50 protein-coding genes and 4 tRNA genes (2 of these 54 running past the window's edge) are annotated in these 55999 nt (G+C 61.0%); 27 read left to right on the forward strand and 27 right to left on the reverse strand.

The genetic code is table 11. The features are described from left to right. On the forward strand, nt 1-142 hold the 3' portion of the coding sequence (locus tag LPJGGPFB_RS10790; protein WP_173419911.1) for a barstar family protein. It extends 173 nt beyond the left edge of the window; the window shows 142 of its 315 coding nt (coding positions 174-315); its start codon lies beyond the left edge, outside the window; the stop codon is at nt 140-142. A gap of 107 nt (nt 143-249) precedes the next feature. Here the strand turns inward: LPJGGPFB_RS10790 and LPJGGPFB_RS10795 are convergent. The 3 genes from LPJGGPFB_RS10795 to LPJGGPFB_RS10805 all read right to left on the reverse strand — a co-directional run bounded on the left by LPJGGPFB_RS10795 (nt 250) and on the right by LPJGGPFB_RS10805 (nt 1028). Further along, a tRNA-Arg gene (locus tag LPJGGPFB_RS10795) sits at nt 250-326 on the reverse strand. Between the two features lie 37 nt (nt 327-363). Continuing rightward, nucleotides 364-669 (reverse strand): ETC complex I subunit, encoded by a 306-nt coding sequence (locus LPJGGPFB_RS10800; RefSeq protein WP_065781518.1) that lies wholly within the window; start codon nt 667-669, stop codon nt 364-366. A gap of 282 nt (nt 670-951) precedes the next feature. Then, nucleotides 952-1028: transfer RNA gene (locus LPJGGPFB_RS10805), tRNA-Pro, on the reverse strand. A gap of 220 nt (nt 1029-1248) precedes the next feature. Here LPJGGPFB_RS10805 and LPJGGPFB_RS10810 point away from each other — a divergent pair. Continuing rightward, the gene (locus tag LPJGGPFB_RS10810; protein ID WP_173419912.1) at nt 1249-2430 is read left to right on the forward strand and encodes a GGDEF domain-containing protein; all 1182 of its coding nucleotides are present in this window, start codon (nt 1249-1251) and stop codon (nt 2428-2430) included. A gap of 280 nt (nt 2431-2710) precedes the next feature. After that, nucleotides 2711-3715 (forward strand): GlxA family transcriptional regulator, encoded by a 1005-nt coding sequence (locus LPJGGPFB_RS10815; protein ID WP_173419913.1) that lies wholly within the window; start codon nt 2711-2713, stop codon nt 3713-3715. Between the two features lie 76 nt (nt 3716-3791). Here the strand turns inward: LPJGGPFB_RS10815 and LPJGGPFB_RS10820 are convergent, their stop codons facing one another. Beyond that, a complete protein-coding gene (locus LPJGGPFB_RS10820; RefSeq protein WP_173419914.1) occupies nt 3792-4046 on the reverse strand; it encodes a glycine zipper domain-containing protein in 255 nt (84 codons plus the stop codon). Between the two features lie 673 nt (nt 4047-4719). Here LPJGGPFB_RS10820 and LPJGGPFB_RS33025 point away from each other — a divergent pair. After that, nucleotides 4720-5052 carry a hypothetical protein gene (locus tag LPJGGPFB_RS33025; RefSeq protein ID WP_234902793.1) on the forward strand — a complete coding sequence of 111 codons (333 nt, stop codon included), beginning with the start codon at nt 4720-4722 and terminating at the stop codon, nt 5050-5052. 112 nt (nt 5053-5164) lie between these two features. Here the strand turns inward: LPJGGPFB_RS33025 and LPJGGPFB_RS10825 are convergent. Beyond that, nucleotides 5165-5240, reverse strand: a tRNA-Lys gene (locus tag LPJGGPFB_RS10825). Between the two features lie 191 nt (nt 5241-5431). Between LPJGGPFB_RS10825 and LPJGGPFB_RS10830 the strand changes: the two genes are divergently transcribed. Both LPJGGPFB_RS10830 and LPJGGPFB_RS10835 read left to right on the forward strand, forming a co-directional pair. Next, nucleotides 5432-6178 (forward strand): cytochrome c biogenesis CcdA family protein, encoded by a 747-nt coding sequence (locus LPJGGPFB_RS10830; protein ID WP_053247663.1) that lies wholly within the window; start codon nt 5432-5434, stop codon nt 6176-6178. A gap of 187 nt (nt 6179-6365) precedes the next feature. Next, nucleotides 6366-7328, forward strand: coding sequence for an AEC family transporter (locus tag LPJGGPFB_RS10835; protein ID WP_173419915.1), 963 nt, complete (start codon nt 6366-6368; stop codon nt 7326-7328). Here the strand turns inward: LPJGGPFB_RS10835 and LPJGGPFB_RS10840 are convergent. Beyond that, nucleotides 7296-8507, reverse strand: coding sequence for a UbiH/UbiF family hydroxylase (locus LPJGGPFB_RS10840; RefSeq protein WP_173419916.1), 1212 nt, complete (start codon nt 8505-8507; stop codon nt 7296-7298). The two genes, LPJGGPFB_RS10835 and LPJGGPFB_RS10840, sit on opposite strands and share 33 nt — an antisense overlap. A gap of 279 nt (nt 8508-8786) precedes the next feature. Here LPJGGPFB_RS10840 and pcsA point away from each other — a divergent pair, with 279 nt between their 5' ends. From pcsA to LPJGGPFB_RS10880, 8 genes are all read left to right on the forward strand, one after another. Further along, nucleotides 8787-9512, forward strand: coding sequence for a phosphatidylcholine synthase (gene pcsA, locus LPJGGPFB_RS10845; protein ID WP_173419917.1), 726 nt, complete (start codon nt 8787-8789; stop codon nt 9510-9512). A 10-nt stretch (nt 9513-9522) separates the two neighbouring features. Then, entirely contained in the window at nt 9523-10500 is a 978-nt protein-coding gene (locus LPJGGPFB_RS10850; protein WP_173419918.1) for a quinone oxidoreductase family protein, read from the forward strand. A 49-nt stretch (nt 10501-10549) separates the two neighbouring features. Beyond that, nucleotides 10550-12124, forward strand: a complete 1575-nt coding sequence (locus tag LPJGGPFB_RS10855) for an ATP-binding cassette domain-containing protein (protein WP_173419919.1) — start codon at nt 10550-10552, stop codon at nt 12122-12124. Continuing rightward, nucleotides 12114-13208, forward strand: a complete 1095-nt coding sequence (locus LPJGGPFB_RS10860) for an ABC transporter permease (RefSeq protein WP_173419920.1) — start codon at nt 12114-12116, stop codon at nt 13206-13208. Before LPJGGPFB_RS10855 ends, LPJGGPFB_RS10860 begins: the two co-directional genes overlap by 11 nt. Beyond that, complete coding sequence (locus tag LPJGGPFB_RS10865; protein WP_173419921.1) at nt 13208-14128, forward strand: ABC transporter permease; 921 nt, start codon at nt 13208-13210, stop codon at nt 14126-14128. Before LPJGGPFB_RS10860 ends, LPJGGPFB_RS10865 begins: the two co-directional genes overlap by 1 nt. 47 nt (nt 14129-14175) lie before the next feature. Continuing rightward, the gene (locus LPJGGPFB_RS10870) at nt 14176-15246 is read left to right on the forward strand and encodes a BMP family ABC transporter substrate-binding protein (protein ID WP_173419922.1); all 1071 of its coding nucleotides are present in this window, start codon (nt 14176-14178) and stop codon (nt 15244-15246) included. A 328-nt stretch (nt 15247-15574) separates the two neighbouring features. Further along, nucleotides 15575-16321 carry a FadR/GntR family transcriptional regulator gene (locus LPJGGPFB_RS10875; protein ID WP_173419923.1) on the forward strand — a complete coding sequence of 249 codons (747 nt, stop codon included), beginning with the start codon at nt 15575-15577 and terminating at the stop codon, nt 16319-16321. Nucleotides 16322-16496: 175 nt separating this feature from the next. Beyond that, nucleotides 16497-17789: a hemolysin family protein gene (locus LPJGGPFB_RS10880; protein WP_173419924.1), complete on the forward strand. Its 1293-nt coding sequence runs from the start codon at nt 16497-16499 to the stop codon at nt 17787-17789. A gap of 341 nt (nt 17790-18130) precedes the next feature. Here the strand turns inward: LPJGGPFB_RS10880 and LPJGGPFB_RS10885 are convergent, their stop codons facing one another. Genes LPJGGPFB_RS10885 through LPJGGPFB_RS10905 form a run of 5 tightly spaced genes read right to left on the reverse strand, consistent with a single transcriptional unit; the run spans nt 18131 to nt 23591 of the window. Continuing rightward, nucleotides 18131-19342 (reverse strand): molybdopterin molybdotransferase MoeA, encoded by a 1212-nt coding sequence (locus LPJGGPFB_RS10885; protein ID WP_173419925.1) that lies wholly within the window; start codon nt 19340-19342, stop codon nt 18131-18133. A gap of 6 nt (nt 19343-19348) precedes the next feature. Beyond that, complete coding sequence (gene moaC / locus LPJGGPFB_RS10890) at nt 19349-19837, reverse strand: cyclic pyranopterin monophosphate synthase MoaC (RefSeq protein WP_173419926.1); 489 nt, start codon at nt 19835-19837, stop codon at nt 19349-19351. Further along, nucleotides 19837-20652 (reverse strand): indole-3-glycerol phosphate synthase TrpC, encoded by an 816-nt coding sequence (trpC, locus tag LPJGGPFB_RS10895; protein ID WP_173419927.1) that lies wholly within the window; start codon nt 20650-20652, stop codon nt 19837-19839. Before trpC ends, moaC begins: the two co-directional genes overlap by 1 nt. A gap of 16 nt (nt 20653-20668) precedes the next feature. Then, on the reverse strand, nt 20669-21682 hold the full coding sequence (gene trpD / locus LPJGGPFB_RS10900; protein WP_173419928.1) for an anthranilate phosphoribosyltransferase: 1014 nt from the start codon (nt 21680-21682) through the stop codon (nt 20669-20671). 19 nt (nt 21683-21701) lie between these two features. After that, on the reverse strand, nt 21702-23591 hold the full coding sequence (locus tag LPJGGPFB_RS10905; RefSeq protein ID WP_173419929.1) for a peptidylprolyl isomerase: 1890 nt from the start codon (nt 23589-23591) through the stop codon (nt 21702-21704). Between the two features lie 374 nt (nt 23592-23965). Between LPJGGPFB_RS10905 and LPJGGPFB_RS10910 the strand changes: the two genes are divergently transcribed. Next, nucleotides 23966-25612 carry a Na/Pi cotransporter family protein gene (locus LPJGGPFB_RS10910; protein ID WP_173419930.1) on the forward strand — a complete coding sequence of 549 codons (1647 nt, stop codon included), beginning with the start codon at nt 23966-23968 and terminating at the stop codon, nt 25610-25612. A 3-nt stretch (nt 25613-25615) separates the two neighbouring features. Here LPJGGPFB_RS10910 and LPJGGPFB_RS10915 read toward each other — a convergent pair whose 3' ends face one another. After that, a complete protein-coding gene (locus LPJGGPFB_RS10915) occupies nt 25616-27388 on the reverse strand; it encodes a hypothetical protein (protein ID WP_173419931.1) in 1773 nt (590 codons plus the stop codon). A gap of 205 nt (nt 27389-27593) precedes the next feature. On the opposite strand from LPJGGPFB_RS10915, the gene glmU reads away from it, so the two are divergent. The 4 genes from glmU to LPJGGPFB_RS10935 all read left to right on the forward strand — a co-directional run bounded on the left by glmU (nt 27594) and on the right by LPJGGPFB_RS10935 (nt 32145). Further along, nucleotides 27594-28964 carry a bifunctional UDP-N-acetylglucosamine diphosphorylase/glucosamine-1-phosphate N-acetyltransferase GlmU gene (gene glmU / locus LPJGGPFB_RS10920; RefSeq protein ID WP_173419932.1) on the forward strand — a complete coding sequence of 457 codons (1371 nt, stop codon included), beginning with the start codon at nt 27594-27596 and terminating at the stop codon, nt 28962-28964. 146 nt (nt 28965-29110) lie between these two features. After that, nucleotides 29111-30937, forward strand: a complete 1827-nt coding sequence (gene glmS / locus LPJGGPFB_RS10925; RefSeq protein WP_173419933.1) for a glutamine--fructose-6-phosphate transaminase (isomerizing) — start codon at nt 29111-29113, stop codon at nt 30935-30937. Then, nucleotides 30937-31434 (forward strand): GNAT family N-acetyltransferase, encoded by a 498-nt coding sequence (locus LPJGGPFB_RS10930; RefSeq protein WP_173421012.1) that lies wholly within the window; start codon nt 30937-30939, stop codon nt 31432-31434. Before glmS ends, LPJGGPFB_RS10930 begins: the two co-directional genes overlap by 1 nt. 18 nt (nt 31435-31452) lie before the next feature. Further along, nucleotides 31453-32145 (forward strand): DUF502 domain-containing protein, encoded by a 693-nt coding sequence (locus LPJGGPFB_RS10935; protein ID WP_173419934.1) that lies wholly within the window; start codon nt 31453-31455, stop codon nt 32143-32145. Between the two features lie 60 nt (nt 32146-32205). Here the strand turns inward: LPJGGPFB_RS10935 and recG are convergent, their stop codons facing one another. Continuing rightward, a complete protein-coding gene (recG, locus tag LPJGGPFB_RS10940; RefSeq protein WP_173419935.1) occupies nt 32206-34311 on the reverse strand; it encodes an ATP-dependent DNA helicase RecG in 2106 nt (701 codons plus the stop codon). Nucleotides 34312-34428: 117 nt separating this feature from the next. On the opposite strand from recG, the gene LPJGGPFB_RS10945 reads away from it, so the two are divergent. Next, the gene (locus LPJGGPFB_RS10945) at nt 34429-34734 is read left to right on the forward strand and encodes an FAD assembly factor SdhE (RefSeq protein ID WP_173419936.1); all 306 of its coding nucleotides are present in this window, start codon (nt 34429-34431) and stop codon (nt 34732-34734) included. Nucleotides 34735-34738: 4 nt separating this feature from the next. Then, nucleotides 34739-38248 (forward strand): transcription-repair coupling factor, encoded by a 3510-nt coding sequence (mfd, locus tag LPJGGPFB_RS10950; protein ID WP_173419937.1) that lies wholly within the window; start codon nt 34739-34741, stop codon nt 38246-38248. A gap of 122 nt (nt 38249-38370) precedes the next feature. Here mfd and LPJGGPFB_RS10955 read toward each other — a convergent pair whose 3' ends face one another. Both LPJGGPFB_RS10955 and LPJGGPFB_RS10960 read right to left on the reverse strand, forming a co-directional pair. After that, nucleotides 38371-39027 carry a DsbA family oxidoreductase gene (locus LPJGGPFB_RS10955; protein WP_173419938.1) on the reverse strand — a complete coding sequence of 219 codons (657 nt, stop codon included), beginning with the start codon at nt 39025-39027 and terminating at the stop codon, nt 38371-38373. Nucleotides 39028-39116: 89 nt separating this feature from the next. Beyond that, nucleotides 39117-40931, reverse strand: coding sequence for an extracellular solute-binding protein (locus LPJGGPFB_RS10960; RefSeq protein ID WP_173419939.1), 1815 nt, complete (start codon nt 40929-40931; stop codon nt 39117-39119). Between the two features lie 271 nt (nt 40932-41202). Between LPJGGPFB_RS10960 and LPJGGPFB_RS10965 the strand changes: the two genes are divergently transcribed. Beyond that, nucleotides 41203-41832 (forward strand): invasion associated locus B family protein, encoded by a 630-nt coding sequence (locus LPJGGPFB_RS10965; RefSeq protein ID WP_173419940.1) that lies wholly within the window; start codon nt 41203-41205, stop codon nt 41830-41832. Nucleotides 41833-41956: 124 nt separating this feature from the next. On the opposite strand, the gene hspQ is transcribed toward LPJGGPFB_RS10965, so the two are convergent. The 3 genes from hspQ to LPJGGPFB_RS10980 form a co-directional block, all read right to left on the reverse strand. Beyond that, the gene (gene hspQ / locus LPJGGPFB_RS10970; RefSeq protein WP_025427014.1) at nt 41957-42286 is read right to left on the reverse strand and encodes a heat shock protein HspQ; all 330 of its coding nucleotides are present in this window, start codon (nt 42284-42286) and stop codon (nt 41957-41959) included. Nucleotides 42287-42498: 212 nt separating this feature from the next. Next, a complete protein-coding gene (gene glnA, locus LPJGGPFB_RS10975; protein ID WP_025427015.1) occupies nt 42499-43908 on the reverse strand; it encodes a type I glutamate--ammonia ligase in 1410 nt (469 codons plus the stop codon). A gap of 65 nt (nt 43909-43973) precedes the next feature. Continuing rightward, nucleotides 43974-44312, reverse strand: a complete 339-nt coding sequence (locus tag LPJGGPFB_RS10980; RefSeq protein WP_003528058.1) for a P-II family nitrogen regulator — start codon at nt 44310-44312, stop codon at nt 43974-43976. A gap of 343 nt (nt 44313-44655) precedes the next feature. Here LPJGGPFB_RS10980 and LPJGGPFB_RS10985 point away from each other — a divergent pair, with 343 nt between their 5' ends. Next, a complete protein-coding gene (locus LPJGGPFB_RS10985) occupies nt 44656-46131 on the forward strand; it encodes an NAD(P)H-hydrate dehydratase (RefSeq protein ID WP_173419941.1) in 1476 nt (491 codons plus the stop codon). A gap of 82 nt (nt 46132-46213) precedes the next feature. Here the strand turns inward: LPJGGPFB_RS10985 and gpt are convergent, their stop codons facing one another. Next, nucleotides 46214-46711, reverse strand: a complete 498-nt coding sequence (gene gpt / locus LPJGGPFB_RS10990; RefSeq protein WP_025427018.1) for a xanthine phosphoribosyltransferase — start codon at nt 46709-46711, stop codon at nt 46214-46216. A 160-nt stretch (nt 46712-46871) separates the two neighbouring features. Further along, nucleotides 46872-47627: a competence/damage-inducible protein A gene (locus LPJGGPFB_RS10995; protein ID WP_173419942.1), complete on the reverse strand. Its 756-nt coding sequence runs from the start codon at nt 47625-47627 to the stop codon at nt 46872-46874. A gap of 164 nt (nt 47628-47791) precedes the next feature. Between LPJGGPFB_RS10995 and wrbA the strand changes: the two genes are divergently transcribed. From wrbA to LPJGGPFB_RS11010, 3 genes are all read left to right on the forward strand, one after another. Next, nucleotides 47792-48391, forward strand: a complete 600-nt coding sequence (gene wrbA / locus LPJGGPFB_RS11000) for an NAD(P)H:quinone oxidoreductase type IV (protein ID WP_173419943.1) — start codon at nt 47792-47794, stop codon at nt 48389-48391. A gap of 232 nt (nt 48392-48623) precedes the next feature. Then, on the forward strand, nt 48624-48866 hold the full coding sequence (locus tag LPJGGPFB_RS11005) for a DUF2188 domain-containing protein (RefSeq protein WP_053247390.1): 243 nt from the start codon (nt 48624-48626) through the stop codon (nt 48864-48866). Nucleotides 48867-48957: 91 nt separating this feature from the next. Further along, the gene (locus LPJGGPFB_RS11010; protein ID WP_077503508.1) at nt 48958-49176 is read left to right on the forward strand and encodes a hypothetical protein; all 219 of its coding nucleotides are present in this window, start codon (nt 48958-48960) and stop codon (nt 49174-49176) included. Nucleotides 49177-49260: 84 nt separating this feature from the next. Here the strand turns inward: LPJGGPFB_RS11010 and LPJGGPFB_RS11015 are convergent. The 7 genes from LPJGGPFB_RS11015 to LPJGGPFB_RS11040 all read right to left on the reverse strand — a co-directional run bounded on the left by LPJGGPFB_RS11015 (nt 49261) and on the right by LPJGGPFB_RS11040 (nt 54692). Beyond that, nucleotides 49261-49345: transfer RNA gene (locus LPJGGPFB_RS11015), tRNA-Leu, on the reverse strand. Between the two features lie 653 nt (nt 49346-49998). Then, entirely contained in the window at nt 49999-50121 is a 123-nt protein-coding gene (locus LPJGGPFB_RS33435; protein ID WP_256372324.1) for a hypothetical protein, read from the reverse strand. 896 nt (nt 50122-51017) lie between these two features. Then, on the reverse strand, nt 51018-51263 hold the full coding sequence (locus LPJGGPFB_RS11020; protein WP_173419944.1) for a DUF982 domain-containing protein: 246 nt from the start codon (nt 51261-51263) through the stop codon (nt 51018-51020). A 175-nt stretch (nt 51264-51438) separates the two neighbouring features. After that, nucleotides 51439-51696 (reverse strand): hypothetical protein, encoded by a 258-nt coding sequence (locus tag LPJGGPFB_RS11025; RefSeq protein ID WP_173419945.1) that lies wholly within the window; start codon nt 51694-51696, stop codon nt 51439-51441. A gap of 161 nt (nt 51697-51857) precedes the next feature. Then, on the reverse strand, nt 51858-52562 hold the full coding sequence (locus tag LPJGGPFB_RS11030; protein ID WP_173419946.1) for an HAD family hydrolase: 705 nt from the start codon (nt 52560-52562) through the stop codon (nt 51858-51860). 4 nt (nt 52563-52566) lie between these two features. After that, nucleotides 52567-53157, reverse strand: coding sequence for a hypothetical protein (locus LPJGGPFB_RS11035; RefSeq protein WP_173419947.1), 591 nt, complete (start codon nt 53155-53157; stop codon nt 52567-52569). Nucleotides 53158-53237: 80 nt separating this feature from the next. After that, the gene (locus LPJGGPFB_RS11040; RefSeq protein WP_173419948.1) at nt 53238-54692 is read right to left on the reverse strand and encodes a TrkH family potassium uptake protein; all 1455 of its coding nucleotides are present in this window, start codon (nt 54690-54692) and stop codon (nt 53238-53240) included. 152 nt (nt 54693-54844) lie between these two features. Between LPJGGPFB_RS11040 and ilvA the strand changes: the two genes are divergently transcribed. Then, on the forward strand, nt 54845-55999 hold the 5' portion of the coding sequence (ilvA, locus tag LPJGGPFB_RS11045; RefSeq protein WP_173419949.1) for a threonine ammonia-lyase. 96 nt of this gene lie beyond the right edge of the window; the window shows 1155 of its 1251 coding nt (coding positions 1-1155); it begins with the start codon at nt 54845-54847; its stop codon lies beyond the right edge, outside the window.

Genomic DNA, 55999 nt, shown 5'->3' on the forward strand with positions numbered 1-55999 from the left:
ATGGCCGGGTGAAGTCACACTCATTTTTTCGCACTCCGATCAATTGTCAAAGCTGCGGACGCCGGACGGGTCGTTTCTGGATGCGCTGAAAAAGATCGCGAATGACGCGACCGAGATAAGCGTGAAGTTCATCGACGGCTAACAGCTTTCGTCCGACCGGACAAATCACGTCACTTCATCGGCTTTAAAGGTCGGCTGATTCCGGATCGTCTGACCACATTCCGGATCGATGTGAAGCTCGAAAGTAGGTGGCGACCCCTGCAGGATTCGAACCTGCGACAACCTGCTTAGAAGGCAGGTGCTCTATCCAACTGAGCTAAGGGGCCGTTGCGGGCAGGGCCCGTCGAAAACGGCTCAAGGACCTCAATGGGTCCAGGGCTGCATCCGGCTGAAACGGAAATTGTCCGGGTAGGACACAGTCTTGCGGGTCGCCTCCTTCGGGGCAATCACGCGGTACTCGATGCCGTTGCGCTCGGCATAGGCGATGGCCTGCTCCGCACTTTCGAAGGTCAGTCGCAGCTGCTGCAGCGTATCACCCGAGCTGGTGTAGCCCATGACCGGGTCGATGGTGCGCGGCTTTTCCTGATCAAACTCCAGCAGCCACAGATTCGTCTTGGCTTTGCCAGACTGCATGGCGGTCTTTGCTGGACGATAGATCTTTGCGGACATGGTTTCGAACGGCTCCGTTATTTCGCTGCTGAAGCGTTTTCTCGCCGCAACACGCGTCATCCCATAGCGCAGAATGATTTAAAACGGAATGACTTTCAGACGGATAAATCTGGCTTTTCGCCCGGATTCTGTCAGCGGCATGAGATGGGACGCTGGCCAAGGGGGCGGCCACGCAATCGCCGCCAGACACTATCGTCGGACAACAAACGCCGAAAGCACTCACAGATCGACGCATGCCAATGTTGCAGTCGACCAATAAATCAATATTTTCAGGGATTTCGTTGGTCGGAGTGGAGAGATTCGAACTCCCGACCCTCTGGTCCCAAACCAGATGCGCTACCAGACTGCGCTACACTCCGTGCCAACGGCGCCGGAGATACACGCTTCACCCACGCCCTGCAACATGAAATTTCATGCCGGGCGAGCTTACGGGGAAAATGTCATGCGCTTATGGGATGCCCGCGTGGCCAATATGCTGGAAATTCAGGCTTTCGCGCCCGATTTCTCATTTTCATTTAGTAATCCCTAAACTCCATGCGGTAGAGGCGCGGCGACAAACAACCAGTCCGAGCCGGATCCATGACCGCCCAACTTGACCTCGCAACTGTGCTGCTGCTCCACAAATCGTCGTTTCTGGTCGGCGCGCTGTGCTTCCTTTATCTCCGGTGGCAATCGCCCCGGAGCGAGGGGCTTGGGATTCTTGCGATCGGATTTCTTTTTCTCGCCTTGGCATCCACACTTGCAGGATACGGCGAGCAGAAGCTGCTGCCGGCTTTCTTGTGGACGCTCTCGAGTTTTACGCTCGGCCTTACCGGCTACGCTCTCTTCTGGATCGGGCTGTCCCGCCTCAGTGGTCAAAGGCGGCAACGGGCCGATTGGCTGGCGCTTGCTATTCCCTTGACCGGGGCGGTCGTCGGCTTGGTCACGCATTTCCATGTCGTCAACTACATGCGTGCAACCGCCTTCAACACCGGTGCTTTTGTCGTTCTCGCCGCCTCCGCCTTCAAAGTCGTCTCGGACCGGCGAGATGAGCCGCTGCCGGTACGGGCAATCTTTGCGGCGTCTTTGGCGGTCGCGGCCGCTCTTTGCCTTGCTGTCGTGGTTGGCCTGCTCAAGCCGGAATTTCTGCCGGTTACCACGACCTACGCCTTCTTCCTGCTGATCATCAGCCACTTCGCCATCGCACTCTTTGCGCTGGTGCTCGTCAAGGAGCGTGCGGAGGCGGCATTGCGGCGGACGGCCGATACGGACATGCTGACGGGGGTTGGGAATCGCCGATGGTTCCTGTCGCAACTGCCACGCTTCGGCTTCGAGGGCGATGCCCTTGCGATCATGGACCTCGACTTCTTCAAGCGCATCAATGACCGGTTTGGCCACCAGGCAGGTGACAAAGCGCTGATCGCCTTTGCCGAAACGGTGCGCGCTAACCTGCGTTCGAGCGATTGTTTCGCCCGGCTCGGAGGCGAAGAGTTCGGGCTCTACCTCCCGAAAACGAGCGAAGTGCAAGCCCAGGCCGTCGTCGAACGGCTTCGCTTTGCCATCGAGCAATTGGATATCCGATTCGACGACCGTCGCGTTGCTCTCAGCGTCAGCATCGGCGTTGTCGCCGGCCGCGGCGTGCAACGTAGCTGGGAGGAGCTGTTCAGCATGGCCGATGCCGCGCTCTACCAGGCGAAGGATGCCGGCCGTAACTGCGTCGTCGCCTATGCCCTGCCACCGGCGTCGTTTGCGAGGAACATATCGGGAGCACGTGTAGGTTGAATTTGTTGCGGTGCGGCGACGATCTGCCAGCCTGTGAGCGCCAGCGCTGCTGCGCCGCGTGGCTGTACCGCTCTCGATCCCGGCCTCGTTCAAGGTCGTGGATAAAAAAACGGGCCGGCGGAAATGCATCCAGCCGGCCCGTTCCGGCAATCTCGCGGAAAGGGGAACGTCTCTGCGCGGGGCTGCAGCGCCGCGCGAAGGGAGATCGATTGCCACCTGATAATGCCTGAATGCGCCTTGCCCAATTGACATTTCGCGCTGAAAATTTGACATTTATCGCATGGACGCCACAGAGAAAATGCAATCTGTGATCGATGTCGTGGTTGTCGTTCTGCCAGAGTCGTCAATCATGTCTCTGGCTTCTGTGCTCGATCCGATGCGTGCTGCCAATCGGGTCTCGGGTCGCCAGGTCTTTCGCTGGCGGTTGTTGTCGGGGGACGGCCAACCAATCATCCTGACGTGTGGCATTCCGATCGCCGTCGACGGCAAGTTCGCCTTGCCGCTCGAAGGCGATGTCTTGCTGGCGATCGGTGGCTTCAATCTCGACAGGCATGTCGGAAGCAGGTTCATCGCGACGCTTCAGGAGTGCGCCCGCCATTTTGACGTTGTGGCCGGTATCGAATCGGGCTGCTGGCTGCTCGGCCGCTCGGGTCTGCTCAACGGCCGCAAGGCGACAGCCCACTGGGAAGAGCTGGAGGATTTCAGCCAGGCATTCCCCGCATTGACGGTGCTGGGTGATCGCTTCGTCACCGATGGAAAATTCTGGACCTCCGGCGGCGCATCGCCGACTTTCGACATGATGCTGCATCTCATCAGCCAGCGCCTCGGCTCTGCCTTGGCGCTCGATGTCGCCAGCATCTTTGTCTACGACCAGACCCACAGCGCGACGGACGTCCAGCCGGTGGTCTCCCTCGGGCGGATAGAGACCCTTGATCCCGGTTTGGCGGGGGCGATCCGTCTCATGGAGCGCACGCTCGAACGGCCTCTCACAGTTTCTGCGCTCGCACGTCGCCTGTCCGTGTCGCAGCGAAAGCTGGAGTCTCTGTTTTCAAAGGGCCTTTCGACCAGCCCCGGCGCCTATTACCTGCGCCTGCGCCTTCAGGTCGCCCATCGGCTTGTGCGCGATTCGGGAAGCCCGATCCGCGAGATCGCGCTGCGCTGCGGCTTCGACAGCCTCTCGGCGTTTTCTCGCGCCTACAGCCGCGAATACGGAACGAGCCCGTTGAAAATGCGCGGCAGGCACCGCGGCGCGGCTGCGATACCGCAACGCGGCGAGGGGATCTGAAGATGGTGAGTGCGCCTGATCCTTCGCTAGCGATTGCTATGCTTGGAGGTCGCGCAATCGGACGCCTGGTCTGCTGTCATTGGCAGCGGGCTTCGTACCGGCGGCCATAGCGATCACGATAGATACAATAGCCTTGGCGGTCCTGGGAACGCCCAATCAGGTTACCCATGAGCCCCCCGGCCACAGCGCCGATAGCCGCACCGCCCCAGCTGTCGCTGACGACACCCCCGATAAGGGCGCCGGTACCCGCGCCGATTACGGTCCCTTTCTCTGTCTGAGTGCAGGACGCGAGGGTCGCAATCATTCCAACTGCAATGATAAGGTTTTTCATGCTTTCATCCCTTTGCTCGATGTTAATCTGGACTATCTCGATGGGAGTCTTTGCATTCACGCTACGTAACGCAGCATCTACGTAATGCGCGTAATTGTCGATAGTGGCGATTCGTGAAGGGATTCGGTGCGCTGATTGGCCTCTCACCCGGGCAACCCGGCGGCGTTAGGCTTCGTTTCGCGATCGGCGTTCCGAGCGTTTCTATGCTTCGTTCAGAGCCGTGCGCGTTTCTTGGATCGCATCCAGAGTAGCGGTGTTCATGGTAGCCCGCAAAGAACGACGACAGTAACCGCTGGCACGCATGCCGATGACAAGAGTGCCCCGCTGGTGGCGGATTGCGGGCGACTTGGTATGTCGCAGCCGTAAGCCATTGGCTCGAAGTGGAGACATCAATGCGCCGCCGAGCCGGGCGGGTAGTGATGTTCACAGACGTTGGTGCCCGCTACTGAATTATCCCCGTAGAGAGTTGCTTGCCACCACCGCAGCCGCCCGGCTGCCGGACACCACCGGATCAACGCGCTCACCCCGACGGCTCCGCTGGCGTCAGACCCATCGTTCCGTCCGCTCGAGGGGCTTTTTTGACACGTGCAGCCGTTTGAATGCAATGCACTGTCGTTCATCGGCAGTTCAGGGTGATTAGCTCAATGTGATAACCAGTTAGGAGGAGTTTGCTATGAAAAAGCTCTTATCCGCCCTCGCAGCGATCAGCTTGGCTGCGTCTTTCGCGTTACCGCTAAGCGCCGCTCCGATTTTCGTGCCGAAACCTGTAGAAGTGCAGGCCATCACTACCGCCGAACAGGTCAACCACTGGCGAAACCGACATTGGCGGGCTGACCGTCGGTGGGATCGCCGCTGGGATAGGCGGCACGCCTGGCGTTCCTGCGGCTACTACGGCAGGTGTTACCCACGCTATTACGGGTACAACGGCTACCGTGACGGTTATGGTTACCGTGACCGATACCATTACCACCGGCGTTCGGGTGTGACCATCTACTTCAATTTCTAGCGGGAAGCGCTGCAGCGCCAGGCGGACGCTGGATTTGCTACGGATCGATACGAAACGTGCAGCAATTACTCAAAGCGCACAGGTCTGAAGTGGCGTCAAAGAAAGAGAAAGATGGTGAGCGCGCAGGGATTCGAACCCTGGACCTACTGATTAAAAGTCAGTTGCTCTACCGGCTGAGCTACGCGCTCCCTAGCCGCGGCCGTGAAGCCCGGCGGAAGTGGGCGGACATATGCACTTGAGCTTCCCGCCGGTCAACCCAAAAATTACGGCTTTCGTGAAGAAATGGTGCATGGCGCAATGATCGCCAAAAGGTGATTGGTATCATCGGGATCATGCGGCTATGGAATGGCCCAAATACCGCATGCCGGAGTTCTTGCCGTTGTCGATTGCCGATATTTCGATCTGGACCGCCATTCTCGCTGGCGCTCTGTCCTTCCTTTCGCCCTGTGTTCTGCCGCTTGTGCCGCCCTATCTCTGCTATATGGCGGGTGTTTCGGTCGATCAGTTTCGAAGCGGCGAGGCAGTTTCGGCGCGCAGCACAAGGCGCGCCGTTCTGCCGGCGGCCCTTCTGTTCACGCTCGGTTTTGCGACCGTGTTCGTGTCGCTCGGTGCCGGCGCATCCTCGATCGGCCTGCTCCTGCGCCAGCACATGGATCTCCTGTCGCGCATCGGCGGCGTGGTGATCATCATCATGGGTCTGCATTTCCTCGGCGTGTTCAAGATCGGCCTGCTTGCGCGTGAGGCGCGGTTCCAAGGTGGAGGCAAGCCGGCGACGCTGTCGGGCGCCTATATCATGGGCCTTGCCTTCGCCTTTGGCTGGACGCCTTGCATCGGCCCGGTGCTTGGAACGATCCTCGGGGTTGCGGCAGCACGCGACACGGTCACGGACGGCGCCATGCTCCTGGCCGTCTATTCGCTCGGACTTGCAATCCCGTTCTGGATTGCAGCCGGTTTCTCCGGTGCGTTCATGCGCTTTCTCCTGCGGTTCCGACGCCATCTCGGCCTCGTCGAAAAGCTGATGGGCGCGCTTCTGGTGCTGGCGGGCCTGGCCTTCCTCTTCGGCTTCATCAGTTCCGTCGCCATCTGGTTCCAACAGACCTTCCCGATTCTGATGAAGATCGGCTAAGTCGACCGAGGACAGGGGCGCGTTCGCCGATTGCGGCTCAACCTATTGGAATCGATCAGGTTGATGCTATTGGGTTGAACAGGCCCAATTGAACGACAGCGCGAACTTTGCGACCAACCGACGACTGGGCATCGGGTGGGGTCCTGTTCCCGCTCAGCGGATCGCATGCGCATGGCCGGGGAGTGGCATGACGGAAATTGCTGGCCTGGTACTGCCATTCTTCGGGCTGATTTTTCTCGGTTATCTGACCGCCCGCTTTGTCGAGCATCCGGGCGAGGCGATGGGATGGTTGAACACCTTCATCATCTACCTCGCTTTGCCGGCGCTGTTCTTCAAGCTGGTGTCGCGAACGCCGATCGAACAGCTGACGCGCGCCGATTTCATCCTGACGAGTGTCGGGGCGACCTACGTCGTCTTTTCGCTGATCTTCATCGTCGGCCTGTACGCGCGGCGCAACACCGTGGGCGAGGCAACCATCCAGGGCTTTGCCGCCGCCTACGGTAACATCGGTTACATGGGGCCCGGGCTTGCCTTGCTGGCACTGGGCGACGCCGCGGCGGTGCCGGTCGCGCTGATCTTCTGCTTCGAGAATGCTGCGCATTTTACCGTGGCGCCAGCGATGATGGCGCTGTCGGGCGGGCGAAAGGAAAAGCCTGTTGTGCTGGCCTTCGGCATCGCCCGCAAGATCATCCTGCACCCATTCATCCTGTCGACCTTGGCGGGTGTCGTGGCGGCATTCTTTGCAGTCCAGCCGCCGTTGCCGGTGCAACGCCTGATCGACTATCTGGCGCAGGCGGCAGCCCCTTGTGCCCTGTTTGCCATGGGTGTGACGCTGGCGCTGCGGCCGATCAAACGCATCCCGGTCGAGATCGGGTACATCGTGCCTGCCAAGTTGATCCTGCACCCGGTGTTGGTGTTCACGGCGCTCAGCCTGACAGGCAACTATGATCCTGTCTGGGTGCAGACGGCTGTGTTGCTGGCCGCGCTGCCGACGGCGACGAACGTCTTTGTCATCGGACACCAATATGGCGTCTGGCAGGAGCGTGCCTCGGCGACGATCCTGATCACCACGCTGCTTTCGGTCGCAACCGTGACCGGGCTGCTCTACCTGATCCGCTCAGGCGCTCTTCCGGCCGATCTTTTCCCGTAATCCGTCCTTCAGCGCGTGGAACGCGCTGCCGGGGTGCACGCCTTCACGCATCAAAAGGCTGCGTAGCGGTCCCGCGGCAGACAGGATATGCAGGCCGACGGCGCGCAGCGCCTGAACCGGCAGAAAACCGGACAGAAGCGATCGGTTCAACAGATCGACGCTTGCCGTGCGGCTGACGATGTCCGGACGGCGACGGCTGTCGAATCGGTCACCGATATCACCTTGCAGATTGTCGTCCGCTTTTGCGCCGATCAGATCGACGAGCGTCATTGCATCGCGAAGACTCAAGTTGAGGCCCTGGGCGCCGATTGGCGGGAACGCGTGCGCAGCTTCGCCGACGAGCGCGACCCGGCCCTTGCCGAAGCGATGAGCGCTCATGCCGGAGAGCGGGAAGGACTGCGGGGCAGCCTCGACGGTGACCTTGCCGAGGATCGACTGCATCCGATCTTCGACGGCACGCGACAATGTCGCGAGGTCGAGCGCCAGCGTGGCAGCCGCATCTTCGGGTTTGCGCACCCACACGAGGCTCGAGTGATTGCCGGGCAGGGGCACCTGGGTGAAGGGGCCGCTCTCGGTGTGAAATTCGGTCGACGTGTCCTGGTGGGGAAGCTCGTGCGCAAAGTTGAGGACGACGGCGGTTTGCGGATAGGACCAGGTGCTGACAGCGATCTTGGCCGCTTCGCGCACAGGCGAACGGCGACCATCGGCGCCGACGAGCAGATCGGCCGTGATATCGCGTCCGTCATCCAGCGAAATCCGCGCCTTGTCGTCGGAGAGGTCGAAATCGACCGCCGACATCGTCAGGCGGTCGAGCGTTGCTGTTTCGGAGGCGCGCTGGCGCAGGATATCGAGGAAGGGGGCATTCGGAATGTTGTAGCCGAAAGCCGCTAGTCCAACTTCCGAGGCGCGGAAGTTCACGGTCGGCGCCCGCAGCAGGCGGTTGGTGCCGTCAAGAATGCGCATCGTCGACAGCGGCGCCGTCACCGGCTGAACCTTGTCCCAGAGGTTCAGTTTTTTCAGATATTCGATCGACTGGTCCATCAGTGCGGTCGTCCGTCCGTCGGACGATGCCGGTTCCGGCCCGATCAGCGCAACGCGGTAGCCCGCCTCGGCAAGCGCGATCGCTGCCAGGGAGCCCGCCAGACCGGCGCCGACGACGGCAATGTCGTAATGATCCATGATGGAAAGAACCCCTTCGCTCGCGCCATCAAGCGCCTGCTGCTTTCATTTCGATCTTACTTCTAGTCTTCGGCAAGTGCGAAATAAATGGGTTGAATCAGCGCAGAAGCAATTTGAAAATGTCCACAGATCAATCTCAGTCGGACAAAGTCTTGCTTGAATTTTGCTGGCGATGCGTTGCAAAGGGTGCATATTACGCGCAATGCGCCGCCAAAGCGGTTGGGGTGGGGTTACAGCCCCGTCTGGCGAAGTGCACAAGGGGATAGGCGGCGTCCGCAGATGAAGTTTTTCAACTACAAAAGAGTCCCCTACGCCGAGATCCGCGCCTTCTCCGTGCACATATTGACCGCTTCCGGGTCTTTCCTTGCTTTTCTCGGTGTCGTTGCGGCGGCTGAACACCGCTTCGTCGACATGTTCTGGTGGCTGGGTCTGGCCCTACTGGTCGATGGCATCGACGGCCCGATCGCCCGCAAGGTCAGGGTCAAGGAAGTGCTGCCCAACTGGTCGGGCGACACGCTCGACAACGTCATCGACTATGTGACTTACGTGCTCTTGCCGGCTTTTGCGCTCTATCAGAGCGGCATGATCGGCGAGCCGTGGTCCTTCGTGGCAGCCGGCGCGATCGTCGTCTCGAGCGCGATCTACTATGCCGACATGGGCATGAAGACCGACGAGTATTTCTTCTCGGGCTTTCCCGTCGTCTGGAACATGGTGGTCTTTACGCTCTTCGTCATCCAGGCCAGCGAACTGACCGCCTCGATCGTCGTCTTCGTGTCGGTGGTGCTGACCTTCCTGCCGATCAACTTCCTGCACCCGGTGCGCGTTCAACGGCTGCGGGTGCTCAACCTCGGCGTCTTTTTCGTCTGGTCGGCGCTCAGCATGTACGCGCTGCTTCTGCATTTCGTGACGCCGGCCTGGGTGGTGACCGGTGTTCTAGCAACAGGCATCTATCTCTACGTGATTGGTTTCGTCCTGCAGATTTTCCCCAAGCTCGGCCGGACCTAGGAGCTCTTCGATGGCACAGGCAATTGTCGTACGCGAACTCGGCGGACCCGAGGTCCTGAAGCTGGAGGGTGTTACGCTCTCGCCGCCGGGGCCGGGCGAAGTGCAGATCCGCCAGGTTGCTGTCGGCTTGAATTTCATCGACGTCTATTTCCGAACCGGTCTCTACAAATCCGCCTCGGGCCTGCCTTTCGTTCCGGGCAAGGAAGGGGCCGGGATCGTGACAGCCGTCGGCGATGGCGTCAGCCTCTTTGGCATTGGCGACCGGGTGGCCTATGCTTCGTCGGACGGTGCCTATGCCAGCGAACGCAACGTCGAAGCCTCGCAACTGGTCAAGGTTCCCGACGACATATCGCTCGAGACGGCAGCGGCGATGATGCTGAAGGGCATGACCGCGCAGTACCTGCTCAACCAGACATTCAAGGTCGGCCCGGAAACGACGCTGCTTTTCCATGCGGCCGCTGGCGGCGTCGGCTTGATTGCCGGCCAGTGGGCAAAAGCCCTCGGCGCAACCGTCATTGGTACTGCAGGATCGCAGGACAAGATCGATCTGGCGCTTGCCCATGGCTACGACCACGTCATCAATTACCGCACGGACGATTTCGTTGCCCGGGTGAAGGAATTGACCGACGGCAGGGGTGTCGATGTCGTCTATGATTCGGTCGGCAAGGATACCTATCCTGCCTCGCTCGATTGCCTGAAATCGCGCGGCCTCTGGGTGAGCTTCGGCAACTCGTCCGGTCCGGTCGATGCCTTCAGCATCGGCATCTTGGCGCAGAAGGGGTCGCTGTTTGCGACGCGTCCGACACTCTTCGGTTATGTGTCGACGCGGCCTGCGCTTGAAGCGTGTGCAAATTCCCTCTTTGATATTGTGCAAAGCAACAAAGTGCGTATCAATATAAATCAGACTTATCCGCTTGCCGACGCCGGTCGCGCGCATACGGATCTTGAGACAAGAAAAACGAGCGGAACAACACTGCTGATTCCTTGATCGAAGCCTTAAGGCGGACGGGAATCGACAGAGGGGAAAAGAGGGCAGCGTGCCTGTTGAGGGAGCAACTGCGAACAGTCCATTGTTGACTGTGAGCAACCTGACGAAATTGTTTGGCTCATTTGCGGCCTGCAATGACATCAACCTGCAGATAGACCAGGGCGAAATCCACGCCCTTCTCGGCGAAAACGGTGCCGGGAAATCGACGTTGGTGAAGATGCTGTTCGGCGTCCTCGCACCGACGGCGGGCGAGATCGTGTGGCAGGGGCGCAACGTGCGCATCGCCAGCCCGGCTGCGGCGCGCAAGCTCGGCATCGGCATGGTTTTCCAGCATTTTTCGCTGTTCGAGGCGCTGACCGTCGCCGAAAACATCGCGTTGTCGATGGACAGCAACATTTCGCTCGCCAAGGTGGCTGAGGAGGCCTCGCGCCTGTCGCACGCCTATGGCCTGCCGCTCGATCCGAAGGCGCATGTGGCCGATCTCTCCGTCGGCGAGCGCCAGCGCATCGAGATCGTTCGCGCGCTTCTGCAGAACCCGCGCCTGATCATCCTTGACGAGCCGACGTCGGTGCTGACGCCGCAGGAGGCGGATCGACTGTTCGAGACGCTCAACAAGCTCAAGGCCGAAGGACGTTCGGTTCTCTATATCAGCCACCGGCTCGAGGAAGTGCAGCGCATCTGCGACCGCGCCACCGTGCTGCGTCACGGCAAGGTCACTGGGGCCTGCGATCCCAGGGCTGAAACTCCGGCGTCGCTGGCACGCATGATGGTGGGAAGCGACGTCGCGGCGGTGACTGCCGAGGGCACCAGCACCAAGGGCGACGTGCAGCTGGAAGCACGCCACCTCTCCGTGTCAGCACGCACGCCGTTCGCCGTCTCGCTCAAGAACATCTGTCTCAAGGTGCGTGCCGGCGAAGTGCTGGCGATTGCCGGCGTGGCCGGCAACGGCCAAGGCGAGCTTTTCGATGCGCTTTCCGGTGAATATCCGGTCGCCGACGACGCGGCCGTGCAGATCAGGCAAAAGCCCGTCGGCACCAGAAACATCAATGCGCGACGGCTGATGGGTGCAGGCTTCGTTCCCGAAGAACGACACGGCCACGCTGCGGTCTCGGCCATGCCGCTTTCGGACAATCTGGTGCTGGCCAGAAGCCGCTCCGATGCCAAAGCCTTTCTCGGCGGTGGCTTCCTCAACATCATCCGTCGAGACGCGGTCGCCGCAGCGACCAAGCGCATCTCTGAAGCGATGGACGTGCGCAAGAGCGGGGAAGATCCGCCGGCGGGATCGCTTTCGGGCGGCAACCTGCAGAAATTCATCGTCGGCCGCGAACTCGACCGCCAGCCGGCCGTGCTGGTCGTCAACCAGCCGACCTGGGGCGTCGACGCGGGTGCTGCAAGCCGTATCCGGCAAGCGCTTGTCGATCTCGCCAAGGCCGGGTCCGCGGTGCTGGTGATCAGCCAGGACCTCGACGAGATCTTCGAAGTGGCGACCGAAATCGCGGTGATCAGCGAGGGGCGGCTGTCCGATCCCTATCCGGCGCGCGAGCTTTCTCGCGAAAAGATCGGCCTGCTGATGGGCGGCATGTACGGCAAGACGGAAGGCACGGGGGCTGTGCATGCGCATTGAACTGGAAAAGCGGGCCAAGATATCGACGCTGTTCTCGATCCTCTCTCCGTTCATAGCCTTCCTGCTGATGATCGTCTTCGGCGGCATCATGTTTGCGCTTCTCGGCAAGAACCCGGTCACCGCGCTCTACAGCTTCTTCGTCGAGCCGCTGAGCGAGGTCTGGTCGCTGCATGAACTGGCGATCAAGGCTGCACCGCTGATCCTGATCGCCGTCGGCCTTTCCGTCTGTTTCCGGTCGAACAACTGGAACATCGGCGCCGAAGGGCAGTTCATCATGGGGGCGATCGCCGGCTCGATCCTGCCAGTGGTATTTTATGATTGGCAGTCGCCGCTGGTGCTGCCTCTGATGATGCTGATGGGCATGCTCGGCGGTGCGTTGTTTGCTGCCATTCCCGCCTTCCTCAAGGCGCACATGAACACCAACGAGATCCTGACGAGCCTCATGCTGGTCTACGTCGCCCAGCTGTTTCTCGATTGGCTCGTGCGCGGCCCCTGGCGAAATCCGGGCGGGATGAATTTTCCGGAGACGCGCACCTTTGCCGCCAATGCAATCCTGCCGGAAATGATCGCATCGGGGCGCACCCACTGGGGCTTTGCATTCGCCATCATCGCGGCGATCCTCGTCTGGTTCATGATGCGCTACACGCTGAAGGGCTTCGAGATTTCGGTTCTCGGACAGTCCGAACGTGCAGGGCGCTTTGCCGGCTTCTCGTCGCGGCGGATGATCTGGTTCTCGATGCTGCTGTCGGGCGCGCTTGCCGGTCTTGCCGGTATTTCGGAGGTCAGTGGCGCGATCCAGCAGCTGCGGCCGGTGATTTCGCCCGGCTATGGCTTCACGGCGATCATCGTGGCGTTTCTCGGCCGGCTCAATCCGCTCGGCATCATCGCTGCCGGTCTGGTGCTGGCGCTGACCTATCTCGGCGGCGAGGCGGCACAGCTGTCGCTCGGCGTGTCCGACAAGGTGACCCGCGTCTTCCAGGGCCTGCTCCTGTTCTTCGTGCTCTCCTGCGACACGCTCATTCATTATCGCATCCGGCTGGTCTGGTACCGGTTCACTGCGTCAGATCTGGACGGGAGCCGCTGATGGGGATCGTCGAAGCCATATTGCTGAGCGTCATCACTGCCGCGACACCGCTTGTCCTTGCCGCTTTGGGTGAGCTGGTGACGGAACGTTCCGGCGTGCTCAATCTCGGTGTCGAGGGTATGATGGTCATGGGCGCCGTCTGCGCCTTTGCTGCCACCCAGATCACCGGGTCGCCTTACCTGGGCATTCTGGCGGGCATCGTCTGCGGCGCCGTGTTCTCGCAGCTCTTTGCATTCCTGACCCTGACGTTGGTTGCCAACCAGGTGGCAACCGGCCTGGCGCTGACGCTGCTTGGTCTTGGCGTCTCCGGCATGCTCGGCGAGGGCTTTCTCGGCATGCAGGGGATCAAATTGCAGCCGATCGCCATTCCGCTGCTGTCGGATATCCCCGTTATCGGGCCGTTGCTGTTCCGGCAGGATATCATTTTCTATCTGTCCATCGCTTTGGTGGCGGGCGTTCACTGGTTCCTGTTCAAAAGCCGCGCGGGCCTGAAGCTGCGCGCCGTCGGCGACAGCCACGCGTCGGCGCATGCCCTTGGCGTCAACGTCATCAGGACGCGCTATCTCGCGGTGATGTTCGGTGGCGCCTGTGCAGGCTTGGCCGGTGCTCAGCTGTCATTGGTCTACACCCCGCAATGGGTGGAGAACATGTCGGCAGGGCGCGGCTGGATCGCGCTTGCGCTGGTGGTGTTTTCGTCCTGGCGCCCGTGGCGCCTCGTCGCCGGTGGTTATCTGTTCGGCGCCGTATCCATCAGCCAGCTGCACGCGCAGGCCTTCGGCCTCGGCATACCCTCGCAGCTCCTGTCGTCGCTTCCCTACCTCGCGACGATCATCGTCCTCATTCTCATTTCACATAACCGGCGCACGACCTTGATCAATACGCCGGCATCGCTCGGTAAGCCGTTTGTGCCAGATCGGTGACATAACAATCCAGACGGACGTTTCTCAAACCGACAGAGGTCAAGAAAATGAAAAAACTACTGCTCGCTCTCGCAAGTACCGCTGCTGTCATCGGCTTTGCCAGTGCCGCTGCCGCCCAGGAAAAGGCCAAGGTCTGCTTCGTATATGTCGGTTCCAAGACCGATGGCGGCTGGACGCAGGCCCACGATATCGGCCGTCTGGAGCTGGAAAAGGCGCTCGGTGACAAGATCGAGACGCAGTTCCTTGAAAGCGTTCCGGAAGGCCCGGATGCCGAGCGCGCCATTGAGCGCCTGGCTCGCTCCGGCTGCGGCCTGATCTTCACGACGTCCTTCGGTTTCATGGACGCGACGATCAAGATCGCCCAGAAGTTCCCGGACGTGAAGTTCGAACATGCCACTGGCTACAAGACTGCGCCGAACGTGGCGACCTACAACAGCCGCTTTTATGAAGGCCGCTACATCCAGGGCGTGATTGCCGCCAAGATGTCTGAAAAGGGCGTCGCCGGCTACATCGCCTCGTTCCCGATCCCGGAAGTGGTGATGGGCATCAATTCCTTCGTTATCGGCGCGCGTTCGATCAACCCGGACTTCAAGATCAAGGTTGTATGGGCCAACACCTGGTTCGACCCGGGCAAGGAAGCTGATGCCGCCAAGGCGCTGGTTGACCAGGGCGTCGATATCCTGACGCAGCACACCGACACGACCGCTCCGATGCAGGTTGCCGCAGAGCGCGGCATCAAGGCTTTCGGCCAGGCATCGGACATGATCGCCGCCGGCCCGAAGACCCAGTTGACCGCGATCGTCGACACCTGGGGCGCCTACTACATCAAGCGCACCCAGGCCTTCCTCGACGGCAAGTGGGAAACCACGTCGAGCTGGGACGGCCTGAAGGACGGCATCCTGACGATGGCGCCCTACACCAACATGCCTGACGACGTGAAGAAGCTGGCCGAGGATACGGAAGCCAAGATCAAGTCGGGCGAGCTGAAGCCGTTCACCGGCCCGCTGAAGAAGCAGGATGGCAGCGAGTGGCTGGCAGCAGGCGCGTCGTCGGATGACGGTACGCTGCTCGGCATGAACTTCTACGTCGAAGGCGTTGACGACCAGCTGCCGAAGTGAGCTTAGCTGAAGAGATTGGCTAATATGCAAACCCCGCCGCTACGGCGGGGTTTGTCGTTCTAGACGGGTGCTCCTGACGCCACGGCGGCTCGTTTGCAACTGTGAAATGGTGTTGTTCTCCTCGTGGAAGTCGTTGCAATCAATGGTCGTGCGCGCCGGTTTCGACACTAGTGCAGGATGGCCGTATTTCGTGTAATGCTCTGAGGAATCGGTTGATCACTTCGACGTTCGCCTGTCCCGTTCGTGGGGAAAGGCGCTCGGTGGCAAACCGCATGTTGAGGCGCCGCAATCGGCGCTGTCAGGCAAGGGAGTGCCTGGAGGAGGTGGGTTGAACAGGAGTTTGCTGGAGACGGTCCTTTCCGGGACGCGGAAGCGCACCAGTCATGCGCATGTGGTCGACCAGCTCGGCAAGGCGATCGTTTCAGGCGAGTTCCCGATCGGGTCGATCTTGCCTGGCGATCCGGAACTGGCGGCGCGTTTCAAGGTGTCGCGCACGGTTCTTCGCGAAGCGATGAAGACGCTTGCTGCCAAAGGCTTGGTGGTTCCGCGCGCCCGCATCGGCACGCGCGTCACGCCGAGAAACGACTGGAACCTGTTCGACAACGATATCCTGACCTGGCATTTCGAATGCGGCGTGGATGAGGCTTTCCTTCACCACCTGAGCGAAGTGCGCCTGGCCTTCGAGCCGCATGCGGCCGCGCTCGCGGCAAGGAACGCGTCGGATGCCGAGATCAGCCGGATGATGCGTCTCGCAGTCGCCATGGGCGAAGCCGGCCACACGGCCGAGAGTCTCGCCTATGCCGACCTGAAGTTCCATCTGTCGATTGCCGAGGCTTCGGGAAATCCGTTCATGCGCACGGTCGGCGGACTGATCGAGGCGGCGCTGGTCGGCATTTTTAAACTGAGTTCGCCGGTCGAGGAAAAGGGCGGCGTCGACGAAGTCGCCCGCAATCACATCCGGATCGTCGAGGAGATCGGCCGTCGCGACGAGGCAGGCGCGCGCGCCGCGATGGAAAATGTCATCAAGATCGGGCGCGAGCGGGTGCGCGGCGCCCTTCGCTCGGGCGAACGTTAAGCCAGCTTCTCCAAAGTTTCCCATTTTGGGCAGGTATTTCCTCGCGAAATACGGGTGAAGTGCATTTGGTGACACGGATTTCGAGACTTGCGCTTGCCCGGATCGCCCGCTGGCCTTATTTGGTGAACGGTCGCTCTCGATTGGGCGACTTTTCGTCAACGGTGACTTGGAGACCATGTCCGAATTTTTTGTCATTTTCGTCCTGCTTTTGATCAACGCATTTTTTGCTCTCTCGGAAATGGCAATCGTCTCGGCAAGCAAGCCATTGCTTCGCCAGATGGCAAAACAGGGAAATCTCCGCGCCGAAGCGGCATTGAAGCTGGCGGAAGACCCCGGCAAGTTTCTTTCCACCGTCCAGGTGGGCATCACATTGGTTGGCACGCTCGCCGGCGCCTACGGTGGCGCGACCATCGCAGCCAAGTTCGCGCCCTTCTTCGACAGCATCGCCTGGATCAACCCCTACGGCCATCCGGTGGCCGTCGCGATCGTGGTTACGCTCATCACGTTCCTCTCCGTCGTTATCGGTGAGTTGATCCCCAAGCAGCTGGCACTGAAGAATTCGGAGGGCTTCGCGATGTTCGTCGCCCGGCCGATGACGCTTCTGTCGCGTATCGTCGCACCGATCGTCTATCTCTTCGAAACCTCGGCAGCGCTGATGATGCGCCTGCTCGGCATCCGTCCGGATGATCCGGACCATGTGACCGAAGAGGAAGTTCACGCGATCATGGCGGAAGGCGTCGAGAGCGGCGCGATCGAAAAGTCGGAGCACGAGATGCTCCGCCGTATCATCCGTCTCGGCGACCGCAACGTGAAGTCGATCATGACGCATCGTACCGAGATGAGCTTCATCGACATCAACGACAGCCTGGAGACCATTGGCGAGAAGATCCGCCAGTATGGCCACTCCCGTTATCCCGTTGTTGATGGACCAAGCGGCGACGTTATCGGTGCCGTTCTGGCGAAGGAAATCTTGAATGCGCCGACATCTGTCCCGCTCGATGTTCGCAAATATGTGCGCGAGATCCACACACTGCCGGAAACCGCGTCCTGCCTGAAGGCGCTCGATGCCTTCAAGTCGTCAAGCATCAACATGGCTATGATCGTCGACGAATACGGCAGCACCGAAGGCATCATCACCATCGCGGATATTCTCGAGGCGATTGTCGGTGTGCTGCCGTCGAACTATGACGATCTCGAGCACGCCCTGATCCGCCAGCGCGAGGATGGGACCTACCTTGTCGATGGACGAACGCCGATCGATGAAATCCATCTGACCATCGGCATCGAAGGCATCGATGCCGATGGAAACTTCGAAACGATCGCGGGCTTTCTGGTTCAGCAGCTGCGCAAGACGCCCGAAGAGGGCGATATCGCGATTGCCCATGGATATCGTTTCGAAGTGATCGATATGGATTCCCGCCGTATCGATAAGATCCTCGTCAGCCGCTGCGAGAACACCGCTGCCTGACGTCCTGATGAGGACGCGGCGCCCCTCCTGGGCGCCGCGGACCGACCACTGGCCAATGGTGCTTTGACAGACGCAATCGTCGTTCGGGAAAAGCGGATAGCTTAGAAAAAGCAAAAGGTCGGGCAATACCCGACCTTTCCCTCAAATCATCACGGCGCCTGCTAGTACATCCGTAGTCATTCGCCTTAAGCGATGATTGAATAATTGCGTTATTAAAGGGTTACTGTGTCGGGCATATGACAATGCCGCCGCAAATATTCTTTGTGTCCGATGCGCTGCAATGAATGCGATGTCCGGCGCCTCGAGTGCGCGCAACATGTCGCGCGACCGCGCATACGGGGCTATCTGAGCTGGAGGACCTGGCAGCGCGAGCCCACCGGCGCCTCTTCGGCGTTCGGCGCGCGAACGATCAGGCAATCGGACTGTGCGAACACCTTCATCATCGACGAATCCTGCCGCGGGAAGGGATGGGCCAAAAGGGAACCGTGCGCATCTTTCGAAAGCCGCGCACGCACATAGTCCTGGCGCTTGTCGTTGGCAGGCAAGGGCGAGGCGAGGCGCGCGGTGGTAAGACGGTCGCGCGCCGCCAGGCTCGCCAGCTTTCGGATCAGGGGCTCGAGAAATAGAAGCGCGCAAACGAGGCTGGAGACAGGATTGCCCGGCAGGCCGAGTACCGCCATGCCGCCGAGCTGGCCGACCATCAGGGGCTTTCCGGGCCTCATGGCAATGCGCCAAAAATCGAGCGTCATCCCGTTTGCAAGCAAGGTCGACTGCACGAGGTCATGATCGCCGACCGAGGCGCCGCCAAGGGTGACGAGTACGTCGGCTCGCGCGAGCCTTGCCTGCTCTAAGGCCGCTGAAATCGCCCGGCTGTTGTCCGGGACGATACCCAGGTCGAGGACATCGGCCCCATTGTCGCGCGCAATGGCGGCAACACCAAAGGTATTGGAGGCTATGATCTGATCGGCGCCAGGTACGCTACCGGGTGTCAGCAACTCGTCACCGGTGGCAAGGATCGCGATCAAAGGCTTCTTGAAGACCGGCAAGGTCGCATGGTTCATGCCGGCGGCAACAGTCAGCCGGCCGGCATCCAGCACGTCGCCCGCATGCAACACCGTCTCGCCGGCTGTAAAATCCTGGCCGGATAGCCTGATATGCCGCCCCTTGCCGGGTGCAAACGAGGTACGAATTCTGCTATCCGCAAGCTGCTCGGTGTCTTCCTGGATAATGACGGTATCGGCGCCCGCAGGAAGCGGCGCTCCGGTAAAAATGCGAACGGCTTGCCCGGCGTTTACTTTGCCACCGAAGCCATGGCCTGCAGCGGATTGGCCGATGACGCCGAGTTCGGCGCCGACGGTGCCGACATCGTCGTGGCGCACGGCATAACCATCCATCGCGGAATTGTCGAAGGCGGGGTGGGTCACGCGCGCAGCGACATCCTGCGCCAGGACACGACCGAGGCCGTCATGCAGGCCGATCTCTTCGATCGCCTGCCGCGGGCTGGCGCTGCCGAGGATCCTGTCAAGCGCATCTTCGACGGAAAGCAGCGACATCGTCCGTCAGTCTCCTCGACGCTGGTAATCGCCCGACCGTCCGCCGGATTTGCTCACAAGCTGGATGCCACCGATTTCCATCTCCCGGTCGGCAGCCTTCGCCATGTCGTAGATGGTCAGGCAGGCGATGCTGACGGCGGTCAGCGCCTCCATCTCGACGCCGGTCTTGCCGGTCAGCTTGGCAAGTGCCTCGACCCGCAAGCCCGGTAGGGCCGGGTCGGGCACAATGTCCACTGACACCTTGGTCAGCATCAGCGGGTGGCAGAGCGGAATGAGACTGGATGTCTGCTTGGCGGCCATGATGCCGGCCAGCCGCGCCGTGCCGATAACATCGCCCTTTTTGGCATCACCCTCCAGGATCAGCGCAAGCGTCTCGGGACGCATGCGCACGTGGCCCTCGGCAGTGGCGGTGCGGACTGTCTCGGCCTTGCCGCCGACGTCGACCATGTTCGCTTCGCCGCTGCTGTCGAGGTGTGTGAGCGTGGTCTTGCTCATCATTCCGCCGCCAGGACGCTTTCGGAGCCGGTCAGGAGTGCGCGTGTTGCTGTCTCGACATCGCTCTTGCGCATCAGGCTTTCGCCAACCAGGAATGTGGTGATGCCACTCAATTCCAGTCGCTTGCAATCGTCATGGGTAAAGATGCCGCTTTCGCCGACGAGCAGCCGATCGGACGGAACCATGGATGCCAGTTGCTCTGACACTGCGAGGTCGACGTCGAATGTTCTCAGATTGCGATTGTTGATGCCGACCAGCGGCGAGGCAAGCTTGAGCGCCCGCTCCATCTCTTCGGCGTCGTGCACTTCGATGAGGACATCCATCCCGAGAGAAAAGGCAGAATCCTCCAGGCGTCGGGCGTCGTCGTCGCTCAGCGAAGCCATGATGAGCAGAATGCAATCCGCACCCCAGGCGCGGGCTTCCAGCACCTGGTAGGTGTCGAACATGAAGTCCTTGCGCAACGCTGGAAGGGCGCAGGCTGCACGCGCAGCCTCAAGGAATGCCGAAGCCCCCTGGAAGCTCGGTCCGTCGGTCAGCACAGAAAGACAGGCTGCGCCGCCAGCCTCATACGCCTTCGCCAGGGCCGGCGGATCGAAATCAGGGCGGATCAGGCCTTTCGACGGGCTCGCCTTCTTGATTTCGGCGATCAGGCCGAATCGGCCCTCATTTTGGCGTGCGGACAATGCCGCATGGAACCCGCGCGGAGCGGACTGTTCGGCGATGCGGGCCTTCAGGTCCTCGATCGAGGTTTGCGATTTGGCCGCGGCGATCTCGTCGCGCTTATAGGCTTCGATCTTGCGCAGGATATCGGTCATGGCGCGGTTCCTTGTCTTACGCAGCGTTCGATACGCTGACCAGGCGCTGCAGCGCCGCTTTGGCGCCACCGCTTGCAAGCGATTGGCGGGCGAGCGTCATGCCTTCACCAAGATTTGTAGCCTTGCCGGCAATCATCAGCGATGCGGCCGCATTGGCAAGCGAAATGTCCCTGTAGGCGTTTTCAGCACCATCGAGCACAGCCTGGAGCGCAACGGCGTTATGCGCGCCGTCGCCGCCCTTCAAGGCGTCGAGAGTGACCGTCTGCAGGCCGAAATCGTCCGGCGTGAGGTTGAAGGTGCTGATCTTGCCATTCTCTAGAGCCGCAACCTGCGTCGTGCCGGTGGTAGTGATCTCGTCGAGACCTTCGCCATGCACGACCCAGACATTTTCGGATCCGAGGTCGCGAAGCACCTCCGCCAGTGGCTGGACCCACTGCGGCGCGTAGACGCCGACGAGCTGCCGCTTGACGCCGGCGGGATTGGAGAGCGGTCCGAGCAGGTTGAAGATCGTGCGGGTTCCGAGCTCGACGCGCGTCGGGCCGACATGACGCATGGCGGAATGATGCTGTTGGGCAAACATGAAGCCGACGCCAGCTTCGCGGATGCAGCGTGAAATCGCTTCCGGGCCGATATCGAGCTTGACGCCGAGGCAGGACAGCGCGTCGGCCGTGCCGGACTTGGAGCTCAGCGCACGATTGCCATGCTTGGCGACCGGGACGCCCGCACCCGCAACGATCAGCGAGGCCAAGGTCGAGATATTGTAGGTGCCGGCGCCGTCGCCGCCAGTGCCGACGATATCGACGGCATTGGCCGGAGCATCGACCGGCAACATGCGGGCGCGCATGGCGGCAACCGCGCCGACGATTTCATCCACGGTTTCACCACGGACGCGCAGAGCCATAAGGAAGCCGCCAATCTGCGATGGCGTCGCCGCACCCGACATGATGATCTCGAAAGCCGCTCGTGCGTCTTCGCGGTTGAGTGCCTCGCCGGCGGCGACTTTGGCGACAAACGGTTTCAGATCACTCATCGGTTGTTTTCCTTGCCGCTTATCTCTGTGCCAAAGCCGTTTCGGCAAGCGTCTGATTGATCGAAACACCGTAGGCCGACTGCAGCGTCGAGACCATCTGGTCGAGAATGTCGTCGCCGCTGGCGCGGGCCATGGCCTGGATCTGGCGGCTGTCGTCCTCGAGCGCGTCGGTCGGACCGTTGTTCTCGATCGAGGTGACACGCAACAGGATCTGACCGTCGCCACCGATACCGGCGGCGTTGGCAACGTGACCATCCGGACCGCTGAAGGCGGCAGCAACGGCGGCCGGGCTCAGGGCCGCGTCCGACGTCGACCGGGTCAATCCGGCCTTCGTTTCGACGGCAAGACCCAGTTCCGTCGCGATATCGGCGAGCGTCGCGCCCTTTTCGATGCGCTGCCTCAGCTCCGTGGCCTTGGTTGCGAGAGCCGTGCGCTGCTGTTCTGCTGTCCAGTCCGCTGCCACTTCGTCACGTGCTTCGTCGAGCGTGCGATCCCGTGCCGGAACCACTTCGTCGAGGTCGAACCAGACGTAGCCGTCACGGCCGATATTCACCGGCAGCGTCTCGTCGCCCATCTGGGCCTTGAAGACTTCCTGCAGCAGAGCGTTCGGCTCGGGCACAGCGACATCATCGCCGTTCATGTCCTTGCCGGTTGCGTCGATGCCATCAATGGTCGCAACCTTCAACTTGAGGGTCTCAGCCAGATCCTTGAGCGAGGCGCCGGAAGCACGCTCGTCCTCGATCTTGTCGTGAAGGCCGACAATTTCGCCCTGCGCGTTTGCCAGCGCAATTTCCTTGCGCAGTTCTTCCTTCACTTCATCGAAGCTGCGCACCGTTTCCGGACGGATGTTCGTCACGCGCAGGATCACGGGGCCGAAGGCGCCATCGACGACCGGCGAGGTGCCACCATTGGCGGCGATCGCAAAGGCGGCTTCGCCGATCTTGGCGTCCGGAACATTTGCAGGGGTGAACTCGCCGAGCAGAACGTCGGCCGGCGTCTTGCCTTCGGCCTTCACAAGGTCGTCGAAGGATGTGCCAGCCGCGAGTTTGGCTGCTGCAGCGTCCGCTGCCTCACGCGAGGGGAAGGCGAGCTGTTCGATCGTACGCAACGCTTCGGTGCGGAAGTTGTCCTTGCGCTTGTCGTAGTCGGCGCGGACGTCCGCATCGACGACGGTCGTCACGTCGGCAAGATCTTCGGGCGCCAGCTTCAGGTAGGTGACCTTGCGGTATTCCGGCGCACGGTAGTTCGCCTTGCGGCTGTCATACCAGGGGGCAAGAACGTCATCGCCCGGCGCCTTTACCGGGTCGATGTTGGCGTTCGACAGCAGGACGTAGTCGATCGTGCGCTTTTCGTGACGGTAGGACGCGATCGCGTCGCTCAGCACCTTCGGTGCGATATAGCCGTCGGACAGGGCATCGACGATCTGCGAGCGCACGGCAACCTGGCTGCGGTTGTTGATGTAGTCCTGCTCGCGAAGGCCGGCGTTGCGCAGAACGCTGGAGAACGTCATGCGATCGAACTGGCCGTTGACGCTGTGGAAGGCCGGATCTTCGGCGATGAGCTTGGCCAGCCGGTCTTCCGAAAGTCCGAGGTTCATGTCGCCGGCGAGCTGGTCGAGGGCTGCACCCGCGACGAGCTGGGAATAGACCTGCTGCTCGATGCCGAACGCCTTTGCCTGCTGCGGCGTCAGGCGTGTGCCGAGCTGCCGGGAAACGAGTGCGAGCTGCCGCTCGTAAGCAAGCCGGAAGTCCGGCGCCTTGACCTTGACGTCACCGACGACGACCACGGCATCCGATTGGTTCGCGATCATCGATGTCGATGCGCCCCACACCATGAATGACAGCACGAGAATGACGAGCAGGCCTTTGACGACCCAGGTCTGGGCGGCTTTTCTCAGGAATTCGAGCATGGGGGCAGAAACCTCGTTGCAGTGCGGTGGCTGTTGGCCAAACGAGTTCGTTCCTTAAAACAAACGAAACAGGAAATGAAGGGCGCAATGGCGCAAATTGCGCGCCACCCGCAGATCACGGCAATTCAAGTGATTCGTCCGGACTTCGGGCAATCGGCAGCCGGGAGGCCCGGGCGAACTCTTTGCGATGTCGATCGCTATCGATGCGACGGCGCTAATGACAAAATTGGCGTCGGATTTATTAGCCGGCAACAGAAATTTGGCCGTCATACTGAGGAATTCGCCGTCGCTGGATTGAGATCGAAAACACTTCGGAACTATGGTTGTGTGTATCAGGCGGGGCGATTCATGCGGCCTCCGTGGAAAGACATGCCATGCAATCGACAATCGTTATGGTCAATCTGTTTGGGGCGGTGGCGCTGCTGCTGTTCGGCCTTTCCCTGGTCAAGGAAGGGGTCACGCGCGCCTTCGGGGCGAAGCTGCGGGCCGGCCTTGCTCGGGGCACGAGCGGGCCGACGCGGTCGTTCCTGACGGGGCTGTTCGCCACCCTTGCCCTGCAGAGCTCGACTGCGACGGCCCTGATGACGGCGTCCTTTGTGGAAAAGGGGCTGATCCGCTCACGCATGGCACAGATCGTCCTGCTCGGCGCCAATGTCGGCACGGCTGTTACAGCATGGATCGTGGCGACGGGTATCGAATGGCTGTCGCCGATGATCATTCTGGTCGGTGTGATACTGCATCGCGTCAGCCGGTCGAACGCACGACAGGGTCTCGGTGCGGCTTTCGTCGGCATTGGCCTGATGTTGCTGTCGCTGCATCTGCTTGGCCTTGCGACCGAGCCGATGCGCGAATCGGCGGCGCTGGCCGCATTCCTCGGCATGCTCGACAGTGCCTGGCCGGTGGCCTTGATCATATCGGCGGGCCTTGCCTTTGCATCTTCCTCCAGCCTTGCGGTGGTGATGCTGGTGCTCTCGCTTTCCACCGCCGGCGTTCTCTCCGTCGGGCTGACGGTGGCGCTGGTGCTCGGTGCCAATCTCGGCGGCGCGATCCCGCCTGTCATGGCGACACTGTCTTCGGCGCCGCCGGCCCGGCGTGTGACACTTGGCAACCTGGTGGTTCGCGGCATCGGCTGCCTGATCGCACTGCCTCTGACCGGCGTCAGCGTCGAGTTTCTCCAAAGCTTGCCTTTGCCGAAGCAGAACCTGCCAGTGGACATCCATCTGGCGTTCAATCTTGCCGTCGCCGTCCTTGCCTGGCCGTTTGCCGGCCTCCTGTCGCGGCTGATGACCCGCTTCATCCCCGACAGCGAGACCGACGAAACCGGTCCGCGCTATCTCGACGAGAACGTTCTGCACACACCGGTCATGGCCCTTTCGGGCGCCACGCGCGAAGTGCTGCGTGTCGGCGACCTGATCGAGATGATGCTGATCCGCGCCCAGACGGCTTTCAACAACAACGAACTTTCCGAGATCCGCGATGTCGGCAAGTTCGAGAAGCAGGTCGATCTGCTGCAGCAGGAAGTGAAGATCTTCCTGTCACGCCTGGGTCGTGATGGCCTGAGCCCGGAAGATGGGCGACGCTCGATCGTCATCATCGACTATGCGATCAATCTTGAGCACATGGGCGACATCATCGAGAAGGGGCTGTGCGAGCAGATCGGCAAAAAGGTCAACAACGGCCTGAAATTCTCCGAGGACGGCTATCAGGAGCTCAAAAGTCTCTTCAACCTGACGATCGACAATCTGCGCGTCGCCCAGACGATTTTCGTCACCCGCAACGCCGATCTCGCCCGGCAATTGATCGAGGTGAAAGTCAATGTTCGGCATATGGAAAAGCGATCAGCCGAACGTCATATCGAGCGGTTGCGCGACGGACGGCTCGAAAGCCTGCAGACCAGTTCGCTGCATCTCGACATGCTGCGCGACTTGAAGCGCATCAACGCTCACATCGCCTCGGTCGCCTATCCGATCCTTGAGGAGAATGGGCTCCTGACAGAGAGCAGATTGCGACCGCCGGCGTGATCGTCAAGAACCGGTGGCCGCTGCTCCGGAGCTGCCGGCGTTAAGGCCGCTCCGCACGAACGCGTCGTAGCATGGCGTGAGCTTGATGCGTGTGTGGCCGGCCTCGAGGCTTGGCAGGTAAAGCGCCAGGAGCGTCCTGTTGACATTCGTCGTCGGGCAGGTCGGCACGAGGGCGATGTCGACGGCGGCGACCGCGATGCGGACGTCTTGATCCGGCTCCGGGATCGCGCGGAATGGATCTGCGCCGATGGCGACATGCTTCGGCGCGTGGCGATCCATCAGCCAGGGAAACGGATTGGCGAAGTCGATGTTGAAGATCGTGTCGAAGCGAACGCCATTGGCATCCTCATAGGCGCGCAATGCATCGATCGCATTGTCGACATTCGTCAGCCAGCCCGCTTGAAAGTCGAAGTCGCTATAGAACAGGAATGACGGCAACTCGCCTTGATCTGCCAGGGCTTTGAAGGCGCCCGGTTCGGTGATGTAGGTGTTGCGCATTCGCTCGGCTCGCGCGGCGACGATCGGGCGGACGTTGACGGCCCCCATGGTTTTCAGGTTGCGGCTTTCGATCCTGATATTGTTGGCGGCGCCGACCCAGGAGCGTGCACTCTTCTGGACGACGACAGTCATCGGTGGCAGTGCCGCAGCGATGGCGAGCAGCCAAACCGCGATCGTCAGCCGTTTGTCCTTGCCCTTCGTGGCGTAGTCGAGAGCGATCCGGAGAAGCAGCGGGTAGAGGAAGATGAAGGCCTGGCTGCCGGTGTTCTGGCTTTCGAACAGGATTCCTGCCACGACAAAGGTGCCAAGCCAGAAGAAATCCTGATCGAAAACCCTGCCGAGGGCGGCGATCGAAGGCCGTCGGTACGCATCCTCCAACAACGAGACGAAAGTAGGCCGGTCGGCAAAGAACAGGGTCAGGCAGAGAACGCTTGCCGGCACCAACAGACCGGCATTCAGGGATACGGCCTGTAGCAGGCGCGTCAGCAGGATCCCGTCATTAACGTCGAGCAACGCCAGAATGTCGCCGACATAGGCCGATACTGCGCCGATGGACAGTTCGATAACGGCAAGGATGCCAAAGAAGATCAGAGCTGCCACGACCGCTGAGCGCAGGCTGAGCCGTCCGGCGGCAAACGCCGTCAGGCATAGAATGACGCCGGCGACGGCTCCGGTGACCTTTACAAAGAAAAGCGCGATCATCGCGCCGGCTGCAACTGCGATGAGGATGCGTGGGTTGCGGACGTAGATGAGCGCTGCGGCCAACACATAGAGCAATTGGCAGACCTGGCGGTTGTAGATGCCAAACCCATCCGAACCCGGATAGGGGTAGAAGTCGCCGGTGTTGAACGGGAGTACGGAAAAGAGAAGGAACGGCAACAGTATGGCGTAGGCCAGCGTTCGTGAACGCTTCTGGAGGTCGAACGTGACAAGGCCGATCAACGGCCCGGTGACGACGAGAAGGCACCAGCTGGCCAGCAACAGGGGGTGGCCGCTCGGGAAGGCAGACTGCAAGGCGGCAAAGAGATAGTAACCCAGTGCACCAACCGGCGCGAAGAAGTCGACCGATGGGATCTGGCCGTCGCCAAGCCGGTTGGCGGCGTCGAGATAGAGATAGTGATCCCAGAACATTGGCCCTATCGGCTGCGGGATCGTGACCGTCAGAAGCAACGAGAGCAGGGCGAGCGCCAGAGCGAGTGCCGCGAGTGGCGAGCAAACGGCGGCTAGAATGCTATTGGCCGGCTTTGCCGCTGCGTCGAGATCGGTGCTGGCATGCATTGCGGCTTCTCTCCCCGGGGGAGCGATGCACGCGCATGGGTTGTCGAGGCAGGCTCCGCTTCTCCTTATGCCATCATCGGGTTTTAAGCGGGTTAACGTGACGTGATTGTGCGAGTTATGCTTCCCGCAATATGTTGCTGATAAACGAGGGTCGAATCGGGCGACCCGTTTGGCCCTTCAAGAAAAAGACCAAGGAGATCATTGGATGGAACGGAGTTGCCTGGCGATTGTACTGGCTGCGGGTGAAAGCACGCGGATGAAGTCGTCGATGTCGAAGGTGCTGCATCCGGTGGCCGGTCGGCCGATGATCGCCCATGTGGTTGCAGCGCTTTCGAGTGCCGCGATCTCCGACGTGGCTCTCGTAGTCGGTCGTGACGCCGATGCCGTTTCGAGCGCCGCCGCGATCGGTGGCGTATCGATCGCCTCGTTCCTCCAGAAGGAACGCCTCGGCACGGGACACGCGGTTCTGGCGGCGCGCGAAGCAATTTCCAAGGGATTTGACGACATCCTGGTCATCTTTGGCGATACGCCGCTGATCACGCCAGAGCCTCTGAAGGCCGCGCGCGATGGCCTAGCCGCCGGCAACGATGTCGTCGTCATCGGTTTTGAGGCTGCCGACCCTTCCGGTTATGGCCGGCTGATCGTGGAAGATGGCGCGCTGATCGCGATCCGGGAGCACAAGGATGCAACCGAGGAAGAACGCCGCATCACCTATTGCAACGGCGGGCTTATGGCGATCGATGGTCGCAAGGCGATCGATCTGCTCGACCGCATCGGCAACGATAACGTTAAGGGCGAATACTACCTGACTGACCTGGTCGAGATCGTCAGGGCGATCGGCGGTCGTGCCATCGCCGTCGAGGCGCCGGAAGAAGAGCTGACCGGCTGCAACACTCGCTCCGAACTCGCCTTTATCGAGCGGCTCTGGCAGGAGCGCCGCCGTCACGAGCTGATGCTATCAGGCGTGTCGATGATTGCGCCGGAGACCGTTTTCCTTGCCTGGGACACAGAGCTGCAACAGGACGTGCTGATCGAGCCGAACGTCGTCTTCGGCCCGGGCGTTCGGGTCGAGAGTGGCGCCATCATCCATGCGTTCTCGCATCTGGAGGGAGCGAACGTGCGCTCTGGCGCGACGGTCGGTCCCTATGCGCGGCTGCGGCCCGGCGCCGACCTTGGCGAGAAGTCGAAGGTCGGTAATTTCTGCGAAGTCAAGAAGGCGGAAATCGGGGCCGGTGCCAAGGTCAATCACCTGACCTATATCGGCGATGCCTTCGTCGGTGCCGGATCCAACATTGGTGCCGGCACGATCACCTGCAACTATGATGGTGTGAACAAGCACGAGACCCGCATCGGCGAGAATGCCTTCGTCGGCTCGAATTCCTCGCTGGTGGCGCCGGTGACGATTGGCGATGGCGCATTGGTCGCCTCCGGCAGCGTCATCACCGAGGATGTGCCGGCCGATGCCGTTGCCTTCGGCCGCGCGCGCCAGGAGATCAAGCCGGGCAGGGCGCGTGTCTTGCGCGAGCGCTACGAAGCAGTGAAGGCCGCCAAAAAGGCGGCCAAGGCTGCTGGATAGAGGCCGCGTTAAATACTGAAACCGAAAGTGAAATCGGGGCGGATTGCCTCGTCCGGCAAATGCGTTACCAAGGCAGCGCGCCGGGCGGGACTTCCGCCCTGTCGATTGGGGCGTCGAAACGGCGCGGGACGAATTCGGAGACGACTATGTGCGGAATTGTTGGCATCGTTGGGAACCAGCCGGTCTCGGAGCGGTTGGTCGATGCGTTGAAGCGCCTGGAATACCGCGGCTACGATTCGGCCGGTGTTGCGACCATCCACGCCGGTGCGCTTGAGCGGCGCCGGGCGGAGGGCAAGCTGGTCAATCTGGAGAGCCGCCTGCGCGAAGAGCCGCTGGCCGGCACGATCGGCATTGCCCACACACGCTGGGCGACGCATGGTGCACCGACCGAGCGCAACGCCCATCCGCATTTTACCGACGGCGTTGCCGTGGTCCACAACGGCATCATCGAGAATTTTTCCGAGCTGAAGGACGAACTGATCGCCAGTGGGGCGAAGTTCGAGACGCAGACCGACACCGAAGTCGTGGCGCATCTCCTGGCGAAGTTTCGTCGCGACGGCCTTGGCCGGCGCGAGGCCATGCATGCGATGCTGAAGCGTGTCACCGGCGCCTACGCGCTGGCCGTCCTCTTCCAGGACGATCCCTCGACCATCATGGCTGCCCGCAACGGCCCGCCGCTGGCGATCGGCCATGGCAAGGGCGAGATGTTCTTAGGCTCAGACGCAATCGCTCTGTCGCCCTTTACTAACGAGATCACCTATCTGGTCGATGGCGACTGGGCGGTGATCGGCGCCAATGGCGCCCATATCTTTGATCTCGCCGGCAATGCCGTCGATCGCCCGCGACAGATCTCGATGGCGGCCGCCTACATGATCGACAAGGGCAATCACCGGCACTTCATGGAAAAGGAAATCTACGAGCAGCCGGAGGTGATCTCCCATGCACTCGGCCACTACATCGACTTTGCCGAAAACCGGGTGAAGGCGCCCACGGATGCGATCGATTTTGCCGGCGTGCCGAGCCTCGCGATCTCCGCCTGCGGCACTGCCTATCTCGCTGGTCTTGTCGGCAAGTACTGGTTCGAGCGTTACGCCCGCCTGCCGGTCGAGATCGACGTTGCCTCCGAGTTCCGCTACCGCGAAATCCCACTGTCGCCGCAGTCGGCAGCCTTGTTCATCTCGCAATCGGGCGAAACCGCTGACACGCTGGCGTCGCTTCGCTACTGCAAGGATCACGGACTGAAGATCGGTGCGGTCGTCAACACGCGCGAATCGACGATCGCGCGCGAATCCGATGCCGTGTTTCCGATTCTTGCCGGGCCCGAGATCGGGGTCGCCTCGACCAAAGCGTTCACCTGCCAGCTGGCGGTACTGGCGGCCTTGTCGATCGGCGCCGGCCGCGCACGCGGCACGGTGTCTGCCGACGAGGAACAGGCACTCGTTCGTCATCTGACGGAGATGCCGCGCATCATGGGCCAGGTGCTGAACGCCATCCAGCCGAAGATCGAGATGCTGTCTCGCGAGCTGTCGAAGTGCCGCGACGTGCTTTACCTCGGTCGTGGCACCAGCTTCCCGCTGGCGATGGAAGGCGCGCTGAAACTCAAGGAAATCTCCTACATCCACGCCGAAGGTTATGCCGCCGGCGAGCTGAAGCACGGGCCGATCGCGTTGATCGACGAAAACATGCCCGTCATCGTCATCGCGCCGCACGACCGCTTCTACGAAAAGACCGTGTCGAACATGCAGGAAGTGGCGGCCCGCGGCGGTCGCATCATCCTGATCACGGACGAGAAGGGCGCAGCCGCCTCTAAACTCGAGACGATGGCGACGATCGTGCTGCCGAATGTCGACGAGATCATCGCGCCGATGATCTTCTCGCTGCCGATCCAGCTGCTCGCCTACCATACCGCCGTGTTCATGGGCACCGATGTCGACCAGCCCCGTAACCTCGCAAAGTCGGTCACGGTCGAATGATCACCATCCGGTCGGAAAGTGCGGGCGACGAGCAGGCGATCCACGACGTGACGGCCGCCGCCTTCAAGGATCACCCGCACAGCGACCAGAGCGAGCCTTTCATCATCGAGCGCCTTCGAGAGCAGGGCGCTCTGACGCTCTCGCTTGTGGCCGAAGACGAAGGCCACATCGTCGGCCATGTCGCCTTCTCGCCAGTGACGCTCACCCCGCCGGTCGCAGGCTGGTTCGGGCTCGGTCCTGTCGCCGTTTTGCCGGACCATCAGACGAAGGGCGTTGGCAGCCGGCTGATCCGCGAGGGGCTCGCAATGCTTGCCGGCGACGGTGCGGCTGGCTGCGTGGTCATGGGCGACCCCGACTATTACCAAAAGTTCAGATTCGGACACGAATCTTCGCTTGTATTCCCGGGTTGTGCGCCGCAATATTTCATGGCGCTGGCCTTCTCCGGCGCGGTGCCTGAAGGCACGGTTGCCTATCATCCGGCGTTCGGCGCCGAGTGAGGTTTAAACGGACGAGGCATGAGCGAAAATTCGAAGAGCGGCTATATTGCGACCCGGTTGCGGAACTATTTCCTGACAGGGCTGATCATCTGCGCGCCGCTGGCAATCACTGTCTGGCTGGTCCGCACCTTCATCGAATGGGCCGATGGATGGGTGAAGCCCTATCTGCCGAATTTCTATAACCCGGACACCTATTCGCCGGTGGCCATTCCCGGTTTCGGCCTGCTGGTCGCGCTCATCGTCATCACCCTGGTCGGCTTCCTCACCGCCAATCTGGTCGGGCGCTCGATCGTTGCCTTCGGCGAATCCCTCGTCAGCCGGACGCCGCTGGTTCGCACCATCTACAAGTCGCTGAAGCAGATTTTCCAGACCGTGCTGCAGGAGCAGTCGTCGTCGTTCAAGAAGGCAGGCCTGATCGAATATCCGAGCCCCGGCCTCTGGTCGCTCGTTTTCATCGCGACCGACGTCAAGGGCGAGGTTGCCGCCAAGTTTAGCGAGCGCGGCATGGATATGGTGACGGTGTTTCTGCCGCCGACCCCGATCCCGACCGCCGGTTTCCTGCTGTTCGTACCGCGCGAGAAGATCATCCTGCTTGAGATGAGTGCCGAGGACGCGGCCAAGCTTCTGATTTCGGGCGGCCTTGTGGCGCCGGACTACAATCCGCTTGCCAATGCCCCACCGCGAAAGATCGCCCAGCAGAAGTCCGCTTGACCTGTCTGCATTTATGACTTTCCAGAAATGAGGCTGCGTCGCGCCGCTGCTGGAGATGCTTCAGCCGGCACGCAGGAAGCGGATCGCCTCGTCGCGGCGGTGCAGGTAGAGCAGGGTCCTCAGTGCCTCGCCACGCGGCGATGTCAGATCCGGATCCCGTTCAATCATGTAGGCTGCGTCCTTGCGGGCGATTTCGAGCAGGTCGCCGTGCGCCTCAAGGCTTGCTATGCGAAAGCCCGGCGTGCCGGACTGCCGCGTCCCCAGCAATTCGCCTTCGCCGCGCAGTTTCAGGTCTTCCTCGGCGATCAGAAAGCCGTCCTCGCTGTCGCGCAGGATCGATAGGCGCGCCCGGCCGGTTTCACCAAGCGGGCTCTTGTAGAGGAGAATGCAGGTCGAGGCTTCGTCACCGCGACCGACGCGGCCGCGCAACTGATGCAGTTGCGCCAGCCCGAACCGTTCGGCGTGTTCGATCACCATGATGGTGGCGTCGGGCACGTCGACGCCGACTTCGACGACGGTGGTGGCGACAAGCAGGCGGATTTCCCCATTCTTGAACGCGAGCATGACGGCGTCTTTTTCCGCCCCGTTCATGCGGCCATGTACAAGTCCGACATCCCGCCCGAAGCGCTTGGCGAGCCCTTGGTAGCGCTCGTCGGCCGACATGACGTCGATTGCTTCGGATTCTTCGACCAGGGGGCAGATCCAGTAGGCCTTCTTGCCTTCCTTGAGCGCCGCAGCCAGCCGGTCGACAATTTCATCCGTGCGTTCGGTCGGAATGGTGACCGTCTGGATCGGCTTTCGGCCGGCCGGCTTTTCGGTCAGCTTGGAAACATCCATGTCGCCGAAGGCGGCCAGTACCAGCGTGCGTGGGATCGGTGTGGCGGTCATCACCAGCATGTGTGGCGAGATGCCCTTGGCGGTCAGGCGCAGGCGCTGGTGGACGCCGAAGCGGTGCTGCTCGTCGACGACCGCAAGCGTGAGTTCCCTGTAGTTGACGGTGTCCTGGAACAGGGCATGTGTGCCGACGACGATCCGCGTCTCCCCGGAGGCAATGCGCTCGACGATCGCGTCCCGCTCCTTGCCCTTGGTGCGACCGGTCAGGACATCCATGGTGATACCGGCCGGAGCGGCCATTTTCGAAAGCGTGGCGAAATGTTGCCGCGCCAGGATTTCCGTCGGGGCCATCAAGACGGCCTGGCCGCCCGATTCGACCGCAGCCAGCATCGCCATCAGCGCGACCATGGTCTTGCCGGAACCGACGTCGCCCTGCAGCAGGCGCAGCATCCGATCGTCCCCGGCCATGTCTTTCAGAATGTCTGCAATCGCGGTCGACTGGCTCGCCGTCAGCGAAAAGGGCAGTGCAGCAATGACGGGGCCGGAGAGTTTGCCCGTCGCATGCACCGGCGTGCCGGAAACCTTGCGCAGACGCTGGCGAACAAGGGCAAGGGAGAGCTGGCCGGCCAGGAATTCGTCATAGGCAAGCCGTCGGCGCGCCGGCGCCTGCGGGTCGATGTCCGTGGCATCGCGTGGCTCGTGCAAAGCGCGGAAACTGTCGGCGGCACTTTGAAAACCCTGCTTCGAAACGAGCGCGTCGTCGATCCACTCCGGCATGTCAGGCACGCGGGCAACCGCCGCCTCGATCGACTTGCGCAGGATGCGGGCGGAGAGCCCGGCCGTCAGCCCGTAGACGGGTTCGACGAGGGGCAGGTTGTCCGCCTCGCTTGCCTTGACCATATAGTCGGGGTGAACCATCGACGGCCGGCCGTTGAACCAGTCGACCTTGCCGCTGACGATCACGGTCTCGTCGACCGGCAGCGATTTTTCCAGCCAGTTGCCTTTGACGCGGAAGAAGGTGAGCGCCAACTCACCGGTGTCGTCATGCAGGAAGATGCGGTAAGGCAAGTTCTGCTTGCCGGGTGGCGGTGGCTGATGGCGATCGACGCGCCCGGTGATCGTTACAATTACGCCTTGCGGCGCGTTGGCGATCCCCGGCTGCTGCCGCCGATCGATCAGCGAGTGCGGCGCATGGAACACAAGGTCGACGACGCGGCAGTCCTCGATGCTCTCGCGGCCGAGAAGCCGGGCATACAGCTCTCCGATCTTCGGTCCGATTCCGGGCAAAGTGTTGAGCGGCGAAAAGAGCGGGTCGAGCAGGGCAGGGCGCATGGCGATGAAATTGCGACGACAATTTGGAGTTTGGCAAGGCTGACAATCATCTATTCAGCGTTTATAGAGCCCAGTGACGACATACCGTACCTCCGCGGACGGCAGGAAGGAATCCCCATGACTGGCATTTCACGCACCAGCGCCGATCTCGATCCGCGTCGCCGCCGGATCCTGTTTCGCGCCTGGCATCGCGGCATCCGCGAAATGGACCTCGTTCTCGGACAGTTCGCTGAAGCCGAGCTTCCCGGCCTCTCCGAGGTCGAACTGGACGAGCTTGAGATCATTATGGCCGAGGAAGACAACGATCTCGTCAAGTGGATCATCGGCGAACAGCCGGTGCCCGAGCGTTACCAGACGCCGATGTTTACGCGCATCGCCGCTTACCGCCCCGATTTCGAGCGGCTCCCCGAAGAGATGAAGTAGATCGATGCTGGCTGGCCTTGACCCGAAGAAGATCGTAGCGGCAACGCGTGAAGTCACGATTGGCCCGGTTCCATCAGGCGCCGAGGCGCTGGTGCTTGCCGATCTGGCCCGGGCCGGTGCGCCGGTGGCCTACATTCTCTCGGATGGCCAGCGCATTGCCGATCTGGAGCAGGTGCTGAGCTTCGTCGCTCCCGATATTCCGGTGCTGACGCTTCCGGGCTGGGATTGCCTCCCCTACGACCGGGTCTCCCCGAGTGCCGACACGTCGGCGCGCCGGCTTGCGGCGCTGAGCGCGCTCATCGCCCACCGCAAGAAGCCGCATGCAGCCATCGTGCTGGTGACGGTCAACGCTGCCCTGCAGAAGATCTCGCCGCAGGACGTGATCGAGAGCCTTGCCTTCTCGGCCCGTCCCGGCAACCAGGTCCGCATGGACGATGTCGCGGCACGGCTGGAACGCAACGGCTTCGAGCGCGTCGCGACAGTCCGTGAAGTCGGCGAATATGCCGTGCGTGGCGGCATCCTCGACGTCTTCGTCCCCGGCAGCGGCGATCCGCTGCGGCTCGACTTCTTCGGAGACACGCTCGAGACCATCCGCTCCTTCGATCCGGCAAGCCAGCGCACGACTGGCCAGGTCCGTTCCCTCGACCTCAATCCGATGAGCGAGGTGTCGCTGACGCCGGAGACGATCAGCCACTTCCGCACGCGGTATCTGTCGCTGTTCGGTGCAACCACCCGGGATGACGCGCTCTACCAAGCCGTTTCCGAAGGGCGCCGCTATGCCGGCATGGAGCATTGGCTGCCGCTGTTCTACGATCGCCTGGAGACCGTCTTCGACTATCTCGAGGGTTTTCGCATCGTCACCGACCATCTGGCGCGCGAAGCCGCCGCGGAACGGTCGAAGCTCATTCTCGATTACTACGACGCCCGCCATACGGCGGCATCGCCTGGCAAGTCGCTGGCAACGCAGGGCACGCCCTACAAGCCCGTGCCGCCGGAATTCCTCTACCTGAACGCCGAAGGCTTTGCGGCTGCGCTCGCTGAGCGCAACGCCGTTCGCCTCACGCCCTTCAGCGAACAGGAAGGCGAGGCGCGCCAGGTCGTCACCCTCGACGCGCGCCAGAGCGTGCGCTGGGCGAAGACATCAGGCGAAGGCGAGGCCGAGGGTGATCGCGTCAACGTCTTTGACCAGGCGGTCAAATACATCGCCGAGAAGCGGTCCAAAGGCTCCAAGGTTATCGTCTCGGGCTGGAGCGAGGGCTCGCTCGACCGCCTGCTGCAGGTGCTGGTCGAGCACGGCCTCGGCAACATCCGCCAGATCAAGGCGATGGCCGACATCAAGACGCTGAAGCCGGGCGAAGCCGCATCCGCGGTTCTCAGTATCGAGGCCGGTTTCGAGACGGGCGATCTCGTCGTCATCGGCGAGCAGGACATTCTCGGCGACCGCATGGTACGCCGTTCCAAGCGGCGCAAGCGCGGCGCCGACTTCATCGCCGAGGTCGCCGGTCTCGACGAGGGTAGCTACGTCGTGCATGCCGAGCACGGCATCGGCCGCTTCGTCGGGCTGCGCACGATCGAGGCGGTCGGTGCGCCGCACGATTGCCTGGAACTGGTCTACGCCGACAATGCCAAGCTCTTCCTGCCGGTCGAGAACATCGAACTCCTGTCGCGCTACGGCTCAGAGGGGACGGATACGATCCTCGACAAGCTCGGCGGCGTCGCCTGGCAGGCCCGCAAGGCCAAGCTCAAGAAGCGCCTGCTCGATATGGCAGGTGGCCTCATCCGCATCGCGGCCGAGCGCCACACCCGCCACGCTCACGTGCTTGTCGCCCAGGACGGCACCTACGATGAATTCGTTGCGCGCTTCCCCTATGACGAGACCGAGGACCAGTTGAGCTCGATCGATGCCGTGCGCGAGGATCTCGGTAGCGGCCGGCCGATGGACCGGCTCGTCTGCGGCGACGTCGGCTTCGGCAAGACGGAGGTTGCGCTGCGGGCAGCTTTCATCGCCGCGATGAACGGCGTTCAGGTTGCCGTCGTCGTGCCAACGACGCTGCTGGCGCGGCAGCATTTCAAGACCTTCACGGAGCGCTTCCGTGGCTTGCCGATCCGTATCCAGCAGGCATCGCGCCTGGTGGGCTCCAAGGAACTGGCGCTGACCAAGAAGGAAGTCGCCGACGGCAAGACCGACGTCGTGGTCGGCACCCACGCCCTGCTCGGAACATCCGTCAACTTCGCCAATCTCGGCCTGCTCATCATCGACGAGGAACAGCACTTCGGCGTCAAGCACAAGGAGCGGCTGAAGGACCTGAAGTCGGATGTTCACGTGCTGACGCTGTCGGCAACACCGATCCCTCGGACGCTGCAACTGGCGCTGACAGGCGTGCGCGAACTGTCGCTGATCACGACACCGCCGGTCGACCGCATGGCGGTGCGCACCTTCATCTCACCGTTCGACGCGCTGGTGATCCGCGAGACCTTGATGCGCGAGCATTATCGTGGCGGCCAGAGCTTCTATGTCTGCCCGCGGCTCAGCGACCTCTCGGAGATCCATGATTTCCTGAAATCCGACGTGCCGGAACTGAAGGTCGCCGTCGCTCATGGTCAGATGCCGGCGACCGAACTCGAAGATATCATGAACGCCTTCTATGAGGGCCGCTTCGACGTGCTGCTCTCGACGACGATCGTCGAATCAGGTCTCGACGTGCCGACAGCCAATACCTTGATCGTGCATCGCGCCGACATGTTCGGCCTGGCGCAGCTCTATCAGTTGCGCGGTCGCGTCGGGCGGTCGAAGGTGCGCGCCTTCGCGCTGTTTACCTTGCCCGTCAACAAGACGCTGACCACGACGGCAGAACGGCGACTGAAGGTTCTTCAGTCGCTGGATACGCTGGGTGCCGGATTCCAGCTGGCAAGCCACGACCTCGATATCCGCGGCGCCGGCAATTTGCTCGGCGAAGAGCAGTCCGGCCATATCAAGGAAGTCGGTTTCGAGCTCTACCAGCAGATGCTCGAGGAGGCCGTTGCCGAACTCAAGGGCGAGGAAGAGGTCCACGACACCGGCTGGTCGCCGCAAATCTCCGTCGGCACGCCGGTGATGATCCCGGAACACTACGTACCGGACCTCCATCTTCGGCTTGGCCTCTACCGCCGTCTGGGCGAATTGACAGACCTCAAGGAAATTGACGGCTTCGGCGCAGAAATGATCGACCGCTTCGGTCCGCTGCCGATCGAAGTGCAGCACCTCTTGAAGATCGTCTATATCAAGTCACTCTGCCGCACAGCCAATGTCGAAAAGCTCGACGCCGGTCCGAAGGGCGTCGTCGTCCAGCTTCGCAACAAGGAATTTCCAAACCCGGCGGCGCTGGTCGGCTACATCGCCAAGCAGGGCACGTTGGCGAAGATCAGAGCGGACCACAGCATCTTCTTCCAGCGCGAGTTGGTGACGCCGGAAAAACGCCTCTCGGGGGCAGCGACGGTGATGACACAACTGGCCGGGTTGGCAAAGCAGGCCTAGCCTCCAACACAAGACCGGCTGTCGAGCGAAAGCTATCACCGCGTCGGTCCGACGCGGTGCTGGCGCTGTTGATCTGCGGGATATTTCTCGTGCTGTCGGCGTTGTTGGTCCGGATCGAGGGATCAGGCCGTGGCTTTCAGCTGGGCGATTTCGCGAAGTGCGTTGCTCAATACCTCGACCGATTGCGCCCCCATCACGGCATACTGCCCGTCGATGATGAAACAGGGGACGCCGGTTACACCCATCTCGCGCGCCATGCCGATCTCTTCCTTTACGGCATCCTTGTCGGCGTCCGAATTGAGAAGGGCGGCGATAACAGGCCGGTCGAGTCCGGCGTCTGCGGCGATATCGAGCAGCACCGCGTGATCGCCGACATTGCGGCCTTCCTCGAAGTTCGCCTTGAAGAGCAGGCTGACGACGGCCGATTGCGCCGCATCGCCATGGGTGGCGGCCCAGCGGATGAGCCGGTGCGCGTCGAGCGTATTGGGGCTGATCTTCACGGCATCGAAATCGAACGCGATGCCATCGGTATGGCCAAGCGCGCGTAGCATTTCATGCGCCTTGTCTACCGCTTCCTGACCACCAAGCTTGGCGGCAAGATGCTGCTTGTGGTCCACACCTTCCGGCGGCAGGTCCGGATTGAGCTGGTAAGGCCGCCATTGCACCGCCACCTGCAGCTCCGCGCCGACATTGGCCACGGCCTGGTCGAGCCTCGCCTTTCCGAGATAGCACCACGGGCAGACGACGTCGGAGACGATATCGATGCTGACGGTTTGCATGGTGCTGGTGCCTTTCCTGTTGGCCAAAGCTGCGAGATAAGCCGGTTCCATCCGGCTTTCAATGCGTTACCAAAAGGGAACCGCCCCTTTTACTGGGCGTTTTCGTCCCACCATGCCGGCAACTGGTAGCCGTAGAGCGGCACGGTCGCCGGGCGAGCGATATGCTTGCGCCTGGCGACCCACTGTGCGTCCAGATGGTAAAGTGGCACCAGATAGGAATTGTTGACCAGCAACCGGTCATGCGCCCTGACCGCGGCGGTGAAATCCTCGGACGTTCTGGCCTGCAGGATGTTTTCAACCATCCGGTCGACCTCCTTGTCGGCGACGCCGGCAAAATTGTCGCTGCCCTGGCGGTCGCGTGACTGGGACGTCCAGCGGCCGACCTGCTCGACGCCAGGCGACAGCGTCGACGGGAACGACTTGATGATGACGTCGTAGTCGAAGGACTGGCTGCGCTGCTGGTACTGCGAATCGTCGACGGTGCGCACCGTGGCCTTGATGCCGAGCGGCGCCAGGAAGCGCTGGTAGGCAAGGGCGATCTTCTCCTGACCGGCATTCTGGCTCATGATCTCGAAGGCGAGCGGCGCGCCGTTGGCGTCAACCATCTTGCCGTCCTTGATCTGATAGCCGGCCTCGCGCAGCAGCGAGACGGCCACGCGCAGCACGTTGCGGTCGCGCCCCGATGCATCCGTCACCGGCAGGCGATAGGTGCCGTCGAGGATTGCCGGGTTGATGTGCTCGCGTGCATCGCCGATCAAACCGAGTTCACGGTCGTCGGCAGCGGCACCCAGAAACGAAAGCGTCGAGTTCTGCCAGTAGCTCTGGGTGCGGGTGTAGGCGCTGTCGAACAGGTTCTTGTTTACCCACTCGAAGTCGAAGACCAGCGCCAAGCCCTGGCGGAGCTTGAGGTTGTCGAACATCGGCTTGCGTGTGTTGAAGACGATGCCGAGCATACCGGAGGGCGTCTTCGGGGTGAATGTCTCCTTGACGACGTCACCGGAGCGAACCGCAGGAAAGTCGTAGCCGCGGGCCCATTTGGTGGCGCTGCCTTCGGGGTAGATGTCGATCTCGCCCTTCTTGAAGGCTTCGAACAGGGAGTTCTCCTGCAGGAAGTACTCGACGGAGATCTCGTCGTAATTGTCGAAGCCGACTTTGGAAGGAAGGGTCTTTGCCCAATAGTCCGGGTTGCGGCGGTAGACGATGCGTTCGCCGGGCTTTACCTCGGCAACGCGATAAGGGCCTGAACCAAGTGGGGCTTTAAGTGTTGTCTGGTCAAACGTCGCCACGTCGGTCGCGTGTTTCGGCAGGACCGGAGAGAGCCCAAGCAGCAGCGGCAGTTCGCGATCGGCGTCTTCGGTGAAGGTGAAACGGACGCTGAGGTCGCCGACCTTCTCGAGCTTGGCCACCTTCGCCATTCGGTTGGCAAAGGGCACGCGCCCCTTGTCGCGCATCAGTTCGAAGGTGAAGATGACATCGTCTGCGGTTACCGGCTGCCCGTCAGCCCAGCGCGCGGCCGGATTAATATTGAACTGAATGAACGTCCGGTCGTCGTCCCATTCCACCGACTGGGCCAGCAGACCGTACATGGTGAAGGGTTCGTCGCGGGAGCGCTGCATCAGTGATTCGTAGACGAGATTGCCGTATTCCGGATCCCACATACCGCGCGCCGTCGTGCGCATGCTCTTCAGGATGAACGGATTGAGGCTGTCGAAGGTCCCGACCACGCCGTAGGAGATCTTGCCGCCCTTCTTCACATCGGGATTGACGTACGGGAAATGCTTGTAGTCCGCCGGCAGCGCGGGCTCGCCATGCATGGAAATGGCGTGTACGGGAGCGGCCATCGCGGCATCGCCAAATGCGGTTGCGGCCAACAGGATGGCCAGACCGGAAAGAATTGTGCGCAACGTTATCTCCAGTGAAGTGGCAAACGGCCGATTCCCGGCACGTTACCAATGCCGGTCGACAATTCCAACCGACGCTATACGCAAATTCCGGCGGGCAAGAGGTCAAAAAAAAGCAAGAAACACTGGATAAACCGCACGAGCCAATGTAACAGGTGTTTCCGGAAACGGGGTCATGCATTTGCCTTATTTGGCCAACAGGACAACGGCGGCTGACGATACTCACCTGCGGAACGAATTGTTCCGTTACCGGATTTCAGGAGACGGAATCACAATGTTCTTCAAGTCGAACTTCACCAAACGTGCGGGTCTGGCAACGCTGGCGCTCTCGGTAGCAGCTGCGGGCGTCCCGGGCGTCGCATCTGCCCAGCAGGCTGGTGGCAAGCCTCCGCAGGGTTGGTTCAAGGTCTGCACCAAGCAGGAAGACAACGATGTCTGCATCGTTCAGAACCTCTTGACGGCAAACAACGGTCAGCTCCTGACCGCAGTTGGCCTCATCACCGTATCGGGCAAGGTCAACCGCAAGGTTCTGCAGGTTTCCGTGCCGTCCGCGCGACTGATCCCGACCGGCGTCCAGATGCAGATCGACGGCGGCAAGCCGGTGAAGCTCGACTACGCTATCTGCATGCCGGACAAGTGCGTGGCTGAAGCTCCGCTGTCTGACCAGCTGATCGCAAGCCTGAAGAAGGGCAATGAGGTGGTCTTCACCTCCGTCAACTTCCAGCGCGCACCGAACCCGATCAAGATGGGTCTTGAAGGCTTTACCGGTATTTTCGACGGCGAGCCGATCGAGCAATCGCAGCTTGAAGAGCGTCAGCGCCTGCTGCAGGAAGAAATGCAGAAGAAGGCTGAAGACGCGCGCAAGAAGCTTGAAGAGGCCCAGAAGGCCGCCAAGCAGAACTAAGCGCTTCGGCTCTTTCGAGAATAAAAGAAACGCCCGGACGATGTCCGGGCGTTTTTCATTTGAGCGAGTGCCGACGGCGCGGTTTCCAGAGTATCCCCAGTGCGTTTATCCGAACGCACGGCCCTTAGTGGCGGAACGTGACCTTGGGCTTGTAGTGCCCGATATCGTCCTTTTCGAACAGGGCGTCGACCTGAGCGTGGCGGATCGGCCGATCGCTCTCGTCGGAAACCAGGTTCTGCTCGGACACGTAGGCGACATACTCGCTGTCGTCGTTCTCGGCGAACAGGTGGTAGAAGGGTTGATCCTTGCTTGGGCGGATCTCCTGCGGAATGGCATTCCACCACTCCTCGGTGTTTGCGTATTCCGGGTCGACGTCGAAGACGACGCCGCGGAACGGGAAAACCCGATGGCGAACCACCTGTCCGATCTCGAATTTCGCGTTTCTCTGTTTCATGACGCAACACATCCTTTCAAGGGATTATCTGGGTTGCCAAACCCAAAACATCAATAGGGTGTCATGCACGGCTTCGTGTACGCCTTCCTGGCCTTCCTGTTTCCCGCTGCAGCGTGGTTGAAAAAAACAAGCCGGCGAGGGTCCCTTGAACCCCGCCGGCTTGCCGCGTCGCTTGCGGACCGGTGCGGCATCCGCCGCCCGGCCCATCGGTCTTAGACCGAGTAGTACATGTCGTACTCGACCGGGTGCGGGGTCATTTCGTAACGCATGACTTCCTGCATCTTCAGCTCGATGAAGGAATCGATCTGATCGTCGTCGAACACGCCGCCGGCGGTCAGGTACTTGCGATCCTTGTCGAGGCTTTCGAGCGCTTCGCGCAGCGAGCCGCAGACGGTCGGGATCTTCTTCAGTTCCTTCGGCGGCAGGTCATAGAGGTCCTTGTCCATGGCCTTGCCCGGATGCAGCTTGTTCTTGATGCCGTCGAGGCCGGCCATCAGCATCGCTGCGAAGGCGAGGTAGGGGTTTGCGGTCGGATCCGGGAAGCGGACTTCGACGCGCTTGGCCTTCGGGTTGGTGCCGAACGGAATGCGGCACGAGGCCGAGCGGTTGCGCGCGGAGTAGGCGAGCAGAACCGGCGCTTCATAGCCGGGGACGAGGCGCTTGTAGGAGTTCGTCGACGGGTTGGTAAACGCGTTCAGCGACTTGGCATGCTTGATGATGCCGCCGATGAAGTAGAGGCACGATTCCGACAGGCCCGCATATTCGTCGCCGGCGAAGGTCGGCTTGCCGTCCTTCCAGATCGACAGGTGCACGTGCATGCCCGAACCGTTGTCGCCGAAGATCGGCTTCGGCATGAAGGTTGCGGTCTTGCCATAGGCGTTCGCGACCTGGTGCACGACGTACTTGTAGATCTGCATCTTGTCGGCGTTGCGAACCAGAGCGTCGAACTTGACGCCGAGTTCGTGCTGGGCAGCGGCGACTTCATGGTGATGCTTTTCGACCGTGACGCCCATTTCGGACAGGACCGTCAGCATCTCGGAGCGCATGTCCTGGCAGCTATCGATCGGCGGAACCGGGAAGTAACCGCCCTTGACGCGCGGACGGTGGCCGAGGTTGCCGGTCTCATAGTCGGTGTCGTCGTTAGACGGCAGTTCCGAGGAGTCGAGCTTGAAACCGGTGTTATAAGGATCAGCCTTGTACTTGACGTCGTCGAAGACGAAGAATTCGGCTTCCGGGCCGACGAAGACGGTGTCGCCGATACCCGATGCCTTGAGGTAGGCTTCGGCCTTTTTCGCCGTGCCGCGCGGGTCGCGGTTGTAGGCTTCGCCCGAGACCGGATCGAGAATGTCGCAGATGATGACCATCGTCGACTGCGCGAAGAACGGGTCCATATGCGCTGTTTCCGGGTCGGGCATCAGCACCATGTCGGACTCGTTGATGGCCTTCCAGCCGCCAATCGAGGAGCCGTCGAACATGACGCCATCGGCGAACATGTCTTCGTCGACACAGACGACATCCATCGTTACGTGCTGCAGCTTGCCCTTGGGGTCGGTAAAGCGCAGGTCGACGAACTTGACGTCGTTGTCCTTGATTTGCTTCAGAATATCGCTTGCAGTCGTCATTTTCCGTAATTCCCTGTGTGAGATGACGAGGTTTTAAGGTGAAAGGGCCGGGCGGCCCTTGAGGATCAGATGGCGTCGAGGCCCGTTTCGCCGGTACGAATTCGGATGACTTCCTCCACGTTGGAAACGAAAATCTTTCCGTCGCCAATCCGGCCGGTTTGGGCAGCATTGCGGATCGCCTCGATGACGGCCTCCGCGTTTTCGTCCGCCAGCACCACTTCGACCTTTACCTTGGGCAGGAAGTCCACGACGTATTCAGCGCCGCGATACAGCTCCGTGTGACCCTTCTGTCGACCGAAGCCCTTTGCTTCCGTGACGGTAATGCCCTGCAGACCGACTTCCTGAAGGGCTTCCTTCACTTCGTCGAGCTTGAAGGGCTTTATGATCGCTTCGATCTTTTTCATGAGAAAATGTCTCTCCGCTTCTCCCTTTAAAGCAGGATCATGCCCGCTCACCCATCAATATGCACGTTGCATGCCAGTTTTTCTGCAAAATGATTGCCGAAGAGCAAAATTTCTTGGGATTGAGCGATGGTGACTGCATTCCATGCCTTTGGCTTCGGTCGATCTGCCTATTTTTTGTAAGGTTTCTGCCCAGCTTGTTCGGTTTGGGTCGAGGGTCGTGGCATCTGCACCGGGAAAGCACGTTATTTGAGCAACAAATATGTGCAAATGCATCATTGGTGAGCAATCCGTAATCCGTGGACACCACTTGCCGCGGGCTGATGGACGGGGGTAAGTCTGGACCATGCACTCTTCTCTTCGTGATCTGTTGATTACCCCGGCCGAAATGGCCGCAATAGACCTGGCAGCTGCGCGATCGGGGATCGACAGCTTCCTGTTGATGCGCAGCGCTGGGTTGGCTGTCGCTGCGGCTGCGCTCGGGCGCTTTCCGCAGGCACAACGCTATGTCGTTCTGTGCGGACCCGGCAACAATGGTGGTGACGGCTATGTCGCGGCCTTGGCGCTTGTCGAGAGCGGTGCGAACGTTGCTGTTTTTGCCTTCGGTGATCCAGCCGCACTTTCCGGCGACGCCGGCCGTGCACGGCAACTGTGGAATGGCACCACAGATCCACTTGCTTCCTACTTGCCGCAGCCCGCAGATGTCGTCGTCGATGCACTCTTCGGCGCAGGCCTTTCGCGCGATCTACCGGGACCGGTGGTGGAAGCGATCAATCGGATCAACGGGCGGAACTTGCCCATCATTGCCGTCGACCTGCCGACCGGCGTTGACGGGCGGACAGGGCAGATCCGCGGCGCGGCATTCGCTGCGAACCATACGGTCACCTTCATGGCGAGGAAGCCGGGCCATCTGCTGCTTCCCGGCCGTTCGCTGTGCGGCGCTCTCGAGGTCTTCGACATCGGTATTCCGGCCCGGATCGTGCTCGCGGGGGGGAACGCATTGCGCGTCAACACACCGGCTCTCTGGTCCGACCATGCGGCAAGGCTCGATGCATCGAGCCATAAATTCCGTCGCGGTCATCTCGTCGTCTTCTCGGGCGGGGCGCAGGCGACGGGTGCCGCGCGACTGGCGGCGGCCGCCGGTCTCGCTGCCGGGGCCGGTCTGGTGACGGTGGCATCACCGACGGCGGCGCTCGACGTCAATGCCGGGCAACTGACCGCGGTCATGCTGAAAGCGATAGACGATCCGCCGGAGCTCGCGCGCTGGCTGGAAGACACCAGGCTCGGGGCGTTTGTGCTTGGTCCGGGATTTGGAGTTGGTGAGCGCGCGCGCGCCTTTGCGCTAGCGCTCTGCGATCGCGCGCTGGTTCTCGATGCCGATGGCATTACGTCTTTTCAGGAACACCAGTCGCAATTGTTCCCCCGACTGGCGGCGGCAACGGGCAGGGCGGTGATGACGCCGCATGAGGGCGAGTTCGCCAGGCTGTTTCCCGAGATTGCCCGAGACAAAAACCAGTCGAAGATCGAGAAGGCGAAAGCCGCGGCACAGATCAGCCGCGCGACGATCGTCTACAAGGGTGCCGATACGGTGATCGCCAGTCCGGACGGGAAGGTTGCCGTCAATGCCAACGCTCCGCCGTCACTGGCGACAGCCGGATCCGGAGACGTGCTTGCAGGCATTATCGGCGCGCACTTGGCGCAAGGCATGCCAGCGTTCGAGGCTGCTGCCGCCGGTGTCTGGCGCCATGGGGCCGCCGGAGCGCAGGCCGGCCCTGGGTTGACCGCCGAAACGTTGGTGGCATCCATGCCGCCGCTTGGCTGAAGCCCACTTCGTCATTCGAGCGTGAAAACAAAACGCCTTCGACACGCTGGCGCGTGACGAAGGCGTACATGACCCGATCGGATCAGCCGCGCGTGCCCTTGGCGATCGGCTCCTGATAGGTAAAGCCCAGATCCCACGGGAAGTAGATCCAGGTATCCTGGCTCACTTCGGTGACGAATGTGTCGACCATGGGCCGGCCCTTGGGCTTGGCGTAGACGGCGGCAAAATGCGCCTTCGGCAGCATGGCACGAACTTCGGCCGCCGTCTTGCCGGTATCGGTCAGGTCGTCGATGATCAGTACGCCTTCGCCGCCATCCTTGGCGATCTCAGGCGCGATGCCTTTCAGCACCTTCATCTGACCCTGCGTGTCATAATCGTGGTAGGAGGCGATGCAGACCGTCTCGATCATGCGGATGTTGAGCTCGCGGCAGATGATTGCCGCCGGCACGAGGCCGCCGCGGGTAATGCACACCATGGCGCGCCATTCCTGCCCCTGATCTGCCAGCCGCCAGGCAAGCGCACGCGCGTCGCGGTGGAACTGATCCCAGGAAACGGGGAAGGCTTTATCGGGCAGGGACATTGATGGGCTCCGGCTTGTCTGGACGAGGTAAAGGCGAAGCATCCGGCAGATCGGGCAGGCGCAGACGCTTCATCCTGATTTGCCGACATGCAATAGCGGCAATAGCGGCCGATGCGCAAGAGCTTCGCATCCCTTGCCATGCCCTCCGTAGCCTCTGCTGTCAGGTTTGAACGCGCAAAGCGGTAATCGCATCGATCATTGCCTGCACATCCGCGGCTGCGGCCGACAGAGCCTGCGGATCGCGCGCCCTGACGACGATATCGGTCGAGAAAACCTTGCCGTCGAATTTGGGGTAGGATCCGATGCTGGTTTCCGGGTGGTTCTTCTGCACTTCGGTGAGCGGCGTGCCGATATCGCCTTCGCCATAGGGAGAGCGTACCGATTGCGAGAGCAGCGGCGTGCCGGCCTGCAAATCCGGCATGATCGCATCGAGCATCGCCTGAAACACCTGCGGCACGCCAGCCATCACATGCACATTGCCGATGGCAAAGCCCGGTGCGGTGGAGACCGGATTTGGGATCAACCGTGATCCCTGAGGCATGCGCGCCATCCGCTTGCGCGCGTCCGAAAATTCCATGCCGCGGCGTTCGTACATCGCGGCGAGCAACGCCATGGCTCGCTCATCATAGATGCAATCGACAGCAAAGGCTTTCGACACGGCGTCGGCCGTTATGTCGTCATGGGTCGGGCCGATCCCGCCTGAGGTGAAGATGTAGTCGTAGCGCGTGCGCAGCGCGTTGACGGCTTCGACGATCGACGCCTCCTCGTCAGGCACGATACGCACCTCCCGAAGGTCGATGCCGACCATCGTCATCATGTCGGCGAGATGGCCGATGTTCTTGTCCTTGGTTCTGCCGGACAACAGTTCGTCGCCGATGGCGACCATGGCGGCAGTAACGATCTTGGGGCTGCTCATTGGCGATCCTGCTTATGTGAGGCGATTGTTCAGTAGCATCTCGTGATTGTTCGAGAATTGAGAACGCTCTGTTGACCGTGTGGCTTCTGGCAACCGGACGCATTTTGATAAATCCTGCACGTGACGGTAATCAAGCGGAATTGCCTGAATCCAAAGGAGCATTTATGGCCAACGTTCTCGTTCTCTATTATTCGGCATACGGGCACATCGAGACGATGGCCTATGCAGTGGCGGAAGGCGCCAAGTCAGCCGGTGCTGACGTCGTCGTCAAGCGCGTTCCCGAACTGGTGCCGGAAGACGTTGCCAAGGCATCGTACTACAAGGTGGATCAGGCTGCGCCGATCGCTACGGTCAACGAACTGGAGAATTACGACGCCATCATCTTTGGCGCTGGCACGCGCTACGGCACGGTCGCCTCGCAGATGCGCAACTTCATCGACCAGACAGGCGCGCTTTGGGCTCAGGGCAAGCTGGTCGGCAAGGTGGGCTCGGTGTTCACCTCATCGGCGACACAGCACGGCGGCCAGGAATCAACCATTCTCGGCTTTATCCCAACCTTGATGCACCACGGCATGGTCGTCGTCGGCCTTCCCTATGCCTTCCAGGGTCAGATGGGTCTTGAGGAGATCAAGGGTGGCTCGCCCTACGGCGCTTCGACCATCACTGGCGGTGACGGTGCGCGCCAACCTTCGGCGATCGAACTCGACGCCGCTCGCTATCAGGGCGCGCACGTCGCCAAGATCGCAGCGAAGCTGTCGGCCTAAGCCACGGAAAAGTCTTGAAAGATCGACAGGAAAGCGGCTCTCGCAAAGGGCCGCTTTCTCGTTTCGGGACGGCCTGTCACATTCTGATTCGCGAAAGTGGCCTACTGGCCTGTACCTGTGTTAATATCCGCCGCGTTCGGCATGAGAATGCCATTGACGAGGAGGAATATTGGGCCGTGCGGCAACGGTCCGCGGAAGGCGGAATTGCCTTTCGGAGTGCAGGGAGAGAAGCATGGCGCGCATTACGTACTCCATCGTTCCCCATGACGGCGGTTGGGCCTACAAGGCAGCCGACGCTTTTTCGGAACCCTTTCCCAGCCGAGAAATGGCGCTGGCGGCCGCCAAGGCCGCCGCAGCCGAACAACAGGTCGGCGGCGACGACGAGGATATCAGCTTCCAGGACGAAAAAGGGAACTGGCACTTCGAACACACCGACGGCGGTGATCGACCTGAGGCAACCGTCGAAGACGGTTGACAGACTTTTCGGACGATTTGAGCGGTCCGTTCCATATCAGCATCTGCGAGAGTATTGCGTCCACTGCGTCGGCATTAGCGGAGGATTTTCAATGCAGCATTACAGCGTTCAGATCTTCACCTGGACCGCCCGCAACGGCGTGCAACAGGTCGGATCAGCAATCGAAGTCGATGCCCTCAATCCGAAGGCTGCAGCCGTCTCGCTGCTGGGCCTGCGGTTGGAGGATAAGGGAGCCTGCACGAAACTAGCGGTCAGGGTGTGGCACGACGATACCCACATGGCCGAATGCGACTGCTTCTACTACCACTGAGCGGCAAATCGATCCCAAGCGACGTTGCGCGACCCGTTCGTTGAACGGGCGTTCGCGCGCGGACAGTCTCCAACGAGCATTATCTGGTGCGGGCGGCGGGGATCGAACCCGCACAGCCGAAGCCGAGAGATTTTAAGTCTCTTGCGTCTACCAGTTTCGCCACGCCCGCACTGAGTGTTTTCAGTACCTTGCGCTCTTCGGTTTTGGAAGGCCCGAACAACGGAATTTTCGGTGTCGGGTTCATGTGGGTTGGGCTGCCGGCAGTGTGGGGGGCAGCTTCGGACACAGTGGATCGTTGATATGCCCTGGTCACGGCGCGCACCCGCAAAGAGGTGGGGCAGGGCCTTCGCCGACGGCGGCAGACGCGTGCATTGGAAAGGGATCGGGAAGACGTACGGGCGGCCCGCGCCGCCCTTCTGTCTACTAGAAGATCGTTTTGCTTGGCGGGCTTGGGGCGTTGTTCTGGTTGCCCGAAGTGCTGGTTCGATGGTCGCGAATTCGGCCGGCGGCCAGTTCACCCTCGTTCGTTGCTTTAACGAGGGTCTGCTTTCCGACCGGTGCCGAAGGCACGGCGGTATAGGCGCCGTTCGCAAATGCGAGCGATAGCACGGCGGCAATGACAATCTTCTTCGGTAGTCTCTTTGGTTCGGACCCGGCGCACAACGGTGAGCAAGCGGGAACCTTGGCGTAGAACGGCCAGTGATTCAGAGACATACGGCAGATGCTGTACTTCAACCGGGTCGACGTGGCGAGATCCGGAAATGGTTACGAAAGCTTGAGGCGATGTCTCCCATCGCCTGCTCCATGCTCGAAGGGTCTAGATCAGAAGTTGGTGGTGATGCTGTGGTTATATATCCGGCTCTGTTCCGCCTTCTTGGCGGCAAGGGGCACCACGACAATGAATGCAACGAGTGCGAGAATGAAAGCCGGTCCAGGAAGTGCCACCAGAGATTTCCCCGATTTATGATTGTCCCCATTATTCGGGAATTAGGCTTAATTGAAGCTGAATGAAGCCTGTCGAAATGCTGTCGAAAAGCGGAAATAGCCGCCGACGTGCCGATGAAATAGCGGCACCGTTGTCATTTTTCATCGGTGATCGGGTCGTTGTCGCGTCCTGAACACGAAATCCGGAAGGAAGAATCTTGGCGGGCAGAGACGTTTCCCCGTTGAGATCCAGAATGATCGCGACAACGTCCGCAGATGCCGCAGCGTCGCCGCTTTCACCAATTGTTCTTCCCTCAAATGGGTGAGCAGGGCCAGAATAGACCGGGTTCGTACTGCGGATGTTCGCCCCCCGTTCGCCATGTTTTAGGTGTCGCTTTAGAGTGGGCGCGACCAATTTTCAGCTTCGATGTCGATTAAGATTCGGCGCACTGGCGGCTGAATATGGAACGACATCTCGAAAACCCGTGGCGAACAGACCATGCGGAGCACTCGTCGTATTTGCCTTTAAAGGAGTGCGAAAAGTCTGGCTATGATCGCGGGGAGCGGTCCGTTGGTTCGGTGATACTGGAAAGCCCCACTAGCCGTCCGTAAGCTCCTCGGGCGTTGAAACGATTGCTGAATTCCCCAAGGCGCCATCTGCGTACTTGAAGGCAAGTATGCTCATGACGGAGGCGACTATGACCAGCAGGATGATCCGCATTCTTGTTTTTCCGGTTCGTTGCTCTGTCTAGCAACTCCGGTGGAGGCTCGTTGTTCCAACTCGGCGTTCGGCGACCTGTATCGTTCATCTCAACACAACACTGGCCGCTGCCGCCGGTGCCACGGTGCCCGACAGCGCCGTGCGTCTTACGACACGTAAAGCATGCAGTCGCTTGTCGGTGCCGGCAGACGAAGGATTACTCCTCTATGGCAATCCCTGCCTCACGCGCGGCATCAATGAAGGCTTGACGGGCGGTTTCGGCCGATTGCTTGCCCTCGATCACCGCCGCGCATGTATCAAGCGCGCGCGTCAGGAGCGCACTGTCTTCGATCGGCCAGTCCTCGATCATTGCCCAGGATGCTTCGGTCGTATTCGAGATGGTCGTAAATTTGCCCGGCCCCTCCAGGGCCAGGGTTACGGGCTTGTCCCAATTTTCGGCCATGTCGGTTACCTCAATTTCAGCTGGTGGCGGCCCTTAGCACAGATCCGGGCGATTCCGCGAGCAATGCGATCGATACTTATGTTGCGCCGAAGTCGAGCCATCCGCGCCGTAATTTCCGTCAAGCAACCGCATCGGCGAACGCTACCCGGACATCGGTGCGGCCCTTTTTGGTCCCCTACGATGGCTGACGCTTCGATCGCGAGAAATAGAAGATTGTGCCCGCGATCAACGCGCCAAGGCCGTAGGTGAAAAATGCCTGAAAGTATGGAGTGTCTGACGTCAGAAAATAGATCGCTGGCGCAACGAACATCATGACTGTCAAACCGATAAGGCGAGAAGCAAAGATGCTCATGTCCGAGCGTTTCTTGATCATCCACCCGATCAAGATGCTGGTGAATGTCATCACTATGCTGGCTCCCATGAGCTGCGCCATGCTGGTCCTCCATCAAGGTTTCCTCAGGACTTCCGCACATTTCTCCGGTTTGCAAAAGACCAATCGCTCTTCCGGTCAACAATTGATGGTTGCGTTGACGCGTCGGCTGGTACCGGGCTGCCACCAGTTCAATTGGTCGCGCTCACTTCGGCTGTGGCGCGCTATTTGTCCAGCGTCTGCAGCACATCCGGCAGTCCACCGAGATCGACAATCTCACGAAAACGCGGATGGCTGTCCGGCTTGTCGTGATGTTCGAACGCCCAGGTGAGGGCATGCGGTACGTAGATTCCCCAGCTGCCGGCGTCGAGTGCGGGCACAATATCCGATTTCAGCGAGTTGCCGACCATCAGGCTTTTTGATGGGCCGTCGCCGTGATGCGTGAAAATGCGATCATAGGTGGCGACGGTTTTGTCGCTGACGATCTCGACCCCGTTGAAATAGTCGCCAAGCCCTGAGGCGGCGAGCTTGCGCTCCTGATCGAAAAGGTCACCCTTGGTAATCATCACCAGCCGGAATGTGCCATGAAGAGCCTCCAGTGTTTCTTTGACATGGGGCAACGGCTCGACCGGGTGGACAAGCATTTCGCGCCCTGCGGCGAGAATCTCTGCAATCACCGATGACGGGACCCGGCCGTCCGTGACCTCGACGGCCGTCTCGATCATCGACAACACGAACCCCTTGATGCCGAAACCGTAGAGGCCGAGGTTGCGCTTTTCCGCGGCCAGAAGCCTTGCGGGCAGGTTTTCCGTGTCGGCGTGCTCCCTGAGCAAGTCAGTGAAGCGCGCCTCGGTCAGGCGAAAGAACTGTTCGTTTTGCCAAAGCGTGTCGTCGGCATCGAAGCCGATTGTCGTAATTATGTCGGGCATTGTCTCACGGTCCGGCGATCTTGAACGGCTGATCGATCGTCGCCGTCTTGCCGCTGTTGATATCGTTGAAGTGGAAGCGCAGCACGTAGTCGCCTGCCGGCGCTCCGGAAACGTCGATTGTCAGGGTCGAATAGATTTCCTGGTTCTTGAGGTAGCCGGTGAAGGTGAAATCGCCGAATGCCTTCTGGCCGGCGAGGACTTTTCCGGCGGGATTGAGGATATCGAAATCGACGGTGAAGCGTGTTTCCAGCTTGTCCGTCACAGCCGCTTGCTTCCAGGTCAGTCCGACTGGCTCGACATAGGAAACGATGGCTTCCCCTGTCTTGAAGACAGTGCCGTCCTTGGGCTCATACATCGCGTAGCCGGCAGGTTCCTTGCTGATGAAGACGGCTTTGCCGATCGAAAAGGGCAGGGTCTGCGAAAAGTCGCCGACCGCCTGTCGCAGCAGCTCTCGCGCCTTGGCCGGGTCGCCGGAGGTTGCCAGTTGTTCGGCCTTGGTGGCAGCCTCGACGAGCGGTCCGGCCATTGCCTCGATGCTTATGCTGAGCATGCTTGCGGCGGTCAGCACCGCCAGCAGTGACCGATATATCGCCATGACGCCCCCCTTTGTCCGGTTGATCCGACTGTCGGCATTTGCCGCATCGAGTCAAGACGATAGGGCCGGCGCGGCGATGGTCAATGTTTCCAGAAGATTGGCGTCAGAATAACGAGCACTGTCAGCACTTCCAGACGACCAAGCAGCATCATGAGCGAAAGAAGGTAAAGCTCGGGATCCTGGAGCGTCGAAAAATTGCCGGCCGGGCCGATCAGGCTGCCAAGGCCAGGGCCGACATTGGAAAGGCAGGTGATTACCGCCGAGGTCGCAGTGATGAAATCGTAGCCGAGTGCACCCATGCCGAGACTGCCCAGCACCCACAGCAGGATATAGGTGGTGAAGAACAGGAAGATAGCGCGCTGCGTGTCGGCATCGACAGTGTTGTTGCCGTAGCGCACTGCATAGATCGCATTGGGATAGATGAGCTTGTTGAGGCCGGAGCGAATAGCGTTGAAAAGCACGACGAAGCGATAGGCCTTGATTCCGCCTGCGGTCGATCCCGAGCAGCCGCCCATGAAGGTGGCGATGAAGGCCACCATCACGACGAACGGTCCCCACAGACTATAGTCCTCGCTTGCAAAGCCGCTGGTCGACAGGATCGAGGTGATGTTGAAGAAGGAATGGGCAAGCGCCAGGTGAAATTCGACGCCATTGGCGAGGCGATGGTAGATCGCCACTGCGATCGAGAAAGCCGAGAGGTATCCGAGAAAGACGATGATCTGCGGATCGCGCAGTGCGTCGAGGCGGCCTCGCACGACGAGCACGATCAGGATCGAGAAAGGCAGGCTGCAGAGCGCCATGAAGAACGTCGCGGTCCACAGGAGCGGGATGCTGCCGAAATAGGCGAAGGACGCGTCATGGGTGGAAAACCCGCCCGTCGCTACTGTCGACATCGCGTGATTGATGGCATCGAACCGGTTCATGCCCGCCATGTTGTAAGCGACCGTGCAGAGCACGGTGATCGAGACATAGATCAGGAGGAAGGCGCGGCTGAAGCTTGCAAGCCGCGCGAACGGTTTGTCGCTGGTATCGGAGGATTCCATCTTGAAGAACGACATGCCACCCACCCGGAGATAGGGGATGATGAACAGGCCAAGCACGACGATGCCGATGCCGCCGAGCCAGCACAGCAGCGAGCGCCAGACGAGCAACCCGGGCGGCGCATCGTCGAGCCCGACGATGACGGTCGATCCGGTGGTGGTGATGGCGGAGACGGACTCGAACAGAGCCTGCGCGAAGTCGAGCTTCAGCGAAGACAGCCACAGCGGGATGGCGCCGACGACCGAAAACACCGCCCAGAGAAGATTGACCAGCACGAACCCGAACTTCTTCGAGAATGGCGGCGGTCCCATCCGCGTTGCCATGAACGTCGCTGCCGACAGGCCGCCTACCATGAAGGCGGAGACGGCAAAGATCTGCCAGTCCGGATGGCCAAAATAGAGATCGACCATCGCGGGCACGAGCATCGCCAGCGAAAGGTACAGGCCGAGTATCGCCGCGATATGCACGGCGTGCCGGATCAGGGTTGCGTTCAAGCGTTCGATTTCCTGGAATGAAACATCGTGATCTGGCGAGGCGCGAGGCGGCAACATTGTCCACCGCCGGGCGATTCGTGTCAAAGCGATGGCCTCAGGCGCTGCAATGTGCAATAGCGGCTGCCATCGGCAAACTCAATGGATGACCTCACGTGACGAAGCAGGATGTTGACAACGCGACCGCGGCGATGCGCGATATTTTCCCGGCCACGCCGCTGCAATTGAACGAACATCTGAGCGGCCGCTACGGCGCCAATATCTACCTTAAACGCGAGGACCTTTCGCCGGTTCGTTCCTACAAGATCAGGGGCGCTTTCAATTTCTTCCGCAAGGTTCTTGGCGCCGGTGCCGCAGGCAAGACCTTCGTTTGTGCCTCGGCCGGCAACCACGCCCAGGGCTTTGCCTTCGTCTGCAGGCACTTCGGTGTTCCCGGTGTCGTGTTCATGCCGGTGACCACGCCGCAGCAGAAGATCGACAAGACCCGCATGTTCGGCGGCGAGTTCATCACGATCCGTCTCGTCGGCGACATTTTCGACCAATGCTACAAGGCAGCCCGCGACCATGTCGAAACGATCGACGGCGTCATGGTGCCGCCGTTCGATCACCTCGACATCATCGAGGGACAGGCAACCGTTGCCGCTGAAATTGCTGAACAACTGCCCGAAGGCGTCAGGCCGGATCTTGTCGTGCTTCCCGTGGGCGGCGGCGGTCTGTCGGCCGGTGTCACCGGCTATCTGAAGGATGAGGTCGCCGCCGACCATTTCGTCTTCTGCGAACCGTCCGGTGCACCGAGCCTCAGGCAGAGTCTTGAAACCGGCAGTCTCGTCACGCTCGACCAGGTCGATAACTTTGTCGATGGCGCGGCGGTCGGGCGGATCGGCGATCTGAATTTCGCAGCGTTGCGGCGCTTCTCAGCCGACCAGGTCATGCTTCTGCCGGAAAACGCAATCTGCATGACGATCATCGACATGTTGAATGTCGAAGGCGTCGTGCTCGAGCCCGCAGGCGCGCTGTCGATCACGGCGCTGGAGGCAATCGGGCGCGACAAGCTTGAAGGCAAGACGGTGGTAGCGGTCGTGTCCGGTGGAAATTTCGACTTCGAGCGGCTGCCCGACGTCAAGGAGCGGGCTATGCGGCACGCAGGCCTCAAGAAGTATTTCATCCTGCGCATGGCGCAGCGTCCGGGCGCCTTGCGCGACTTCCTCAACCTGCTCGGCGACGAGGACGATATCTCTCGCTTCGAGTATCTGAAGAAGTCGGCCCGCAACTTCGGTTCGATCCTCATCGGCATCGAGACCAGGCATGCG

The sequence above is a fragment of the Ensifer adhaerens genome (genome assembly GCF_013283195.1).
GTDB classification, from domain to species: Bacteria; Pseudomonadota; Alphaproteobacteria; order Rhizobiales; family Rhizobiaceae; genus Ensifer; species Ensifer adhaerens_G.

Coding starts and splice junctions, on each gene's coding strand:
- glmS (WP_173419933.1), top strand. CDS start 29,111: ATGTGCGGAATTGTTGGCATCGTTGGGAACCAGCCGGTCTCGGAGCGG.
- trpD (WP_173419928.1), bottom strand. CDS start 21,682: ATGAGTGATCTGAAACCGTTTGTCGCCAAAGTCGCCGCCGGCGAGGCA.
- LPJGGPFB_RS11020 (WP_173419944.1), bottom strand. CDS start 51,263: ATGGCCGAAAATTGGGACAAGCCCGTAACCCTGGCCCTGGAGGGGCCG.
- gpt (WP_025427018.1), bottom strand. CDS start 46,711: ATGTCCCTGCCCGATAAAGCCTTCCCCGTTTCCTGGGATCAGTTCCAC.
- LPJGGPFB_RS10935 (WP_173419934.1), top strand. CDS start 31,453: ATGAGCGAAAATTCGAAGAGCGGCTATATTGCGACCCGGTTGCGGAAC.
- LPJGGPFB_RS10850 (WP_173419918.1), top strand. CDS start 9,523: ATGGCACAGGCAATTGTCGTACGCGAACTCGGCGGACCCGAGGTCCTG.
- LPJGGPFB_RS10835 (WP_173419915.1), top strand. CDS start 6,366: ATGACGGAAATTGCTGGCCTGGTACTGCCATTCTTCGGGCTGATTTTT.
- LPJGGPFB_RS10995 (WP_173419942.1), bottom strand. CDS start 47,627: ATGAGCAGCCCCAAGATCGTTACTGCCGCCATGGTCGCCATCGGCGAC.
- LPJGGPFB_RS10955 (WP_173419938.1), bottom strand. CDS start 39,027: ATGCAAACCGTCAGCATCGATATCGTCTCCGACGTCGTCTGCCCGTGG.
- LPJGGPFB_RS10820 (WP_173419914.1), bottom strand. CDS start 4,046: ATGAAAAACCTTATCATTGCAGTTGGAATGATTGCGACCCTCGCGTCC.
- LPJGGPFB_RS10965 (WP_173419940.1), top strand. CDS start 41,203: ATGTTCTTCAAGTCGAACTTCACCAAACGTGCGGGTCTGGCAACGCTG.
- LPJGGPFB_RS11030 (WP_173419946.1), bottom strand. CDS start 52,562: ATGCCCGACATAATTACGACAATCGGCTTCGATGCCGACGACACGCTT.
- hspQ (WP_025427014.1), bottom strand. CDS start 42,286: ATGAAACAGAGAAACGCGAAATTCGAGATCGGACAGGTGGTTCGCCAT.
- LPJGGPFB_RS10880 (WP_173419924.1), top strand. CDS start 16,497: ATGTCCGAATTTTTTGTCATTTTCGTCCTGCTTTTGATCAACGCATTT.
- LPJGGPFB_RS10910 (WP_173419930.1), top strand. CDS start 23,966: ATGCAATCGACAATCGTTATGGTCAATCTGTTTGGGGCGGTGGCGCTG.
- LPJGGPFB_RS11010 (WP_077503508.1), top strand. CDS start 48,958: ATGCAGCATTACAGCGTTCAGATCTTCACCTGGACCGCCCGCAACGGC.
- trpC (WP_173419927.1), bottom strand. CDS start 20,652: ATGACCGATATCCTGCGCAAGATCGAAGCCTATAAGCGCGACGAGATC.
- LPJGGPFB_RS10865 (WP_173419921.1), top strand. CDS start 13,208: ATGGGGATCGTCGAAGCCATATTGCTGAGCGTCATCACTGCCGCGACA.
- LPJGGPFB_RS11025 (WP_173419945.1), bottom strand. CDS start 51,696: ATGGCGCAGCTCATGGGAGCCAGCATAGTGATGACATTCACCAGCATC.
- LPJGGPFB_RS11005 (WP_053247390.1), top strand. CDS start 48,624: ATGGCGCGCATTACGTACTCCATCGTTCCCCATGACGGCGGTTGGGCC.
- recG (WP_173419935.1), bottom strand. CDS start 34,311: ATGCGCCCTGCCCTGCTCGACCCGCTCTTTTCGCCGCTCAACACTTTG.
- LPJGGPFB_RS10915 (WP_173419931.1), bottom strand. CDS start 27,388: ATGCATGCCAGCACCGATCTCGACGCAGCGGCAAAGCCGGCCAATAGC.
- LPJGGPFB_RS10905 (WP_173419929.1), bottom strand. CDS start 23,591: ATGCTCGAATTCCTGAGAAAAGCCGCCCAGACCTGGGTCGTCAAAGGC.
- LPJGGPFB_RS10980 (WP_003528058.1), bottom strand. CDS start 44,312: ATGAAAAAGATCGAAGCGATCATAAAGCCCTTCAAGCTCGACGAAGTG.
- LPJGGPFB_RS10870 (WP_173419922.1), top strand. CDS start 14,176: ATGAAAAAACTACTGCTCGCTCTCGCAAGTACCGCTGCTGTCATCGGC.
- LPJGGPFB_RS10800 (WP_065781518.1), bottom strand. CDS start 669: ATGTCCGCAAAGATCTATCGTCCAGCAAAGACCGCCATGCAGTCTGGC.
- pcsA (WP_173419917.1), top strand. CDS start 8,787: ATGAAGTTTTTCAACTACAAAAGAGTCCCCTACGCCGAGATCCGCGCC.
- LPJGGPFB_RS11035 (WP_173419947.1), bottom strand. CDS start 53,157: ATGGCGATATATCGGTCACTGCTGGCGGTGCTGACCGCCGCAAGCATG.
- moaC (WP_173419926.1), bottom strand. CDS start 19,837: ATGAGCAAGACCACGCTCACACACCTCGACAGCAGCGGCGAAGCGAAC.
- glmU (WP_173419932.1), top strand. CDS start 27,594: ATGGAACGGAGTTGCCTGGCGATTGTACTGGCTGCGGGTGAAAGCACG.
- mfd (WP_173419937.1), top strand. CDS start 34,739: ATGCTGGCTGGCCTTGACCCGAAGAAGATCGTAGCGGCAACGCGTGAA.
- LPJGGPFB_RS10815 (WP_173419913.1), top strand. CDS start 2,711: ATGGACGCCACAGAGAAAATGCAATCTGTGATCGATGTCGTGGTTGTC.
- LPJGGPFB_RS10860 (WP_173419920.1), top strand. CDS start 12,114: ATGCGCATTGAACTGGAAAAGCGGGCCAAGATATCGACGCTGTTCTCG.
- LPJGGPFB_RS33025 (WP_234902793.1), top strand. CDS start 4,720: ATGAAAAAGCTCTTATCCGCCCTCGCAGCGATCAGCTTGGCTGCGTCT.
- glnA (WP_025427015.1), bottom strand. CDS start 43,908: ATGACGACTGCAAGCGATATTCTGAAGCAAATCAAGGACAACGACGTC.
- LPJGGPFB_RS10810 (WP_173419912.1), top strand. CDS start 1,249: ATGACCGCCCAACTTGACCTCGCAACTGTGCTGCTGCTCCACAAATCG.
- LPJGGPFB_RS10885 (WP_173419925.1), bottom strand. CDS start 19,342: ATGTCGCTGCTTTCCGTCGAAGATGCGCTTGACAGGATCCTCGGCAGC.
- LPJGGPFB_RS10945 (WP_173419936.1), top strand. CDS start 34,429: ATGACTGGCATTTCACGCACCAGCGCCGATCTCGATCCGCGTCGCCGC.
- wrbA (WP_173419943.1), top strand. CDS start 47,792: ATGGCCAACGTTCTCGTTCTCTATTATTCGGCATACGGGCACATCGAG.
- LPJGGPFB_RS10985 (WP_173419941.1), top strand. CDS start 44,656: ATGCACTCTTCTCTTCGTGATCTGTTGATTACCCCGGCCGAAATGGCC.
- LPJGGPFB_RS10840 (WP_173419916.1), bottom strand. CDS start 8,507: ATGGATCATTACGACATTGCCGTCGTCGGCGCCGGTCTGGCGGGCTCC.